Genomic DNA, 57,671 nt, shown 5'->3' on the forward strand with positions numbered 1-57,671 from the left:
GCCGTGGAGGTTATTCGTGTTGGTCGGAAAAAGTATACCACGAAAAGAGAACTCATCCAACCAGAAATGCTTGACAAACATTAGCTGGTTTTTGTTGTATGCAAAATTGTGTGCCAATTTCAGCCGTGCGTTTTAAGGCATCTGTAAGCATAGGCCTGATTCAGTGCCGAAATGAAATTAAGCGGATTGCTTTAAACCGTTATGCGAGTAGTTTATATGTTATAATTTGTAATTAATTCCTGGCCATCTTTGATAAGAGGGGAGAAAATGAAGACTTTCCCATCCCTGTCCATATTCAAGGGTATGAAGATCAGGAAGAGACAGTATATCTTCAAAAGTTGTAGACCGATAAATTGAGGAGATGGGCCATGAAGAAAAAAATCATTTCGATCGTGCTTGCCATCTGGGTATTGATGATTGTGATCAGTGTGGTTCTTCTGTTACTGCCCAGAACGATCCATCTTGATGGTGTGGGTGTAAAATATCGGCTGGGTGGAAAAGACAACAGGGAACCAGAGCAAACGGTTCATATCAAGATGGATGGCAAGCGTTATCTAACGACCTCGGGTGATTACATATTCAAAGGAACCATTGATATTGAAGGTGAGCCTTTCCCTGTACCCGAAGATCAAAAGATGCTCAAAATTCGTTTTCATAAAGGATACGGATCGATGGAGTACATCATTTTTGAAAATGGGAAAACGGATATCTTCCTATACGGAACACTATTTGTTGATCGTGCATTCAGCAAACTCACCATCGCCATTTCCGAGGAGGATTCGAACGAAGAGCAGAACAGTAAAAGCTGGAGCGCCGAAGATGGGCTTATGCTCTCGATGCCTGCAACGAATCGTTCCGAAGCTATTCAGCTCTCTAATGAACTGATGGAAACTTATCTCGGGGGCTATACATTAAAATGAGAAATCATAAACATAAACAGGCATGCATTTACCTTGAGGGCCTTCTCCCTTCATGTAAACGACATGCCTGTTTTTTTATTTATGCTGCAAATCCCTAGTAATTTCCCTTCCTGTCGGGGTCTGGGCCAGACCGCCATCTGCCGTTTCTCGTAAGGATTCCGGCAAGAGTCGTACAGGAACGCTTTCAATAACCTTCGATGTTCTCCCATCCTCTTTAATAATCCAGTACGCGATGATAACTGTTTAATAGCGTTTACAATAAAATTCAAAGTGAAACACCGAAATAAAACGGATTATCCTCCTAAAACGCTCGATCTGCCGTTGATTAAGTATGCCAAATGTTGGTCTGATTTTATAAGCTTATTCTGTAGGCCAGATGCTTCTGGACTATACAAAAAATAAAGGAAAAAGGAGAGTTTTTGTGAACGCGAACACAATCGCAAAAGAACGCCTCCCCTGGTCAGCTCTGCTCGCTTTGGCCATGGCTGGATTTATATGCATTCTTACAGAAAGCCTGCCGGCGGGGCTGCTGCCGCAAATAGCACAAGATCTGGAGATCGGGGAAGGTTTGGCTGGACAGCTCGTCACTTTGTATGCGGTGGGATCTCTTCTGGCGGCAATTCCCCTGACGACATCAACTCGTGGATGGAGACGCAGGCCGCTGCTGCTATCATGCATCTTCGGTTTTCTGATTTTCAACACGATTACGGCCGTATCCTCGGTATATGGTTTGACCCTTGCTGCACGCTTCATGGCGGGTGTATCTGCTGGAGTGTTGTGGGGGATGACTGCAGGTTACGCACGCCGGATGGTTTCAGACTCGCTAAAGGGAAAAGCGATGGCTGTCGCCATGGTGGGAACACCGCTCGCCCTTGCATTGGGCGTTCCCTTGGGAACCTTTTTGGGCAATTACGCAGGATGGCGTCTTATTTTTGAAACAGTCTCATTATTGACGCTAGTACTTGTATTGTGGGTGCTCTGGAAAGTACCTGACTATGAGGGGGAGCCTGCACGTCAGCAGCTTGCGCTTCATCGGATCTTTGTTATACCGGGGGTTCGCCCCATATTGTTTGTTGTTCTGACCTGGGTACTGGCCCATAACATTCTGTACACGTATATCTCACCTTATCTGGGCGAGACGATGCTGTCCGAAAGGGTGGACCTGGTTCTGATGATCTTTGGAGTGACTTCGGTAATCGGTATATGGATTATTGGACTGTTGATTGACCGTTACATGAGATTATTGATTCTGGTTAGCCTTGTTCTATTTGCGCTGGCATCGCTGGCAATGGGGATCTTTATCCATCAACCGATAATGATCATTCTGGGAGTAGTCGCTTGGGGGCTTACATTTGGCGGAGCGGCTACGTTATTACAGACTGCAATTGCGCAGGCCGGAGGCCAAAGTGCCGATGTTGCCCAATCCATGCTGGTGACAGCATGGAACCTGGGGATCGGAGGGGGAGGGATTGTTGGAGCTATCCTGCTGGACCAGACAGGCGCTCGTTTCCTGCCCATTTCCCTGATCCTGTTGATCGTTATGGCCTTACTCGTCGCCTGGTCCGCCAGTAAACATGGTTTCCCAAGATAGGTTATTGAACTATGATCGATGAAACATTTACACCGGATTCGTTCCTTCGATGAGATTTTTGGTTGCAATAGGTGAGGACATCGCGATGAGGGTGGTGTAGGTACCGTATTGATCGCATCGGTCTCCAAATGCTTCAAGACCAGCAATCGAATCCGTCATGATTTTCAACAGGTAATTATGTTCTCCACTGACGCGGTGGCATTCGACCACTTCGGGTGACGAGCGGCAAAAATCAAGAAAGGCATGACAATCCCGTGTGCGAAAAAGAAGATAGGAAGTACTCGATCTCCCTATTTTCTGCGGGGAAATGATAGTACGGTACTCTTCGATTACGCCGCTTTCTTCCAAGCGCTTCACGCGTTCCGTAACGGCGGGTTGAGACAAACCGACCAGCTTGCCCAGTTCCGTCATGGATATCCTTGCCTGGTTTTGCAAATGAAAGAGGATATTAGTATCGATTTGGTCCATAAGATGGCCTCCTTTTAAATTATAGGAAATATTTTGTGAATGCCTTTATATTCATTGTAGATTAAAGCAGATAACTTGGTTGTCTTATGTAATATGAATGAGATCATTTATATAATAAGCACACTTACTTTAAATAATCAAGCACGTGGCACATGGAGGGGAAGAGAGAAATGGGAGACAGAAATATGAAGTTTAATCCTGCATTTGTAGAAGAAGTGATTCACCGTACGTTGGCAGAAAAAAGAATTGTGGGTTCCGTTGTTCAGATTGCGTGGAAAGGGGAAGTGGTCTATAACAGCGCGGATGGCCTCGCCGATCGAGAACAGAACAGACGCATGCAAGAAAATGCACTGTTCAGGTATGCTTCTGTAACCAAACCGATTGTATCCACCGCCGCCATGGTATTGATATCCCAAGGTAAATTAAAGCTGGATGACCCGGTTATGAAATGGCTGCCTGAATTCCGTCCCAAACAGCCAAATGGGGAAGTTGCCTCCATGACGGTTCATCATCTGATGACACATACGGCGGGTTTAACGTATCGTTTTTTTCAGGAAAACGGAGGAACGTACGAACTTGCCGGAGTATCAGATGGAATGGATATCGCTGGCATTACGCTGGAAGAGAATTTGCAGAGGATTGCTTCTACTCCACTGCTGTATGAGCCCGGGAAGATGTGGAGATATTCGATTGCAACTGATGTACTCGGTGCAGTTATTGAGAAAGTGACCGGGCTGACACTGCGAGAGGCAGTACAACTGCTCGTAACTCATCCGCTGGGCATGAAGGATACGGATTTTGTCGCTGTGGACTCGGAGAGAATGACGGCTGCCTATGCGGACAGTTCCGACATTTCTGGGCAACCTCGTCGCTTGCGTGATGAGGACCAGGTTCCTTTTATTGAAGGAACGGCAGGCTTCCAACTTGCACCAGAAAGATACCTTGATCCATCGGCCTATCTCTCGGGTGGTGCGGGCATGGTAGGAAGTGTGGGAGACTTTCTAGTATTGCTCGAAACGCTGCGTCAAGGTGGAGGTTCGCTGCTTCCTAAAGCGCTGGTCACCGAAATGACGACTAATCAGATTGGCGATCTGGACATGCCTTATTGGCCGGGCAGAGGATTTGGCCTGGGATTCACATTGCTGAAAGATCAGGTAGAAGCAGGTACACCGGAGTCTGCTGGAACGTGGCGTATGGGAGGAACCTATGGTCACTCGTGGTTTGTTGATCCGGCGGAAGAACTGAGCGTTGTCGCGTTTACGAATACAGCTCTGGAGGGCATGTCAGGCAGGTTCACAACGGAACTTTACGAGGCTGTCTATGAGGGGATTGAGCGAGAGAGATAAGTAGTGTGATGGATTATTATGGAAAAATGTGATAAAGTAAAGCAGCAGATTACAGTGAATTCTAAATTTGATTCCGAAATGAGATGAGAAGATGGATCGCATCCGCAATTACTTGTTTGTCTTCGCAGGCAATTTTGTAGCTGCCTATATGATCTTTCCAGAAAGAACTATTGGTAAATCCGTGATGTTTGCTTCACTGATGCTGCTGCTGAGCATGGGAATGGATTTCATGAAAAGCAAAAATCAGCATTCGCTGGAGCAGCAGTAAGCCAGCTTATCATTACATGTCACTCGGAATACCTTATCCGTATTTAATAATGGGGCCGATTCTCGACAGAGGATCGGTTTTTTGTGTACATTTGAAGCATGAATGGACTGAATGTTGGTTGAGTCAGAAGGTGGGGGAGTTTTTCCTATGATCCGAAAACCAAAATCTCTTTATCTGGCTCCCATTTACATGTCCACGATTGTTCATTACACTTGGTTTATAGTAATTACTTAATCCAAACTCAGATGTTCAGGGGGAATATATTTATGCATCAATCCGCACATATTCAGGAAGCCAGAGATTACATATTAAACCGTATTAATGATAAACCTGTCGTGGGCATGATTCTGGGATCAGGGCTGGGAGCGCTCGCGGACGAGATCGAGAATGCTACCGTCATTCCATATACGGACATTCCTTATTTTGCTCAATCCGAGGCGATTGGTCATGCCAACGAATTGGTCATCGGAGAGCTGATGGGCAAGACTGTCGTAGCGATGAAAGGACGCCTTCATTATTATGAAGGGTTTACGCTGGATGAAGTCACGTTCCCTGTCCGGATTATGAAAGCACTGGGTGTCGAGCAGTTGATCATCACCAATGCTTGTGGAGCCATCAATACCAGCTTCGAACCTGGACAGCTTATGTTGATTACGGATCATATCAATCTGGTAGGCAATAATCCGCTGATGGGGCCGAATAATGCCGAGCTGGGTGTACGCTTCCCTGACGTATCACAGGTATATAATCGCGAACTCCGCAGTATCGCCCTGAAGGTAGCGGAGGAGCAGAATGTTGGTTTGCAGCAAGGGGTATATGCATGGTGGAGTGGTCCGGCGTATGAAACTCCAGCAGAGATTCGCATGATTCGTACGATGGGTGCGGATGCTGTGGGTATGTCGACGGTACCTGAAGCGATTGTAGCCATCCATGGCGGGATGAAAGTACTGGGCATTTCCTGTCTTACCAATATGGCTTGCGGAATTCTGGACCAGCCGTTAAGTCATGATGAAGTAATTGAAGTCGCGGCAAAAGTAAAAACAACCTTCATCGGATTGGTTAAAGGTATTCTGAAAGAGATGTAATTCGGAATCGAGAAGGAAGCTCTACTTTCAAAGCACTAATATGTTAAGCATTGTCCAAGACGGAGGGATTCCGTTGGGCAGTGCTTTTTTTCTTTGGTGAACAAGGCTGTTTAGCAAGATGGGCATAAGCTCCCTTGTATTTTTCATTCCTGTTATCGTACTGTTGGAAGATGGGGAGAAGCGTGAAGTATAGACTTTCTGTATCATCGGATGAGACGACTATAAAGCATATAAAAAGGAGGATGTAGAATGATCAAGCAAGTAGAGCTGCTGTGGCAACGTATTATTGCAAAAGGGACGGTAGCAAATGCAGATTTTGAGGTAGCACTAAATCTTCAGCCTGGTGCGAGCGATGAAGATTTTCGATCCGTAGAAAACGAACTTGGTGTGATATTGCCTGAAGAGATGAAGGCTCTGTATCGTGTGCATAACGGACAAGCCTGGAATGTTGGCGTAGATTCCTTTGTTCGTAACCTGACATTGTCACCTCTGGATCAAGTGAAGGAGAACTGGGCCTTTTTGCAGGAAGAATTCGACCCGGACGAGATGGAGCCCGAGATTGAGGATGATGCCATTAAGCCAGTACTGTGGAACTGCAAATGGATTCCGATTGCGGAAAATGGTGGTGGGGATTATCTATGTCTGGACACTGACCCATCTAGTGCGGGAACGGTAGGACAGGTGTTGTACTTTTGGCATGATTGGGGACATCGGTCGGTTGAGGCTAAGGGATTATTTGAATTTATTCAGAAATGTATAGAAGAAGAGGACGAATCGAACGGTTCCGCTTAATCATTAAGCGGAAGAGAGAGATTTCCCGTGTGAAATAGTGGCGTAGAAAAATAAATCGCTCCCTGGAGTGCAGGCATCAAGCCGCACCAGGGAGCGATTTATTTGTGTAGGATTTACAAGGATACGGGCCAGAGCAACAGCAGTGAACATAGAATCAGACCTGAACCGCCGCCCAAGGTATAGACCGTGAGCTGGCGGAGTAAGGACTTTTTCCAGAACGGCAGAGCTGTCTGGGTGCGAATCCGTTCATTTTCCCGTTGCAGGGCGTTCGATTCTCTGACAAACATGCGCTTGAGATCACCGAATCCTTGCAGAAAGGGGCTCATGAACCCACTCTGCAGCACATGGATTGCTGTTCCGGCCAAGAGACATATCAGACCGGCGACAAACAGCTGGTCTGAACCTTCATGTAGGCCACCGGAGCCGCCTAGTATTCCGCAGAAGTCCAGCAGATAGGCAGCCAGAGCCGTTATCAGACCGGCCAGAGCGTAACGGATAAACATTACTCGGCTACCCGCTTGGTGAAGCGGAGATCCGGGTTGGAACGAGTGTCAAAGATAACGCCCTCAATACTAGGACTAATCAATGCAGTGTCGGCAGAGAAGAGGATCGGTATAATTGGCAGTTCGTCCATTAGAATGGCCTCGGCTTGATGCAGCTCTTCAAACCGTTTAACTGGATCAAGCTCAAACGTGGATTCGCTGATCAGCTTGTCGTATTCAGGATTGCTCCAGTTGGTAAAGTTGTTGGAGTTCTTCGATGTGTAGTGTTCCAGCACACCCAGCGGATCGAGGAAGTTTCCTTCCCAGCCCATACGTGCGACTTGGAAATTCTTTTGCTTAAAGGTATCGATGTAAGTTTTCCATTCCTGATTCTCCAAGTTGACTTCAATACCCAGATTAGTTTTGAGCATTTCCTGAATGGCTTCGGCTACTTTTTTATGTTTGTCGGACGTATTGTATTTGAAGGTAACTGTCGGGAGTGCAGATAAGCCTTCTTCCTTCAATCCTTCCGCCAGCAATTCTTTGGCTTTTGCCGGATCGTATGCATAATATTGGGTTGGCGCCTCTTCCCGGAAATCTTTGCCGGATGGTGCTGTTACGCCGTAAGGGACATATCCGAAAGCTGGTGTTTCACCGCCCTTGGTTACACTTGTCGTCAACGCTTCACGATCAAGTGCATAAGCTAGGGCCTGTCTGATCTTTTTGTTCGTGAAAGGTTTTTCCTCCACATTGAAGGAGTAGGTATATACGCTGAACGAAGGATGGGATAGGAACTCCGCATTGTTCCGCTCTTGATCAAGCGTATCCACTGGTAGGGAGAGGATCAGGTCAAGCTCACCCGTTTTGAACAGTTGATAGTACGTGTTGGAGTCCTGAACCATTTTGAAATGGATGGTATCCATCGTGATGTTGGATTTATCCCAGTATTGATCATTTTTGGCCAGTGTAATTTGTTCATTGTGTTTCCATTCCTTAGCAATGTAAGGACCGTTACCTACAATCGTATCGGCTTCTGCTGCCCACTTCTCATTGTTGTCCACAACGGAAGCTTGAACCGGCAGATAAGCATGGCCAACGACAATGGTTGGGAAGAAGGCCAGCGGAGATTTCAGCTCAACCACCAGTGTATGGTCATCTTTAGCGGTCACACCGACATCCTCAGCTTTTCCTTTTCCCGTGTTATAAGCTTCTGCGCCTTTAATGTAATACAGAGAAGAGGGGTCGTAAGCGGCAGTGGCAGGGTTCAATACACGTTTCCAAGAGTATTCAAAATCCTTGGCAGTTACAGGTTCGTTATTCGACCATTTTGCATCGTCGCGGATAGTGAACGTGTAAGTTTTACCGTCCGAAGATACATCGGCTTTGCTGGCTGCCCCTTCAACGATTTTGCCTGATTTGTCGTATGTATACAGTCCCTCATATAGATTATCAATCACCCAGTAGGATGTTGTATCAGATGCCAGTGCAGGGTCCAGTGTGTATGGTTCTCCACCGGCCAGATTTGTGTTCAGTACTTGCTCAACGTTTGCCGCTGCTGCCTGATTGTCCGGTTTTGAAGCAGTGGCACCATTGTCAGTTGTCGAACTGGAGCATGCGCTCAAGGCAACGGATGCTGCGAGCAAGAGAGAGACGGTCCAGTTCGTTTTTGTTTTGTTCATTTGTTCATTCCTCCATTAATGATTAATTCGTGTTATTCGTAAAGATGACATGCTACCCAGTGTCCTTTTTCGACCTCCCTTCCGGCAGGCATGCGGTTTGCGCAAACATCCATCGCGGCAAAACATCGTTGATGAAACGGACAGCCCGCCGGGGGATGAATGGGACTGGGCGGATTCCCTTGAAGCCGAATACGATCCCTTTGCCCTTTTAAACGGGGATGTGCGGCGGGAATGGCCGACAGCAGCGCCTGAGTGTAGGGGTGGAGCGGATTAGCAAACAGATCGTCCCGTCCGGACAGTTCCATCATTTTACCCAGGTACATGACTCCGATCCGGTCGCTGATATGCTTCACCATAGCCAGATCATGCGCGATAAATAGATACGTCAGTTCCTCTTCGCGCTGCAGATCCTTCAGCAAATTGACGATCTGTGCCTGAATGGACACATCCAGCGCGGAAATGGGTTCATCGGCTACGATGAAACGTGGCTTGACGGCAAGTGCCCGGGCAATCCCGATGCGCTGGCGCTGTCCTCCACTGAATTCATGGGGGAAGCGGTGGGCATGATCCGGGTGAAGCCCGACGCGCAGCAACAAGTCTGCGATGATGTCTTTTCGCGCTTTTCCTCGAGCCAGCTTGTAAGCATCCAGCCCCTCAGCGATAATATCTCCGATGCGAAGCCGCGGGTTAAGCGAAGCGTGCGGGTCCTGAAAGATCATCTGCAGATGGCGGTTCAACTCCCGCTTCTCACGCGGTTTGGCCTGTCCGGTATCTTGTCCGTTAAACAAAATCTGTCCTTCCGTAGCTTTCAGCAGCCCCACGATGGTTCGACCTAGTGTAGATTTGCCGCTGCCGCTCTCGCCGACAAGCCCGAGTGTCTCTCCCCGACGGATGTTCAGGCTGATGCCGTCAACCGATTTGACGGTCAGATTGGACGGGCCGTGAAAATGCTTCTTCACATTGCGAATTTCAATTATAGATTCGGTCATGCTCATTCCTTTCTGCCGGGATACGGTCATCCACTCGAGGAGCTCGAGGATCGTTTAGCCAGCATCTGGCACTGTGTTTTGATGAAAATATGGTTGCATCAGGCATTTCCGTCAAACAGATATCCATCGTGTGCGGACATCGGTCTGCGAACGGACAGCCAGGCGGGAGCGCAGCAATATCCGGGGGCGAGCCCTCAATAGGAATTAGCCTGTCATGTTCTGTATCATCCAGTCGCGGGGTGGACTGGAGCAGTCCCCACGTATATGGATGGCGTGGCCGATCAAAGATATCCTCCACCGTGCCGGTCTCCACAATGGTGCCTGCATACATGACGGCAACGCGGTGAGCCACTTCGGCGACAACGCCCAGGTCATGGGTAATCAGCAAAATTGAACTGCCCGTTTGCTGCTGTAGGCTGCTTAGAATATCCAGAATCTGCGCCTGAATAGTAACGTCGAGAGCGGTCGTTGGCTCATCGGCGATCAGCAGCTTGGGATCACAGGCAAGTGCCATCGCAATGGCAACCCGCTGACGCATTCCTCCGCTGAATTCATGAGGATATTGATGATAGCGGCTTGGTGCATCAGGAATACCCACGAGGTTTAGCAGTTCTACAGATCTGGCCCGAGCATCTTTGGGCGTGAGTTTGCGGTGCTTGCGAAGTCCCTCGCCGATCTGAATACCGACCTTCATCGTTGGATTCAGAGAAGACATGGGGTCCTGGAACACCATGCTGATCTCGGAGCCTCGGATTCGGCGCATGGCTTTAGCGGATAATCCGCTGATAACCCGCCCCTCAAAGCGGATTTCGCCGCTGCGAATACGGCCGTTTGGTGACGAGGACATCCCCATCAGGGAACGGGCGGTTACGCTTTTTCCACTCCCACTTTCACCGACGATGGCAAGTGTCTCTCCTTCATCGACGTGAAAAGAAACATCTCTTACAGCTTCAAGTTCTTTATCACGTGTGGCAAAGGAGACCTTCAAATGATTGACCTCCAGTAAATGACTCATGGTGTGAACCTCCTTAACGGTTGGAGCGCGGATCAAAAGCATCCTGCAGCCCATCACCGAAAGCGTTAAATGCAAACATGGTAAGCGAGATCATTAGACCGGGAAATAACAGTCTCCACCATTGTCCACTCAGAATGACCCCAAGCGAATCGTTGGCCATCGTCCCCAAGCTAGCGATGGGTGACTGGATACCGAGTCCTAAAAAGCTCAGAAAGGATTCGGAGAAAATAGCCGATGGAATCGTGAAGGTCAGGTTGACGATAATGATTCCAGCCGCGTTGGGCAGCAGGTGCCTGAAAATGATCTTGGCATGGGATGTGCCGAGCTTCTGCGCTGCAAGCACGTATTCCTGTTGTTTCAATTGCAGGATCTGACCTCGGACGACGCGGGCCATCCCAACCCAACCAGTAATGGACAGGGCAATAATCATCGTTAACAATCCCGGTTTCATAACGACAAGAAGTAGGATGATAACCAGCAAATACGGGATACTGTACAAAATTTCAATGATTCGCATCAAAAGGCTGTCGATTCGATCTCCTGTCCGTCCCTGTCCGGCGCAGTAACCGGCGATTCCGCCAATCAGGACGCCAAGCACGAGGTCTATGGCTGCGGCTGTAAAGCCAATCAGCAGGGATATACGAGCTCCTGACCAGGTACGGGCCCACATATCCCGTCCGAGATCATCCGTGCCAAACCAGTGATCAGCGGAGGGTGGCAAATTGGTCTTGAGCAGGGACTGTGAGCTTGGCGAGTAGGGAACCAGTAACGGACCTACCAGAGCCAGCGCAATAATGACAACGAGCAACAACAAGCCAAGCAAGGATAATCGATGACGAAAAATACTGTATGTACGTTGCTTCCATAAGGGAAGACCCGGGCTGGATATGCGGTTCACACTCAATCGGCTTCGATCTGCCGGTGTGAAGCGAGGGTCCGATGTAATGGGGTCTGTAGTTGTAGCTTTCATGCTAATCTCCTTTGCTGGAAAGCTTGATTCTCGGATCGACGATCCGGTACGACAGGTCGATCAGGAAGAGGGTTACGACCAGAATGACACTGTAAAAGATCGTCGTTCCCATGATGACCGGGTAATCACGGTTGAAGATACTGTCCACAAAATATTTGCCGATTCCCGGAATGGCAAATATCTTCTCAATCACGAAGGTGCCGGTGATTACGGAGGCGAAGAGCGGCCCGATAAAAGATAATACCGGAATGAGTGCGTTTCTCATTCCGTGCCGGATGACGACTGACCAGGTAGATAATCCTTTGGCTTCTGCTGTTCTTATGTATTCCTGCTGCAGCACATCCAGCATGCTGGTCCGCATGAAGCGAGCGATGACAGCCAGTGGTGTTACCGACAAAGCCAGCGAGGGCAGTATCGTATGCTGCCAGGTTCCCCAGGATGCAACGGGGAAGAGCCTCCATTGGACAGCCGCGTATTTAATGAGCAGCGGTGCAAGAATGAAGCTCGGGACGGATATCCCGATGATGGCAATGAACATGGATATGTAGTCCAGCGGCCTTTTGTGGAACAGGGCGGCAACCGTGCCCAGTGCAATGCCTGCAATCAGTGCAATGACAATGGACTGGATGCCAAGAAGGGCGGAGGGTGGAAACCCTCGTGCGATCAATGTGTTGACATCGGTCGTTTTGGACTGGATGGAGGGTCCCAGGTCCAGCACCAGCAAATTTTTCAAATACAGTGCATACTGGACAGCAAGCGGTTCATCCAGATGGTATCTTGCACGCATATTTTGCAGGACAGCTTCAGGTATCGTTTTGGAATCGTTGGAAAAAGGGTCTCCAGGGATCATGTGCATGATTAGAAAAGTCAGCGTCACAATGATCCAGAGCGTCAAAAGCATGGTGAAAAAGCGTTTAACAATATACATGATGCAAATCTCCTGTTCTGTTTCTCTAAGCACTCTTCCCATTTAATCTACTACTGTTCAATTAATAATCGCACAGAAATGCACACATTCGATGTAGAATGCGAGAAACTATTAAAAGCTGATAAGAATACTAGGTATATTAAAGTGGTTTGTATATATTGTCAACATTAGGTAGTCAGGTTTGTTACTTTGGATAACTCTTAGAATATAAAAATGGCTTGCTTTTTCCTGTATAATTGGGGTCAGATAAATGTATCAAATCCCCCATAGACCAATGATCCGTCTATTCCTATATAGACAATATTAATAGTTCGGATGAAGAATAAAATAATTGAAAAATAAGGAGCCCTTCCAATGAACCAAATAACCATGCGTCAATCCAAGCAGGCAGATCAGGAGCAGCTTGCTGAGTTGCGAGCTTTGGTTCTATATGATGATTTAAACAGGCTGGGAAGGTACGACGATGTGAAGGTTCGTGAACGTTTCCATAATTCATTTGACCCTGTCCACACGTGGATTATTGAGGTCGAGGGTGCACTGGTGGGGTGTGTAGCGTTGAAGCCAAAGTCAGAGGAGATGCTACTTGAGCATTTCTATATTCATCCCGATTATCAGGGTCAACAAATAGGAACTCAAGTGCTGAATATGCTGCTGAAACGGGATGAGGTCCGGGGCAAACGTGTTATTTTAAATGTATTGCAGGGCAGTCCGGCTCGGCGTTTGTATGAACGTTTTGGGTTTGTTTTGGACAGTGAAGATGAGGTGGATGTGTTCATGTCCGTTCAAGTGCACTAATTGTTACTGTACATCTATATAAGTTGAACTATTCTTTTACACAGAAACGGAGAGGACAGAAAAAACCTGGAAAAGCGAAGCGTTCGCCTTTATCAGCGGATTTTTCCCTTGAGAAAAGGGAATCAAAAAAATCTGGGGATAACAGCGATTGGAAGGTTATTCTGTCATCGGAGTGTTCAGTGTAAAATCTTTAGTTCAAGTTATATAACAGACCCATTCATTTAATTCTTGAATGGGTCTATTGAACTTTTCTATTATACTTTCCAGTGATGGTATCCTAATATGGATAATAACCTACTTTTTATATAGGAATTATATAGTATGGAGAATACCAAGATGCCGCATTGGAAGCGAAATCTGTATATTCTGTGGTTTGGCCTATTTTTCAATCATATGGCTTACACCTTGTCTGTTCCGTTCTTTCCGCTGTTTCTGCAAAATGATCTCGGTATTCAGAGCGGATTGGAAGTCTGGTCCGGCATTTCGATCTCGATCAGCTTTCTGATCAGCGGACTATGTGCTCCTTTCTGGGGCTCGCTAGCTGACAGATACGGAAGCAAACTGATGCTGATTCGTTCGGGCGTTGGCCTCGCCATTGCTCATCTGGCTAACTATTTCGTTTATGACCCTTACACGTTTATCGCTGTGCGGATATTTCAAGGACTCATGGCTGGTTTCAATCCTGCATCTATTACATTGGTCGGCACCAATACACCAGAGAAGCATGTAGGTTATGCGCTTGGCGTCATCTCCACATCCACGGCTGCCGGAGGAATTCTGGGACCGCTTGTGGGTGGAGTACTAAGCCATTGGATCGGGCTGCGAGGATGCTTTATCGCCTCGGGAATCATTACGCTGCTCTCGGCTGTGATGGTGATATGGGTAAAAGAAGCCCGCGGTCCCCGTACTGTGGTTCGCACAAGTATTCTGGGTGATCTAAAAAAAGCTGCCTCCACTCCGGGATTGATGCGGATCTATGGTTTGATTTTGCTTGTTTCGACTTCCGTGCTCATTATTGAACCTGTATTGACGCTTTATGTGGTCCAGATTGGTGGAGACGTGAGTAGTGCAACACTTAGTGCAGGAATCGTCTTCTCAGCCATCGGCGTGGCAACGGTAATAATGGGGCCGCGCTGGGGACGGATTGGTGGGAAAATCGGATACGAGAAAACGCTGTTTATTGGCCTGCTGGGCGGCGGCATTGGCAGTTTACTGCAACTGACGGCGTATAACCTCATTTATTTTGGAAGTCTGCGATTTGTCTACGGTCTGTTCTTTGCTGCCGTGTATCCGGCCTTGAATGCGTTAATCATCAAATATGCTGACCGTGATTTCCGGGGAAGGGCTGTCAGTCTGAGTCAGACTGCAAATCAATTCGGTATTGTACTCGGCCCGTTACTCGGCGGTTTTCTGGGCGGATGGACGGGGATTCCTTTTATTTTTCTCCTAACGGGCATTGTCCTTCTGGGAGCAGCCTGGACAGTCCGGGTAAGCGAAAGGAACGAGGCGAATAAACCGGGATTGGGCATGGCAGCAGCAGAAGCAGGCGGAAACAGCATAAAGAAATGATGAAATGATCCTCAGAGAAAAAAAGGTACTTGGACTGAATTAAATGGTCATCACTACAACATAGGGAGGAATTAATATGTCACAACGACGATTGAGATTGGGAGCAAACTTGAATGGAGTGGGAAATAGCATCTCTTTTTGGCGACACCCGGATATTCCGATCAATGCCAGCGTAAATCTGGATTTCTACAAGAAACAGGCGATTAAGGCGGAGGAAGGGAAATTCGATCTGCTCTTTATTGCGGACGGCCTCTTTATTAACGAGAAATCCAACCCGCATTTCCTGAATCGTTTTGAACCGTTAACCCTGCTCTCTGTTCTTGCGGGAGCAACCTCACACATCGGACTGGTTGCGACGTTGTCTACCTCATATAGTGAACCATTCACAGTGGCAAGACAATTTGCTTCCCTGGACCATATTAGTGGAGGACGAGCCGGATGGAATGTAGTCACTTCGCCACTGGAAGGCTCAGCGCTGAATTTTGGCAAAGGTGAACATCCGAACCACGCGCTGCGCTACGAAATTGCAGAAGAACATCTGAATGTGGTCAAAGGGCTGTGGGATTCATGGGAGGATGACGCGTTTATCGGGGATAAAGAGAACGGTGTTTTCTTCGATTCATCCAAACTGCATACGCTGAACCACAAGGGAGATCACTTCTCCGTTCAGGGTCCACTCAATGTGGCGCGTTCGGAGCAGGGACATCCGGTCGTTTTCCAGGCAGGTTCTTCCGAATCCGGCAAGGATCTGGCGGCCCGATCGGCCGATGCTGTATACACGGGGCATGAGACGTTGGAGGAAGCTCAGGAGTTCTATTCGGATGTGAAAGCAAGAGCGGTGGCTTATGGTCGTAAGGCAGAAGATATTCTGATCTTCCCTGGCATCGGTCCCATTGTGGGCAGAACGGAGGAAGAAGCGGAGCGCAAGTACCAGGAGATCGCGGAGTTGGTCGATATTGACCATGCACTGAACTATTTGGGCCGATACTTCGATCATTATGACTTCGCCCAATTCCCATTGGATGAGCCCTTCCCCGAGATTGGTGATTTGGGAAGTAATAGCTTCCGCAGTACAACAGACAAGATCAAGCAGCAGGCACGAGAACAGGGACTGACCCTCCGCCAAGTGGCATTGCTTGCATCGACGCCTCGCACTTCTTTCATCGGTACACCGGATCAGATCGCTGATCAGATTCAGGAGTGGTTCGAAGAGGGAGCTGCGGACGGTTTCAATATTCGTACAGTTGTGCCGAACGGACTCGCGGACTTCGTGGATCTGGTCGTACCTGTTTTACAAGAGCGCGACCTGTTCCGTACCGAGTATGAGCATGAGACACTGCGCGGTAATCTGGGTCTTGAGATTCCACTCAATCGATATACATTGGAGACGGTAAAATAAATCAATTATCGCAAATCGAACTTGCTTCCAGTTCAGAATGCTTTAAAAGCGATCCAGACAGCCCCTATCATAACGACAATCCCGCATACCTTGCTCAAAAAGTAATCAAAGTCGCTAGGCTCGACATCGTTCGCCCAGAACGAACGAAGTGAGAGGTAGAAAAGGAAGTCTTGAAATTTTTGATAACGGAAGCTGCACCATCCGAAAATCACTGCGGCTAATGCGAGAAACAGATAACCTGGAGCACCACGAGTGTAATGATATTCTGGGTAAGCGGCTGTTACAAGCGTTGCAGGAGAGAATTGTTCTTCCCCATCCTGAAGTACTCTTTGGCTGCCAACGTACAAGAAGACCTCGGAAACGCTATTGCCTTTTGCATCAAAACTTATTAATTGTCCGGAATGATCTTGGACTTCATACTTGTTCCCGTTAGGATATATCAACTTATACGTTGTACTAAACGCAGAATCAATTTTCGTGATGATATATTGCTGATGATTGATGTAAACAGTCCGTTCCTGATGATCAAGGCGTACTTGAATAGGATCTGCCGTTCCGCTGCGATAAGTCATTAGATTAGCTTGTTCAATATCCAATGTGTACTTGTTGTTCTCAACATGGAAAATCGGCTCTGTGAAATAAGGTCTGGACAGGATCGCGATGATTACGGACAGGACCAGAACGCATGAAAAGAAAATGAAGGTGGGGGACTTCATTTTTTTGAGTGACTCTCCCATATAAACGCCATCCTTTCCATTTAGTTCTATAATACGTCATTAAGAAGCACAGGTTGCGATCTCCGTTACTGCCTGAATAACGGCCGAATAACGACAACACGAAGAAACCAGCAATTCGCCCATCATCTGGGGACTTGCTGGTTTCTTTGGTTAAGATGCTGCATTTATACGATTATACTCTCAGATCAATCTCAAACGTCTTGATTTCATACGGCTCAAGTGTAAAAGTTACTGGCGTATCATGCAGGAGTTCACCATCCGGCACTTCCATTAGATTGCATTCTCTCCACGCATGAATCCGCAGATCACTTGTCAATTCCAGCGTATTCATGCTGCCGGAATAATCATGCACGCGTACGATGACACGATTGGAATCCTCCGCCTTCTTAACTGCCGAGATCATGGCTGTGCTGCCGGACAAGGTGAACATGGAGCGACTTGGCTGCTCTGATTGTCCCTGTGTATATCGAGCTGGAGCATTCAGAAGCCAGGCTTGCTGCACGGTTCCGCCAACGAGCCAATCTCCCTGATGCGGAAGTAGAGCATAGGTGAAGCTGTGTAGTCCCTGATCGGCATGTGGATCAGGGTGCGTAGCGCTCTTGATCAGGGTCAGCCGCATGACGTTATCTTTAATGTCATACCCGTATTTGGAATCATTCAGCAAACTGACGCCATAACCTCTGTCGGATAGATCAGCCCATTGATGGCCAACGGATTCGAAACGCGCCCAGTCCCAGCTTGTGTTCCAGTGCGTGGGCCGTTTAACGTTACCGAACTGAATATCATAGGTGGCTTCAGTGGAGCGGATGCCGACTGGGAAGGCAACCTTCAGCAATTGTTGCTGTTCATGCCAATCCACCTCAGTGGCGTAATCGATTCGTCTATGCCCGGTATATACAGTCATGTTCTGCGTAATGGTGGAGCCAAGGTATTCCCAAGCAAAGCGGATCACGGCCTGAAGCGGACCAGTCTCTACGACTTCAATGCTGGTGCATTTCGTAATCTCTCGCATATCCTCCTGATAGAAGATATCAATATCCCAGGCCTCGTGGGCAAGTGGTTTGTCCTCGAACACCTGAAGCACATTGCCTCTTGCGCCTTTGGCAAGCACCTCACGGTGTGGCTCTTTATCGTAAAGGCGTGTCAACTGCCCATTCTCATTCCACTCGAGCAGATAGAATGGTGTCTCGATTCCATTAGCTGTGTGGATGAATGGAGATTGCTCAGGGATATCGTTTACCGTATTGCTCTGGAAGTGAATTGTGGTATACCCCAGCGAAGGAATATCCTTTACCTCGACGGACCAACGTGCATCCTGGTATTGAGCGTTCAGAATCTCACCGGAATCGCTCAGCCAGGTCCCCGTTGCCAATTCGCCTGAAGCCGCAGGAATGCTCACGATCTCTGTAACGACCCATGGGGAAGCATTCCAGATGGTGTACGTATAAGGAGATTCTCCGCTGCCAGCGATAGCGGTCCGAGCCTGCGTGTCCACGTGACGGCCAATCTGTTCGGCTTCTGCATATTCAATTCTACTATCCTCATACACCTCTGTGATGGAGGAACCGGGAATGATGTCATGGAACTGGTTGCGCAAAATGATTTTCCATCCCTCGGTCAAGGACTTCGCTTGATACAGATCCCAGTCATTGTGCACAATACTTTGCAATGAATTCAGCCATTCCGCTTCACGGTAAGCCAGCTCAAGCTTGCGGTTCATCCGTTTGTTGTACGCCTGGCTGGTATACGTTCCGCGGTGATATTCCAGATACAGCTCGCCATCCCATGTATGGATGTACGAATCGGTCTTCTCCACCGTCTCCTGCAGCTTTTCAAAATAATCATCTGCGCGTCCTGTCTTGACCTTGGGCAATCCGGGCAGTTGATCCAGCCGCCGTCTCATCTCCAGCATTTCGCGGTTAACTCCGCCTCCGCCATCGCCATATCCGTATGACAGCAGTAGATCCTGGTTCATCTCCTTATCGCGGTAGGCATCCCAGATGCCCTTGACCGTCTTCGGAATGATTTTTCCGTTATAGGTATAGAACCAGGAACCTGGTTCGGACCACGGCTCGGGTGTAGTAATGAAGTGGGTCAGCACCTCTGAGCCGTCAATTCCGCGCCAGTGGAATGTATCGAATGGCATGCGGTTGTATTGGTTCCAGCTGATTTTGGTCGTCATGAACGTATGAATGCCGGATTTTTTCAGAATTTGCGGCAGAGACCAGCTGTAGCCGAATACATCGGGCAACCATAGATATCGGCAATCCGTCCCGAATTCTTCTTTGAGAAAACGAGTGCCAATCAGCAATTGTCGGACCAGGGATTCGCCCGAGGTCAGGTTACAGTCAGCCTCCAGCCACATGCCGCCGCCCGCTTCCCAGCGTCCTTCAGCGACACGCTCCTTGATGGATTCGTACAGTTCCGGGTAGTCCTCTTTCACATATTCGTACAATTGGGGCTGTGTCTGAAGGAAAACATACTCCGGGAACATCTCCATCAGGCGCATGACCGTAGAGAAGGAACGGGCGCATTTCTCGCGCGTATGCTTCAACCGCCACAGCCAAGCAACGTCAATATGAGTATGGCCGATACAAGTGACGGTCACATCAGAGGCTTTGTCCATCGCACTCAATCGGGCGCTCAGGTCATCCCTTGCCTCATGCACAGAGGTATAGAAGACATCGGACTTAGGCTGCGACCAATCAATCAGGCGGAAGGACTGCTGGAGTGCATGAAGCAGCTTTGTGCGTTCAGGTGCATGGGCATCCAGAATGTTGACCGTTTCCAGAATTGCTGACCCTGTAAATACAAGATCATCAACAGCTTCATCCAGCCAACACAGTTCTGCTTGTCTGAACGTATGCGTCTGGTTGCGGGGCTGACCGCCACCTTCCAGACCGGACCATAAGCGGAAGACCAACTCGTTGGTGCTGCCTGCGGCAGAGGCTGGAAAGAACACTTCCTTGTGGTTGGAATCTACGCCTTGAAACGGCTTTCCATCCCAGTAGAACAGTGATTCAAAGCCGGAATTGTTACCACCCCCGGTATCGCCGAAATCAAACAGTCCGACAATCCGTTTATCTTCCCAGGAGGCAGGGAACTCGACTTTTGTACGCAGCCACAAATAGAGATCTCGACCGGACCAACTTTCTCCTGTATGCATAGGCTTCCAATGGATATCGTCTCCCGGCAGGGCAGGGTTAATCTCTTCCCTGCGGTCTTCGCAGGCAAGAAAATGATTTAAAGGCAAACGATCCCGGTAACGGAGCTCGGATAATTCATGAATACGTGCTTGTAGTTTGTTTTCAGTAAGAAACATCGTTAAAAACCCCCAGTTCATTTTATCGGGGAGTGATTCATATATAGAGAGCATCCAAAGCGATTATGTATTACATAACTATTATAGGGGAATGCGCCCATTATAGCGCTTCCATTCGATTTTGACAAATTAAAATATGGATTACTGGTTCTATGTGCAGGTGATTGTCGAATTTAACCAAACGGTGATACACTGAGTTGGAAATTGGTCTGGAGGAGGTGCTCAGGCGCGAATGTCCAGGATACGAACCATGTATAAGAACTACTTGAAGAAAAAAATGTTCAACAAAATCCTACTGTTTTATTCCATGGTTATGGTCCTGTTATTCATCAGCATCTCGGTGTTGGCCTACCGCTACTATGAACAGCGAGTGGTACAGGAACAAATGGATGCCAGTTTGCAGGAGCTGGATATTGTCAGTATCAACCTGAATCAGCAGTACGAACGGCTGTATAATGCCGTGCAGCAGATTTATACCGACGCCATGATTGGCGATGATCTGAAGTATTTTTTGACTCATGAATACGAGGATTTTCTCAATTGGCGCCTGAATCAATATGCTTACAGCTACCGTACAGAGCGAGGGAACTTTGATTATCAATTACGTCTGCTGTTAAAGGATGAGGCCTCGATTGCAAATGTCGTGTTATACAGCACGGATCAAAATTTTTTCTATGTTCTTAATCGGGAGACCCAGCACTTTTACTATCATCCCAAGCTTTCTGCAGGGCATCAGGACTGGTTCCAGCGGCTGAGGAGTGCACCTTGGCAGTATATGGGCAGCGAACCGCTGTTCGAAGGGAAAATGGCTGATGAGCCTACCCCGTACAGCTACGCAAATGTGCTCAAAGACTCCGTGACATTGAAGCAGTACGGTGCAATTATGTTTGAGCTGAATACAGACCGTATCAAAGGGCTGCTTCGAGACAGACTCGACGGCAAGAACAGTCGGATCTTGCTGATGACAGGAGAAGGTGAGGTGATCTTCGATTCGCAGGGCAAGTATGACAACACCGTCTACCCGTACTGGGGGAAGATGAATTTGCCGGAGGATTGGGTGGATCTGGAGGAGCGCTCCAAGGTGCAGCTGCTGAATATCGGGAATACGGGAATGGTCGTGGCTTCTATTATTCCGGAGTCGCAAATCAAACAGAGCCTTCAGGCGATTCGTTTCAGCCTCATTGGGATTGTGATTCTGTGCATCATGATTAGCATCGCGGTGACGTTCACCATCATCCGCCGTTATTCCAAAAAAATTCACAGACTCGTGCTTTACATGCGGCGCTGGCAGGAGGGTGATCTGAGTAAACGTATCGAGATGGAGGGGGAAGATGAGCTGCAGCAAATTTCGCAGAGATTTAATCATATGTGTGATCGGCTGGAGTCTTACATAGAAACGGTATATGTGTCGGAGATCAAACAAAAGAACGCGCAGCTTGTGGCTTTGCAAGCCCAGATTAATCCCCATTTTCTGTACAATACGTTGGAAAGCATCCGCATGAAAGCCATCAGTTTGGGAGCCAGGGATGTTGGGCAGATGATTTATATTCTCGCCACGATGTTCCGTCATTTGATCAAAAAGCAGACCCATGTTACCTTGGCGGAGGAAATAGAGCTGTGCGGCATGTACCTGGCTTTGGTCCAATATCGGTATGAGGACAAGCTGCACGTGGAGACCCATATCGAGAATGCAGCGGCGGGAAGCATGGTCGTCAAGTTGCTGGTCCAGCCGATTATTGAGAATTACATTGTGCATGGTTTTCGTACGAATGATGATGATAACCGGATCTCCATCACAGCCGAAGAAGAGAACGGCGTGATTCACATCCGTGTAAAGGATAACGGAAAGGGGATTTCCGCGGAGAGACTGCTTGAACTGCAACATGGGTTGCATAAGGGCGATGAAGCTGCTGAGACATCTGACCGATCTTTGGGTCTTAAGAACGTGCACGACCGCATACGTCTGAATTATGGCAGTGATTATGGTCTGCACCTGAACAGTGCGGAGGGCGAAGGATGTGAGGTGACCATCAGCATTCCAGTTACAAGGGAGGAAACGGGATGAGAAGTGTAATGTTGGTCGATGATGAGCCGCTTATTGTCAAAGGAATGCAAGCGATCATTGATTGGGATCAGAATAACATGCAGATTGCCGGAACGGCATGCAATGGGTTGGAAGCGCTAGCAATGATGGACGAGGTTCCTGTCGATCTGATTATTACGGATATCATGATGCCGCAAATGACCGGACTTGAACTGATCCGGGAGACTAAAGCGCGCAATCCATATACCAAATTCATTATTTTAAGTGGTTACGAAGAATTCAAATATGTGCGGGAGGGCATCTCACTGGGGGTTGAGAACTACCTGCTCAAGCCAGTCAATATGGATGAACTGGAAGCGACCATCAAGCATATGCAGCGGGATTGGGAGCACGAAGAGATGCGCCAGATTCAAATGGATCAGAGCTGGAGGATTCTGCGCAACAATATTTTGCAGCGATGGGCGAACGAGACCATTGACGCCAAAGAATTCCGTGAGCGTGCGCAGATGCTTGAGATTCCCATGAACAAGTCCACATATTGTGCGGCTTCTCTGCGGATTGTAGGCGATGACAAGGCGGATGATCCCCAGATGTATCTGCCGGGAATTGCTGAGCAGTGTGAGCAGCTCGGGAACAAAGACCTCCCGGATGGCTGCGGTGTTATCTGCTTTCCCGATCAGGACGGAGACATCATGCTGCTGTTCGTTTCAGCCGGTACGGAAGGTAGTGATGAATGGCAGCTTCAGGCACTCACCAAAATGAAGCAAGCGGTTGCTGAGGACACAGGTGCACGTGTATGGGGGATCATCGGTCAATCCGAGTCGACCTATCTGGGTTTTCCAAAGAGTTGCAAGTCCGTAAAGCTGTGGCTTCAGAATCATTTGTTTATGGATTGTAATACCTTCATCATGCAAGTGGAGAACGAAGAAGCTACCAATCAGCATCAAGAGAAGCCTGGGCCAGCGATGGAGCAGTTCCACAAGCTGCTACGGGATGGTGAAGGTACAGAGGTGGATCGGTTCATCGACGAATTCTTCATTGCTGAGGGTAAGGAACCCTGCCTCCATAGAACACCGTTCTTCAATTCTGCGATCCAGCTGATGCTGGCCGCCAAGGAACTAGAGAAAACGCCTGACTACGGGGACATCTTCGGACCCCTGTCCAGAATTCATACGCTCAACAAACTGAAACAATTAGTCAGAAAGGTTGTTCATCGCACGCTGGATACATATCATACCGCTGAGAAAACGTACAGCCCGCATATCATGGCTGTGCTGGAGGTGGTGAAAAATCACTATCAGGATGAGCTTTCACTTAAGACACTCAGTCAGAGGCTGGAGCTTCATCCGAACTACCTCGGCCAATTGTTCCAGCAAGAGGTCGGTACCACCTTTTCTGATTATGTGAACCAGTATCGAATTGAGCGTGCCACTCATTTGCTGTTATATTCGGACAAAAAGACGGCAGAAATAGCGGGCGAGGTGGGCTATTGGGACTCCACATATTTTTACAGACAGTTTAAGAAATATGCTGGCGTTTCTCCTACGGAGCTGCGCTCGATCTACATGAAAAAATAAGCCGGGGGCTCCGGTTGAATGAAGACACTCCCCATGTGGGGGTGTCTTTTTTGTTATGCAATGAAAGCACGATCTTTAATTAATCCATCAATTTATTGGGTTTTTCAACTATCTCAAAATTGGTAGCGCTTGCATAATGGAGGTAGGAGTGAACGAGGAAATCCAAAGCACCAAAAGGGCTTAGATCCAGTGTTGATTATAGGGGATTAATGCTGGATGCAGCTAAAGCGATAATGAACGAGATTATAAGGAGGGACAGCCGTGCAGGGCATCTTCAAAAGTCTGATGAAGAACAAGGCGTTTCTTCTGCTGGTACTGCCGGGAGCAGCTTGGTTTATCATTTTTGCCTATTTGCCAATGTTCGGAACGATTATTGCTTTTAAGGACTTCCGGATTCATCCGGGCGGATTTCTTGAAAGCGTTCTAAAAAGCGAATGGGTCGGGTTCAAGAACTTTGAGTTTCTGTTCTCCACCAGTGACGCCTATATCATCACACGTAATACCATTCTGTATAACCTAGGTCTGATCTTTCTCGGGTTGGTGCTCGCGGTGACGCTTGCGATCATCATGAACGAACTGTTGAACAAACGGCTGGCGAAGATTTACCAGACCGCAATGTTTATGCCTTATTTCCTGTCCTGGGTTATTATCAGTTATTTCGTCTTCTCGTTTCTGAGTGTGGAAAAGGGTGTGTTCAACCAGATCATTACCTATTTTGGTGGAGATCCGGTTAGTTGGTACAGTGAGACAGGGTATTGGCCGTATTTTCTCATTCTGCTCGGCCTGTGGAAAGGTGCAGGTTATGGCAGTGTAGTATATTTGGCAGCAATCGCAGGTATCGACCGTTCTTATTATGAGGCAGCGATGATCGACGGCGCCACCAAGTGGAAACAGATCCGGTACATTACGCTGCCACTGCTCAGACCACTAATGATCATCCTCACCATTTTGGCGATCGGCGGGATCTTCCGTTCCGACTTTGGACTGTTCTATCAGGTTCCGCGGGACTCTGGTGCGCTGTATCCGGTCACCAATGTCATCGACACGTTTGTATACCGCGGCTTGACCATTATGGGTGATACAGGAATGAGTACAGCTACAGGATTATATCAATCGGTTGTCGGTTTGATTCTTGTCCTGCTGGCAAACTATGCTGTGCGTAAAATTGAAAAGGATTATGCCGTATTCTAGGCTGCGGCAAGGGGGTGCTTCCATGAGTAATTTAAGCGAACCGGTAAAGCGGGCATCTGCCCATACGAGGAGGACCGGAAAGAAATCGAGAGATCTAAATGCCATTTCGCCGTTATCCAATGTGATTTTTAATATAGCTATCGGTCTGTTTGCCTTATCTTGTATCTTTCCGTTTCTGTTCATCGTTATCATCTCATTTACCGATGAGAAGACGCTGGCAATCAATGGCTTTAAGTTATTCCCTGAAGTCTGGACGCTGGATGCCTACCGATTCCTTATGGAATCCGGGCAGCAGATGGCCCAATCGTTTGGGGTTACCTTAACGGTGACGGTTGTCGGAACCGCGCTCACACTGTATTTGGTCACCACGTATGCATATGCCATCTCGCGCAAAAATTTTGCGCAGCGTCGGTTTTTCAGCTTTTTGGCCTTCTTCACCATGCTATTTTCCGGCGGTCTCGTTCCCAGTTACATTGTGGTTACGCAGGTGCTGCACTTGCGGGATTCGATCTGGGCGCTGATCCTGCCGTCAATTATGAACGCTTTTTACATTATCGTTATGCGTACATTTTTCACGACCACCGTGCCGGATGCGGTTATTGAGTCAGCCAAAATCGACGGAGCTACTGAATTCGGTATCTATACGCGCATCGTGCTGCCGATTTCGTTGCCGGGCATTGCGACTATTGGATTGTTCAGTACGTTAGGATTCTGGAATGACTGGTTCAATGCGTTACTCTACATCGACAATGCGAATTTGATTCCACTCCAGACATTGCTGATTCGAATACAGAACAATATGGATTTTGTTGTGCAAAACAGCAGCCGGGTCGTGTCCTACGACATTGCCTCGACACTGCCAACAGAGACCGTCCGCATGGCGATGGTTGTCTTGGCTACACTGCCGGTTGCGCTGGCGTATCCGTTTTTCCAAAAATATTTTATACAAGGCCTGACCATCGGTTCGGTCAAAGAATAAGTCTGGTTGTGCCTGCCCTCAAAGGGCAGTAACAATAACATTGATAAGGGGGATACACATGAAGAACAAAAAGACCAAAAAAATGGTTCTGCTCATGGTTACTTTACTGCTTGCATTTTCTACTGTTCTAGCAGGCTGCGGTGGCAGTAATACCAATGATACAAGCGGGAATGCGGCATCCGGGGGAGAATCCGGCGATAAGGACACGGTGAAGCTCAAGGTATATCTGATTGGTGGTCCACAGCGCGATCTGCCAATGGTACAGGAAGAAATGAACAAATACTTAATGGAGAAAATAAATGCAACCGTTGACATCACGATGATTGACTGGGGTGATTATTCCAAACGTATGCCAGTCATTACCGCTTCGGGCGAAAATTATGATATCGCTTTCACTTCTTCCTGGGCTTATGATTATCTGCCAAATGCCACCAGAGGAGCATTCCTGCCAATCAATGATCTGTTGGATAAGTATGGTCAGGGCATTAAAGAGCAACTTGATCCACGGTTCCTTACGGGATCGCAGATCGGTGGCCAAAACTATGCCGTGCCAGTGAACAAAGAGTTGGCTTCGCAATGGGTATGGCGCTTCAACAAGCAGTACGTTGATAAATACAACATGGACATCACCAAGATTCGCACATTAGAGGATCTGGAGCCTTACCTGCAGCAAATTAAGGATAATGAACCAGCCGACATTACTCCGCTGGCTGTTCCGAAGGGCTTTAAGCCTTATCTGGCGTTCGACTTCCTATTGGGTGACGAATTCCCGGTTGGTATCAACATGAATGGTGACACTGGTAAATACGTTAATGTGTTGGAATCCGAAGAACTGAAAAGCTCGTTGAAAACCATCCGTAAATACTATCAGGCTGGTTATCTGCGCAAGGATGTAGCGACACTGGAAGGCATCGACAACATCAAAACAGGCAAATGGTTTGTTGACCGTGAACAGACACAGCCGTACGCCGAACTGGGATGGTCCAGAAGTGCGGGCTATGATATCGTGACTACACCGATGCAGGATCCGGTTATTTTCACTGGTTCGGCAACAGGCGCTATGCATGCAATCTCGGCGAACTCCAAGAACCCTGAACGGGCTATGATGTTCCTGAACTTGCTGAATACCGATCCATATCTGCGTAACCTGATCAACTACGGCATTGAAGGAACACATTACAAAAAGATTTCGGATAATGTCATTGAGGATCTGCCAGCGATGAAGGACGGATTCCAGATGCCTGGCTTTGCCCTGGGTAACTTGTTCCTGACCTACATGCACAAGGAAGATCCAGCAGATAAGTGGGAAGCGTTCAAGGAATTCAACAATTCCGCGAAAGTTGCTCCGAGCTTTGGCTTCAACTTCAATCCTGACCCGGTGAAGACGGAAGTGGCTTCCATCTCCGCTATCGTGAAGGAATTCTACCCATCCATCATGACGGGAGCTGTTGACCCGGATGAGCATCTGCCGAAAGCGATCGAGAAGTTGAAAGCGGCAGGTCTGGATAAAGTGATTGCAGAAGCACAAAAGCAATACGACGAATGGAAAGCTGCAAATCCAAAATAAGCCTGAATGATAAAGTAGACATGGAAACGTCTGTCCGGTTTGACGGGCGTTTCTTTTTTTACCCTGAGTGGATTGCCAAAATTGGATTGGAGGATATGGCATGAAAAAGCTTGGTGCGAGTCTCCTATTTGTAATATTGGTATGCGCTGTTCTTTCCTCAGCGGCCTTGGCGAAGCAACCTTATTCATCCTATTGGCTGCCTGAACAATTGCTTAACTGGAGTCCAGCTTCCGACCCGGATGCGGCCTTCAACCGGAGCACCATTTCGCTCCAGAGCCGATTCACAGGCGAGGCAGTTAACCCGAACGCAACGAAAGATCCCAAAGTGATGGCCTTGTCTGCGTTGAATCAGGGAACCAGCGGCGTTCCATCACAGGGCTCGGATACATTCTCTGCAAATACGTTCTCTTACTGGCAGTATGTCGACAAGCTCGTATATTGGGGTGGCTCGGCGGGAGAAGGTATTATTGTGCCACCAAGCGCCGACACGATTGATGCGGCACACCGGAACGGAGTGCCAATCATGGGCACAGTGTTCTTCCCGCCATCCGTATACGGTGGCAAATATGAGTGGGTGAAGCAAATGCTTCAGCAGAACAGCGACGGCTCCTTCCCCGCCGCGGATAAATTAATTGAGGTAGCAGAGTACTACGGTTTTGACGGCTGGTTTATCAACCAGGAGACTGAAGGTGGAACAGCCACTGACGCGCAGTTAATGAAGACATTCCTCCGTTATCTTCAGGATCATAAGCCTGCGGGTATGGAAATCATCTGGTATGATTCCATGACGAAGGAAGGCAATATTTCATGGCAAAATGCGCTGACGGACCGGAATGCGATGTTCCTGCAGGATAACGGGAACAAGGTATCAGACAGCATGTTCCTGAATTTCTGGTGGAATGATCTTGGCAGTTCTGCGGCCAAAGCCAAAAGCCTGGGCAGATCACCATTTGAACTGTTCGCAGGTATCGATGTGGAAGCTAAAGGATTCGATACCAGTCTGAAATGGAATTTGCTGTTTCCTGAAGGGAAATCGGCTGTGACTTCCCTCGGCATTTATCGGCCGGATTGGTCGTACAACAGCGCGGACAGCATGACCGATTTCTTTGCCCGTGAAAATAAGTTCTGGGTAGGGCAGAACGGCAACCCGGCCAATACGTCGACAAGCCAGGCCTGGAAAGGGATTGCGAACAATGTGGTTGAATCATCGCCGGTGGACCAGCTGCCCTTCACGACCAACTTCAACACGGGCAGTGGCGAGAAATTCTATGTTGATGGCACACAAGTGCGGGAGACTGGATGGAATAACCGCAGTTTGCAGGACGTACTTCCGACATGGCGCTGGTTAGCAGAAAGTAAAGGCACGGCGCTGAAACCTTCTCTCGATTGGTCGGATGCCTATTATGGTGGCAGTTCCCTGAAGGTAGCCGGTGCATTAAGTCCAACGAATGCAACCCATCTGAAGCTTTACAAAACAGCTCTCAAGATCGAGTCGGGTACTGAGCTGTCAATTACGTACAAGACGCAGAGCAAGCCGGGAATGAAGGTTGGCCTCGCTTTTGCAAACCAGCCGGACCAGTTCGTCTTTCTGAATGTGAAGAACGAGAAGGCAACCGACTGGACGACGGACACGATCAATCTGACGCCATACCAAGGAAAGCAGATTGCGGCACTGTCCTTGTATTTTGACAGTACAGAAACCGTATCGGATTATAACATCCATATTGGGAAGCTATCTATCCACAAGAACAGTAGTCCATCGAACCCTCTTGAGGCCGTTCAAGCACTGCACGTCACCCAATCCGATTTCCGTGGCGGTATTTACGGTGATGCAAGGTTGCAATGGAACGCGTTGAACGAGGAAGTTCAACAATATGAGATTTACCGTGTACTGCCCGACGGCAAAGAGACTTGGGTGGGTGCGACCGCCAATAACGTGTTCTATGTGCCTGAGATGAAGAGAATCAACGCGGAACAGGCGACTGTACTGAAAGTCGTGGCAGTGAATGCAAAATATGAGCGCGGCCAGGCTGCCAGCGTGACCATCCAGTGGCCAGCGTATCCGAAGCCGGAAGCAAAATTCAAGGCGGATACAACACTTATCACACCAGGTCAGCAGGTGCATTTCACTGATCTCTCTTCCGAGGTGACGGAAGGCTGGTCGTGGACTTTTGATAATGGCAGTCCGGCTGTCAGCACGGAGCAAAATCCAGTGGTAACGTATGACAAGGAAGGCACGTACAATGTGACGCTTACAGCTACCAACAGTTCGGGGCAGGATACAGTAACGAAGCAAGCTTTGATCACCGTAAGTAAGGGTGCTTCCGGGATCAAAAATGTCGCACTTGGCAAAACGGCCACTGCCGACCATGCCTGCGGACCTGCTGAGGGTGCAGGAAAGGCAATTGATGGGAAGGTGACGGGCAACAGCAAATGGTGCGCACTGGGAAACCAGCCGCATTGGCTGCAAGTTGATCTTGGCAAAGAACATCAGATCAGTGGTTTTGTCATCAAACATGCGGAGAGTGGTGGGGAGTGGTCTGGTTTTAATACAAGCGACTATTCGATCCAGGTCAGTGCTGATGGTCTGAATTGGTCAGATGTAGTTCATGTACAGGGGAATACCGCAGCCGAAACCTCGGATGCAATTGCACTGGTCAAGGCTCGTTATGTGAAGCTGAATGTGCTGAAACCTACGCAGGGCGGCGATACGGCAGCCCGAATCTATGAGTTTGAGGTTCGTGGGTTGCAGCCGTAGTTGGCGGTTGAGAAGTGACAAGTGTAGCTGTGAAATTAGCAAAAAAGGAACCATGCGGCCAATCCGGTTTCAATGACGGCTGGATATCCCTGAAATATCCCGTCTTCTAATGGGTGTACCGCATTGTATCAGACTACGACTGAATAGGATTGAATTTGAGGCTCACAGATCATTGGATCATGTGAGTCTTTTTACGTTTATGCTGGATTCGCTTACAAAGGTTTTAAAATCGTTGTTTTAGATAAAAAATCGGTTTTGCAATCAAAGACAATGTTAATGAAAAGTCTTATATTGTAGTTAAAAAGATAGAAAGGAGTGAAGGCGATGAAGAATAGAAAGATCATGTTTGCTCGTCCGCTGCAAGTGGAAACGGTAGAAGAGGACTTTATTTTGCCAGCCCTAGGGGAGAAGGAAGTATTGGTTAAATTGATCTATTCCCTGATCAGTCCGGGAACGGAGCTGGCCATGTTATCGGGAAAAGAAGAGTGGGCCAAGCTTCCCGTATGTCCGGGGTATGCGAGTGTAAGTGAAGTGATCGAGGTGGGACAGGGTGTACACCATGTTCAGCCCGGGGACGCTGTGTTTCATTATGGTCAACATGCTGAATATCAAGTGGTATCCACAGATCATGTTTTCATCAAGGTACCTGAGCACTTAGATTTGAAGTGGGTTCCCTTCACCCGTATGGCAACCGTGGCATTCACCTCCGTTCGTGTATCCAATATTGAACTTGGGGACGTTGTTGGCGTGACGGGGCTTGGATTGGTAGGGAATTTGGCTGCTCAATTGGCACGCCTTCAAGGTGCAACTGTGATTGGCGTGGACCTGTCACCGGAACGAATTCGAACTGCCCAGACATGTGGGGTTGACTATACGCTCCATGGCGGAGAAGATAAAGTAAAAGAAAAGATACATGCCATAACGAGTGGAGCAGGTGTATCCACTCATATTGAGGCGACGGGTGTATCCAGTGTTGGTGTTCAAAGTCTGGAGTGGATCGGGAAGCTGGGAGAGATTATTTTCCTGGGCAGTCCACGAGGCGAATATAACACGGATGTCACCGATATATTGAACTACTGCCACCTGTATGGACGAGGCTGTATTACGTTTAAGGGGGCACATGAATGGCGCTTCCCGGTTGAGCCGAACGAATTCGTGAAGCATTCCCTGGTGAGAAATTCGAACATTGTATTTGAACTGATGTTAAAGAACAAGCTGCATATCGAACCATTGATCAGTCATGTGATGAAGCCGGATCAAGCGCAAGAAGCATATGAGGGACTGAGATTGAATAAAGACCAGTATAACGGTGTACTGTTTGACTGGTCCTAGGAGGAGATTGGGATGATTAGAGGGTTAACAAGAGCAGGCTTAGGGAACATCGAGTCCAATGAACAATATATTACGAATGCTGCAAAATACGGATTTCAGTCTGTAGATTTGAATCCGCTCTCATTGATTGAAGATGTTGGCAAAGAACAGGCCAAACACCTGTTGGAAAGCAATCAGGTGATCATCGGTTCATCCGATCTGACCGTGGACTGGAGAACCACAGATGAACAGTTTCGTGAAGGACTTCAATCGCTGGTTCAAATGGCAGAAGCCTCCGCTTCGTTGAACTGTTACAGCTGTTGCACCTATATTTTACCTTCCACAGATCAGCCAGCAGCATCATTTATGGCGGCAGCTACCAAACGATTGAGATTATGTGCAGATATTCTGGACGCATATGGAATTCGACTGGGCCTGGAGTTTGTGGGTTGCCATCATCTGCGTACTCAATGGAAGAATCCATTTATTTGGAGTGTGGAGGATACGCTTGACTGGATCGAAACAATTCATGCTCCCAATGTAGGTTTATTGGTGGATTCCTATCATTGGCATACGAATGGATTAAAGATTGAAGAGGTGTTGGATCTTAAGAAGGAACAGATTGTCCATGTTCATATCAATGATGCTTATGATCTGCCCATTGAAGAATTGCTGGATCATGAGCGTTTATACCCTGGCGAGGGAGTAATCGATCTGCAGGGGTTCTTGAAGAACCTGAAGACCATTGGATACACTGGCGTTGTATCTCAAGAGGTGCTTGCACCAACACCAACCCTCGATTCAAGTGAATTGTTTGCCAAGTCCAAAGCAGGCTTCGATAAAGTGTTTGCGAAAATATAAACCGGATCAGTGAGAAGGCAGTTGGGAGGAATACATGTGTATGAGGCATGGATGAATAGCATTTCGCCATTCGTAAGAGCGGCAAGAGTGACGGAATCATTTTCTTTGGCAGGGGAATGGATAGACCACGATCATGTGTATACATACATCGAACAAGGGGAAGCGGAGTTCTTCTTGAGTGGTGTGAAATTCCTGGTCAAAGAAGGCGACATTGTGCTGATGCATCCATTCATGTCTCATATCATTCGGTCTACCTCCACGCAGCCATTGATTCAGTATATTTTTCATTTTGATCTGTACTATGAGGAAGAGCGTAGTTTATTGAAGAATACGAGTGCAGCTCATAGTGAACGACCTGATCTGGCGGATAGGGAAATGAAGCTGGCTTCCATACGGCCAATCTCTCATTTGCAGCTAGCCGATCGAATTGAATGGAAAAAGAGATTTGCGCTCATGCATAAGGAGTTTCAGGAGCAGCGGGGAGGATCTTCGTTAATCACGAAATCCATATGTTTGGAGTTGCTGCATCTGTTTTTCAAAAATCAATCCGAAGATCAGGACCAAGAGGGGAACATGACCAAGGGGTGGGCATTCATTGAAAAGTCGATTCGTTATATTCATGAATGCTACGCCGACCCTCAATTAAATAATGTTGCTATCAGTAGACATGTCGGTGTATCGACGAACCATTTATCGCATTTATTCAAAAGCAAGCTGGGGATTACCCTTCACAAATATGTGACACATATCCGAATAGAGCAGTCCCAGAAAAGAATTATTGAAGGCACACATAATTTAACCCGGATTGCCGAGGAAGTTGGCTTTTCGAGTATTCATCTGTTCAGTCGGTCTTTCAAGGCTGCTGTAGGTATCACTCCCAGTAAATATGCAGCGATGAAATCGAGGGTGGAGTGGGAATAGGCGGATAGTTGCTAACTAAATATAAAAGATATATAGTATATTTAGAAAAGAAATAGTTAGGATGAATGCAATGGCATACTCTACAGCCTTATCACAGGGAATCTCCATTCTGCTCTACGTTCACGCGTACACCGAGAAGAACTGTCTTAACTATCTATCGACCAAAGTGATATCGGAGCAGCTAAATATTCCGGTTCCTACGACGGTAAAAGTCATTCGCAACCTGAATAACGCCAAACTGACAATGGCAAAAGAAGGTGCCAAGGGCGGCATATTGCTTGCGCAGCCTTTATCGGAAATCACGATGTTGGATGTATTCCTGGCGGTTGAACCCGGCAAAGATTTGTTTAAAATTCATACCGATGTAACACTCCAGGGACAAGACGTGGATGACGTGAAAGAAAAGGTCATTCATCATCTTGAAGGCGCAGAGATCGCAATGCAGAATTATTTAAAAGACATACGGTTAACCGATCTGTTTCATGAAGAAAAAAAGGGTTAACCTCTTTTTTTGGCTTTAACTAGATATAATATATATCAAGTATATTGCGTTTTGAGAGGAGCAGCTAAAATGAATTTGCATACAAAAGTGGTTGAAGCCAGAAACGGGGTTCCTATTCCCCAACTGGGCTTTGGGGTTTACAAAATAACGAAAGAAGCAGAATTTACAACAGCGACTCGCGAGGCCATTCAGGTCGGGTACCGACATTTTGATACTGCCCGGATCTATGGGAATGAGAAAGCGCTGGGAGCAGAGATCCGGCATAGTCAGATTCCGCGCGAGCAATTCTTCATCACGTCGAAAGTCTGGAATACAGATCATGGCTATGAAGCCACCAAGAAAGCTTTCCAGAAAACCATAAACAAGCTGGGTGTCGATTACCTCGATATGTATTTAATCCATTTTGCCTCGCCAAAGTATATCGAAACGTGGAAAGCCATGGAGGAATTATACGAGGAAGGCAAGATCAGAGTCATTGGGGTCGCGAACTTTGAGATTCAGCATCTGGAAGAATTAAGGAAGCACACGAAAATCTTGCCGATGATCAACCAGATCGAGACGCACCCGGAATTCCCTCAGAACGAACTGCGTGCCTATATGGACAAACATCAAATTTTACATGAGGCGTGGGGTCCACTGGGGCAGGGGAATAAAGTGTTATTACAGCATCCGGTATTGAAGGAAATCGCTGATCATCACCATAAGACGGTGGCTCAAGTGATTTTGCGTTGGCATCTGGAACGGGGCGTCATCCTGATTCCCAAATCATCCAATCCAAAGCGGATCAGAGAAAATAGTGAAATCTTTGATTTTGAGCTGTCCGCTGAGGAAATGGAAAAGATCAGTCGTCTAAACTCGGGTAAGAGGTATTCGATCCATCCGACAGGTTATATTGTGAATCCGATTTTTAATACATTGATGAAACTATTTATCTAGGAAAATAAGACAAAAAACGGGTCGTGGGTCATATTCCATCGACTCTTTTTTTGTATTTATGAAAACATTGACAATTCGTTAACAATTCCAGGATTTTCCGTTTACAAATCTCTCCTATAATTACAATCGTGATAGGTCATTTTTACTATGAACGTGGAAGTTGGGGGGATGAGCCGGACAAGCTCTCATAAAGACGATACATGCAGAATACCAGACAGCAGGGCATGACAAAACAAGGCAAATTAAATGGAATAGAGAAGGGTGACAAGAGCCAATGTCAATGAAAAAGGTGTTAGTGGTGTCCATGGTAGCAACAGTGTTAGGTACTTCTGTGGTTAGTGCAGTATCGGCTGCTCCTGCAGTGAAACCTGTGGCTAATGCAGCTCAGGTGCAAAATTCCACGCTTACAATAAACGGTAACAGCGTCGTCGTTCGTTCCATCGTTAAAAATGGGGAGACACTTGTGTCACTTCGTGATGTGATCAAAGCCATCGGCGCACAAGCCGAAGTACATAGCGGAACGACGGTGATCAAGCTGAATGATCACAGCGTGACGCTCCAAAACAATAGCAAACAAATCGTGGTAGATGACGTCAAAGTGAATCTGAATCAACCCGTTACTATCATCGGTGGTACAAGTTACATCGCTCTTCGTCCACTGGTGTCGGGCGTTGGCGGTACGATTGTCAAGCGAAACGGACTGCTTGAGATCAGTACAGTATCCTTGATCGATGAAGTCGAGAATCCTCGTTTTGCCGGAGCAGATAAGCTGATTGTTTCCAAGAGCGATAACAATGGCAGAAACGATTATCTCGTCAATACAACAAGCGGCAAATATGATCTGTTGTTAACGACAGACGGTGGATCGGATCTCGTTATTTCGCCAAGTGGTGATCAAGCGGCGTATACGAATGCCGAAGGAGCCGTTTATGTTATTGATCTGAAGACCAAGGCTTCCAAACTAATCACCAGCGACAACAGCATCAAGCCTGAGTTGGTATGGTCTGCTGACGGGAATGCAATCTACTTCCTGCAAGGGGATAAAGGGTCCGTGATTGCCAAGGTGAATCTGGCGGATGGGGCGATTACGAAAGTGGTCGAAGACAAGGTGGACTATAAGGAAAACCTGAATGTATCTGCTGACGGCAAGAAATTCATCTATACCGTAACAACACTTGGTACCGTAACTTCGGATACAACCAATGTGGATGAAGACAATGTCTCCATTGATTTCTCATCCAATCAACAGCAAATATTTTCGTATAACACAGCAGATTCAAAACCGGAGGCTGTGAAGCTCACAACATCAACTGACGACAAGGTATTTGTATGGTCTGCTGACGGACAAAAAGCCTACTACGTGAGTGTGCCTTCCGAAGACGGTAAAGCATCATTGCTGTCTGTGGATTCATCTCAAAAGTCTACGCCGGTGTATGCCGAGTACGATGTAGAACAAGCTATTCTGTCGGGTGGCATCTTGTATGTACTTGCGGCCCAGGATGACAGCAACAGCGTGATCCTTTCGATCGATCCGGTAACTGGAAAACAAACCAAGCTGTACACCGTATCTTCCGATGTATCCTCCATCGCGGTTGCCGGAACACAAATCTCTGTGGTTGAGAACGGCCGAGTTCTGGTACAAGCTGGCGGAAGCTGGAGAGCCGTTACGAAGTAATGTTTTATATCAAATATGATCACAAGCTTTTTAATTCGAGAGGAGTTTAATTAACATGAAAAAATGGATCAAACCCTTCACAGCAATGCTTATGGCTGTATCTCTGATTGGTGGACTGGGTGGCGCAACGACAGCATCAGCTGCCAAGAGCACAGAGAAAGGTAAAATAGTCATTAACGGTTCCTCCGCATTGCTTCCGCTGACACTTCAAGCTGCCAGCGAATTCAAAAAAGATAATCCAAAAGTTAAAATCTCGGCTTCCGCAGCAGGTTCCATCACAGGTCCTCAATCCGTTCGTAAAGGGATCGCGGATATTGGCGCTGTAGACTGGGATGCATCCAAAGATGTACCTGGCTTCAAGAAATTTGATGGCTTGGTAGCCAATCCGGTAGCTGTAACAGTGTTCACGGCTGTCGTTAATACCAATGTGGGTGTAAGCAATCTGACAACAAAACAACTGCAGGACATCTTCTCCGGCAAAGTGACAAACTGGAAGGAAGTTGGCGGATCGGATGCCAACATCGTTGTAGTTAACCGTAAATTTGGTTCCGGTACACGGGTTAACTTCCAACAAAAAGCTCTGGATGGCAAGGATTTCATGAGCAAAGGGGATAACTACAAAGAGGTTGGCTCCAGCGGTGATATGAAAACAACGATTGAAACGACACCAAATGCAATCGGTTATATTGACCTTCCGTATGTGACTAGCAAAATGAAGGCTGTATCCATCAATGGCGTGGCACCAACAGAGAAAAACGTCCTGAACAAAACATACAAAGTATGGGGTATTGGATATTACATGACCAAAGGTCAACCTACGGGAGCAACCAAAGCATTCATCGAGTATATCCAAAGCAGCAAGTTCCAGAACGGTTCCCTGAAAAAACTGAAATTCATTCCGCTTGCTGCCGTTAAATAACGAAAGCTGCGAACGTCCATCATTCTCGCATTTCATAAGGAAAGGGATAGCCAGCTTCTGCGCACGGTCGCCAAGCTGGCTTCTCTATGTGAAAGGAAGAGCCCTTCATGATCGATTTAAATCCATCCACGAACAGCCCTGCTCCGAGTGAGCTTGGTTCAAGCATCGGCAAGGCTCCCGGATCGGGAACCCGGTTTGACCGTAAGGCGCGTTTAAGATGGTCCAATAAACTGTTTCGCATGGTCTGTATTGGCAGTACATTGTTCGTTTGTCTGGTTCTGTTATGCATTCTGGTCCTTATGCTTCGTACGGGCGTTCTGACCTTTGCGGATGTTTCGCTCAGCGAATTCTTTTTCTCTACCAACTGGGACCCGGAAAATGAGCATTACGGTGCGCTGACCTTTATTCTGGGAACGCTGGCACTGACGGGGCTCACGATGCTGTTTGCCATTCCAATCTCCGTCATCATTGCCGTGTTTCTCGCGGAAATGACGCCAAAATGGCTTCGCCATATTCTGCGACCCGTATTGGATCTGTTGGTGGGTATTCCTTCTGTGGTATACGGTTTCTTGGGACTGACGATTCTCATCCCCTGGCTTAGGGATATCAGTGGACATGATCTGGCGGACGGTTTGCTCGCAGCGTCCATCGTTCTGACGATTATGGTGCTGCCTACCATTAGCCGGATCAGTGATGATGCCATATCTGCTGTACCGAACAAATACCGGGATGCAGCTTATGCACTTGGTACGAACCGATTCCAAACCATAGCTCGTGTGGTCTTGCCTGCTGCAAGAGGCGGAATCATGTACGCCGTCATTCTCGGGATGACTCGTGCCATTGGAGAAACGATGGCGGTGGTGATGGTCATCGGCAATACGGCGCAGCTCGCTAACAGTCTGTTTACACCAACAGCGGTGCTGACAAGTAATATTGTCATGCAAATCTCAAGCGTCGAATTCGATTCCACCTGGAATCACGGGCTGTATATGATGGGCTTTATCCTGCTTGCCATTTCCATCTTGATGATTGTAGCCGTAAGAATGCTTCAGAAGAAAGGGGGACGCTACTCATGAGTATGAAGAAACAGGCGAACGCTGTCCCCGCCTATTCGTTCGGCAAACGCAGAGGTGCATCCACGCTGATGGACCGGATTTTTACGGGCATGGTATGGGGTGTAGGGATTATCGTCATTTTATTCATTGTTGGACTGTTATTTCTTCTTCTGGAAAAAGGGCTGCCTTTGCTGAGCTGGGACTTTCTATACGGTGTTCCAAGCGAGATTGAAGAAGGAGGAGGGATCGGGCCGGCGCTGTTTAACTCGTTCTATGTGCTGATTCTATCCCTCCTGATCTCGATTCCCATCGGCATGGCGGCCGGGATTTACCTGGCGGAATTTGCTCCAAACAACAAACTTATGGAGATCGTGCGGATTTGCGTGGAGGGACTGTCTTCTGTTCCATCCATCATCTTTGGATTGTTTGGTATTGCCCTGTTTGTGGAGTTCTTCGAAATTGGTCTTACCATTCTGGGCGCCGCCGTCAGCCTTGCCTTTCTGAATCTGCCTGTGCTTACCAGGGTAACCGAGGAATCGGTTCGGGCGGTTCCGGTTGAACTTCGTAATGCGTCCTTTGCACTTGGCTCTACCCATTTGCAGACGATCCGTAATGTATTGCTGCCGGTGGCTATAAACGGGATCATGACAGGCATTTGCCTTACGGCAGGTCGGGCATTCGGAGAGAGTGCCGTCATTATTCTGACCGCAGGGGTGTCTACATCCGGGGAAATGTGGGACTTCAATTTGCTATCGCCAGGAGGAACCCTTGCTGTACATCTGTGGTACATTCAATCCGAAGCGATTGTGCCCGATGCCGAGGAAATTGCGCAAAAGACAACGGCTGTGTTGATCTTTGTGGCCTTGCTCATTAATATTCTGTTCCGTGTGCCAATTTGGCTGAATGCACGCAAAAATCAAGCCTAATGTGTCAGGCGTATCCAGTAACAAGATCAATTTCAACACCGGGAGGAACCATTGTGCAGCCAATCATTGAGATCAACAAATTGAATTTATATTACGGTCAGTTTCAGGCGCTTAAGGATGTCTCCATTGAAATTCCGGAGCGGGCCATTACCGCTTTTATCGGACCGTCGGGCTGTGGCAAATCGACGCTGCTGCGAACCCTCAACCGCATGAATGACCGGATACCCGGCACACGGATTGAAGGTAAAGTGGCCGTAGGGGGAACCGACATCTACAGTGGTGAAGTTCATGTGGAAACTATTCGAAAGAAGATCGGTATGGTTTTTCAGCAGCCGAATCCCTTTCCGAAATCCATCTACGATAATGTGGCCTTCGGTCCACGACAACACGGCATTCACAGCAAAAAGAAGCTGGATGAGATTGTCGAGCAGAGCCTGCGCTCTGCTGTCCTGTGGGATGAAGTAAAGGACAACTTGAAGCGTTCCGCGTTAAGTTTATCCGGAGGACAACAGCAGCGCCTCTGCATCGCACGTGCATTGGCAGTGGAGCCGGACATTCTTCTTATGGATGAGGCTACGGCATCGCTTGATCCCGTCTCGACCTTCAAGATCGAGGAGTTGGCTCATGAGTTGAAGGAACGTTATACCATCGTGATGGTCACACACAATATGCAGCAAGCAGCTCGGGTCTCCCAGCAGACGGTGTTCTTCCTGAATGGCGAGGTCGTGGAATACTCTGCGACCCAAGATATGTTCGCCGAGCCCGTTGATTCGCGTACACAGGACTATATTAGTGGTCGGTTTGGTTGATTTTGAATCGGCAAGAGGTGGAAGTCTTTCAGATAGTTATCTGGAAGGCTTTTTTCTGTTTTTGATTAGTTCAACAGACCACGTTGCTCCAGTAATTGTGTCGTAACCTTCCACAGCTTGTTTTGCATTCCAGCATCTCCGCCCGGATACACAGGAGTAATGGATGCCCCGCTTCCAACATTGAAATATCCTCCCGAAACCTCACTATATTCCGATTCCACTGCCAAACGAGTCATGATGTTCGCACCCCGCCGTGGGTCGCCGATATGCAAAAACGTTAGAATGTGCTCAAGCACACTCGCAAACCACAACTCTCGTCCGAGACCCGTAACATTAAAACCTGGATTCAAAGCATTCACTCGGATTCCAGTTCCATCCCAGTGACGGGCAAGTTCGCTAGTAAACATAATATTCAGCAGTTTGGTTTTGCCATAGATGGCGGAGGAGCCGCGTGCAGTAAAGGGATCGGTATCCGTTAAGTCATCGGGCAGCACCAGTGTGCCATGATTCCGCGAGGCTTCAGATGCAACATTGACGACTCGAGCGTGGCCTGCCCGAATCAGGGAAGAATGCAATGTGTGCGTTAGCAGCCAAGGTGCCAAATAGTTCACGGCGATCATCTCGGCAAACCCTTCGGAAGTGACTCTTTGTTCAAAAGCATGAAGACCCGCATTATTCAAAAGTACATCGATACGCGGATAAGCGGCTGCGATTTCAAGCCCTATACGTTTTACATCGCTCAGTAAGGACAAATCTCCAAAGAAAAAATTGATCTTGGCGGATGGCTCAATTTCCCTGATTTTGTTTCTGGTGGTCTCGGCGCGTTCTTCGCTTCTGGCTGTGAGTACAAGATGTGCACCGCGTTTGGCAAGTTCAATGGCGGCAAGCTGCCCCAGTCCACTTGTTGCTCCGGTAATTACAATAATGGGTTGTGTTGTTCTCATAATGAGGTCTCCTTTTGACACGAATAGGATCGAATTATATAATGGACATAAATCAACTATATAATTTAATTGATATTTGTCAACTATATATTCATAAGCCTACTTTGATGTATCGAGGAGAGGGAAACAACAATAATGAGTAAAAATCCGGTTAAAACCAAAGATAGAGAAACTCTGGAACTGGCACTAGGTGAGCAGATCCATGCGCTAATTAGTGCTTCGCATGCGCTCAATGTTCGATCTGCCGAGCGTTTCGATGCGACCTTGCAGCCTGCTGCTTTTCATCTGGTGCGGTGGTTGTACTCTTACGGTCCTACAAGCGCCGCAGCTTTGGCAGAAGCGACGGCTATGGACCGCAGTTCGGTAAGTCGTTTGATTAAACAACTTGAGAAGGCAGGGTATGTAAGCAAGGAGCCGGACCCCGAAGATCGACGCGGCGTTTTGTTGTCTTTGACGGAGCTTGGTCAACAATCGACGGTGAGTGCGCTCAAGGAGAAGGAGTCAACTTTTTATGAACGCATATCGGGATGGAATGAAGAGGAACTGGAACGTTTCACCACTATGCTTCGGCAGTTTAATGGGTTTAATGTTTAGGGAGAGGTATCATTTCACAACCCGTTAACTTACCCTTCACAAAAGTAAACATGTAAAAGCTAAATCAAAACCCAGTCAAACCCAGAGTACCTACGGATTCAGGGCGCATTGCGTCTGTGCATTCGGGGGTTCTTTTTTCTATATTCGGCAAATGTTCCGTCCTCAGATGTTTACAAATTCCTTCATTTATACCTCTTCATCACCCCTGTTATGCTAATTCTCTTCCTAATGCTCCACTAGCTGTGGTGGAACTTTCCTGAATGGTGAACAAAATCTGAATTTTTCTTCACCCTCTTGCATCCTTTCTCTAGTACATTTCAGCACCTCAATATGGAGGATGATAGAGCATGATCTTCATAGACACAGCAAAAGAAATCGTTAAAGAAATGTAAAGCAATGCAGATATATGTCAAATTTTTAATAGGCGCTTTCATTGCGTTGACCCTGCCCTCAAAGTTTCTTATATTTACTCCCGACACAACAACTCAGAACGGTGGTGGGATGATTTTGTTCAACAATAAAGGAAAGAAAATGCTCGCTATGCTTACGCTTATACCACTGGCTACGGGCCTTGTAATGGGAGCTTTCCCTGCTGCGGTAACCTATGCGGATGCGGGAGATAACACACCAACCAACAGCTCGGCAACAGGTTCATGGCAAACGGGGGATTTGCACGTACATACGTTTGAGTCCGATGATGCGCAGAATTCGTTGGAAAATGTACTCGACGCGGGACTGACGAAGTATGGTCTGGACTGGATCGCGCTTACGGATCATTTGCGGTTATCCAAGCGGGATCAGAACGGAGTAGACATTCCAGGTGGATCGATTCCGATGTCCAAAGGGATGAATGAATACCAGGTGCCACAGATCAAAGCACTTCAGGAAGCGGGCAAATATGCAGGCAAAACGATCTTCTCCGGTTTCGAATGGGACATGCCGACACATGAACACGTTGGTGTAGGTATTCTAACAGATGAGCCGAATTCGACCGAAGCGCTGGAAGCTGCGAACGAATTTGAGTATCGTTTTACCAATCGGGATGCGAATCTGTTCGATGCGGCCGACGTAGCGGATTGGAATCAGACGGGAGGACGTGCCTATACAACTCATCAGGATGCACTAGCTGCTATCAATTGGCTGGCAACCAAGTATCCAACGACGAGTTATGCGATGATCAATCACCCTTCACGGGGCAAAAACAAATATACCATCGCGGACTTCCGTGAGTTCAACGATCTGGCTCCACAAATTGTTTTTGGTATCGAAGGTATGCTGGGCAACCAGATGGAACCGGATCGCGGCGGGTATAACACAAGCTACAACGTAGCCAATCCGACCGCAGATGATGGATACAAATACCGTACATACGGTGGTGTGGACTTTATGGTCGCCAAAGTGGGCGGTCTTTGGGACGCATTGTTGGGAGAAGGGCGTCACTTCTGGAACTATGGTAATTCGGATTACCATTTCAAGACGATTGGCACCAATTCCAGCGGTTATTTTCCGGGCGAATATGCCAAGACCTATTCTTGGGTTGATGGTACAGGGATGCAAGCCGTGCTGGAAGGACTGCGTTCAGGGAAATCATTTTCCGTATTCGGTGATCTGATCAACGCACTGGACTTCACGGCTTCCGGCGCGGGCACTCAGGCTGAAATGGGCGGAGACTTGGGTGTGACCCAAGGTGACGAAGTGGAACTGAAAATCCGTTTCAAGAGCCCAACCACGAGCAACAACTATGAAAAACCAATCAACAGCGGCACGTCCGCTGGACAAGTACCGGTGGTCGATCATGTCGATCTCATAGCAGGAGATGTGACGGGCAAGGCCGAGAAGGGCACAGCCGCCTATTCCAAAGATACTAACGACTCTACCAAAGTGCTGGCAACCTTTACGTCCAACGATTGGACAACAGATTCGGAAGGTTACAATGTCATCACGTACAAGATCAAAGCAACGGACCAGGATAAATATTATCGCCTGCGCGGTACAAATCTGGGCATGAACGTTTCTGGTGAGACCGTAAATGGTGAACCGCAACTTGACCCGAAGATCACAACAGCGGATGCAGAGACTCGGTTCAACGAGATCAATGATCAGAACTATCGCGACCTGTGGTTCTACTCTAACCCGATCTTCGTGAATGCCACACCTTACAGTGATGCACAGGCGGTAACGGATACGCTTCAAGCGATTGATCTGGGCGATCTGAACGCGGTCACTTCCGACCTTACCCTTCCTGTTGAAGGAAAACATGGAGCCACGATTAGCTGGTCCAGCTCCAACCCGGAATTGATGGATGTACAGGGGAAACTTATTACACAGCCTGAGAACAATGAGCGACTGGAATTGACGGCAACGGTACAACGTGGCAGCGAAATGGATACTAGAACGTTCACTGTCATTGTGGAGGGAACAAATAATCAGGCATTGGTGTTAAAAGGTAACATGACCACCGCTGGCGGCCAGCCGTATCATACGGATACATGGACAAACCAGTCCGTAACGGTTAGTGTAACCAGCGCAGTATACGCCCCTGCTACTTCCGCAATCATTGAGTTGTCTCGTGATGGAGGGCAGACGTACGAACCGTATACAGAGAATACGCCTTTGGAGATAACGGAGTCGGGAGAAAATAAGCTGCTATTCAGAGCGACAGACGATTTGAACGAAACCTATACTTTACCATTGGTGGTCAAAATAGATCGCGAAATTCCTGTCATCACCCTGCAAGGCAACAGCCAAATGTCATTAACCGTGGGAGATACGTATAACGAGCCTGGAGCACAGGCTACCGATAATGTGGGCATCAATGGTTCCGTGCAGATTGACGGCACAGTGAACACACAAGCGGCGGGGATCTATACCCTTCGTTATAACGTGAAAGATATTGCCGGCAATGCTGCACAGGAAGTCACACGTACGGTTATCGTACAAGCCCGTTCGGGTAATGGAGGCGGGGGTTCAGGTAGTGATGGAGGCAACGCTGGAGGGAATTCCGGTGGAAGCACACCAAGCGTGCCAACAACGCCTACAGTTCCAACCACACCAACCAACCCGGATACGGGATCAGATTCTACTACTGAAGTGAAGGTAGAGGTCGAAGCGAATCAGCCAGTACAAACGGGTCTGAAAGACATCGTGCAATTCAACGCTCCGGCTGGAGCCATTGGGGAAAAAGATACATTGCAGCTGTCTGTTGTATCCCAAGACCGATTGCAGAATGCAGCTTCGCTGAATGTACTCGGCCAAGCAGTACAGATTACTCGCAGTGGAGGACGGACATTGAACGATCAGGCAGCATTGAGTCTGCAATATGATGCTTCCAAGCTGCCACAAGGAACACAGCCAGCGATCTACTATTATAATGAAGCCCGTCAGAGCTGGGTATTCATTGGTGGTAAGACGAATGCAGCAGGAGCAATATCGGCTGATGTGAATCATCTGGGTACCTTTGTTGTGTCCAGTTACACAGCTGCTAATCTGTCCGATCTGAACGGACACTGGGCATCCGACTATGCAGACCGCTTGATCGGCATGGATGTTATCCAGGGTTACACAGATGGTACATTCCAACCATCCAAGAAGATTACACGGGCAGAGTTTGTTACGTTAATCAGTAAGGCACTGGCTTTGAAGTCCGTGCAGTCGGATACGACGTTTGCAGATCAAGGCAGTCTGCCAGACTGGGCGAAGAGCGATATTGCCGCAGCCGTGCAAGCCGGAATCGTGAAGGGCTATGGAGACAATACGTTCAAACCTAATCAGACGATCACTCGTGCCGAGATGGCTGTGATGATGGCGAATGCATTGAAGTTAAATGCAGATGCACAGTCGGGAACGAGCAATGATGCTGTAAAACCAAGCTTCACTGACGAGTCGCAAACTCCGGCTTGGGCACAAGATGCACTCAATACAGCCGTTCAGGCCAAAATTGTGAACGGTTATACGGACAATACGGTTCGTGCAGGAAATATGACGACCCGTGCGGAAGCCGCGGCAATGATCTATAAGCTGCTGTTGGCGCTTCACGTGTAAGGAGTAAAGAAAGAGAATTAATCATATATAAAGTAGAAAAAATAACTGACATCCTTTTGGGGTATCAGTTATTTTTTGAATTAGGGTTTTCATTTCTTTTTGATTTATGCTTATTATAAAACAGAGAGCACTTTCAATAAGTGCTCTCATTTTTGTATGAAGGTAAGAGGATGGACTAATTAGTGTTGGATAGTTTTTTAATTGAAAGAATGAAGATAGGTTTTCAGTTTATCCCATCCTTCACTTTCATCATTGGAAGCAATACGGAATTGCTGGAATTTTGCATAACTGCAAAGAGTATCTTTTTTTCGGTCATTGTCAATCGTTTTGGAATCCCGTCTGTGATAGAAACCATCATATTCTATGGAACATAAAGGTTGAAGAGATTCCTTCTCGTATATCACGAAGTCCATATGACTGGTAAAATAATAAGATTTTAATTCATCATCTAATCCGATTTGAATAGAGAGCACATCTTTGATGGGCACTTTGGGAAATACAATGAAGGGCATGCCTTCGAGAAATATCATTAATTTGTTATAAATCATACGCTCTCCTTGATGCATTAGAGTCTTTCGACTTTCTTCACGTATGAGTTGGTTGAATTCAATGGATAACATGATAGCAGGGCGGTGGAAACTATTGGCTTCTATTGTATATATATATTGACTTAATTTGGTTAGATAGCCCTGACCGTTATCAATCTCGGCTAGGTTACCAACAAGGATAAAATAGTCAAGGGCTCTGGTTAGTGCAACATTTATTAAACGATAGCTGTTTTGAACAAAATCAATCTGGAAAGCGGTTGAACCACTGGAGATAACGGTGCTGAAAATGATAGCTTGGCATTCCCCACCTTGAAAAGTGTGGACAGTTCCAACTTTGATGTTTGGATTATGTTTAAACATCCGTACCAGTCTCTTTTTTTGTGCACCAAATGGTGTAACAATACCAATTTCTTTGACACCGTTCCGTTCCAATCGCTCAACGATGGATTTGATTTCTTTTAATTCGTGATCGTTGGAAGTACCACTAGCTCTCCCGTATACATTCGTTGAAAAGATTCCTGTATGGTAAGGTTTCCGCTCAGGCTCTTGACGCATCGTGAGTAAACGCCCGCGATAGAAGTGTTGATTACTAAAAGATACTATAGAAGGAATACATCGATAATGGTAATTGAGCAAGTGTTGCCCATTTTCATTGTGTTCACAAGCATGGGCTGCTCTTTGAAAAGCCGAGACGCTGTGAAAGCAATATGATGAATACTCAATACCGTTCGCATGCACATCAAACAATGATTTACTATCTTCATCTTGCAATGTGACAATATGACTTAATTGATGAACGTCACCAAAAAAGCAAGCTCTTCTTGAAACTTGTAATAGAGAAAAAACGCTTGCGATGGAGCACTGAGATGATTCATCTATTATAGCTAGATCTATGGATGCCCCGGACGGGATACAGCGTCGAGCTGATAAACTGCTTACAAGTAGAACAGGGAATAACTTTAAAAAGGAAGGGAAGGCAAAAGAAGTTCTTTTAATTTCCCCTTTTTCACTGAGTTCTTTTATAAGTTCTGCAATATTATTCATTTCCGTTGGACTACGGAGGATGGGTTCCGCTTTTCTAAGCCACTGAGAGCGAACAATCGTAAGATCTATATCGTTTTTTTTCGCATACAACATAACTAAGCTTGTTGACTGATCTTTTTGTTGCTCCTGCAACTGTAAAAGCTGATTCTGGTATTGCTGCAAGCGTTGTTCAAGATTGATGACTTTAATAATTTCTTCGCATAGAGCAAGAGAATGTGTTGGCATGGTTGTATCGACATACTCCCACAATTGCGAAGCATCAATTGACTGCAAATATTTTTTAATACGTCTCTTCATGAAAAATTTGAGTTTACTTGCAATGTAGGCTCGGAAGTTACGAAAAATATCATTTCCAAATAAATGTAACGGTTCATCTACAAGCTGGCGTAATCTGTGTTCTATCTGTATATGGGGAAGAGTAAGGGTTTCGAAATTATTTTTCATAGTCATCAGATGGTTTATACGCAATCGGTTATTTAAAACACCTATTAAATCTTGAAGTTGCTTAATGGTGCTTTCCAAGTCAATAATCTGTTGTTCTTGTAGTTCGACCTGATTAATCTGTTCCAATAATAAATGACTTTTATGTAAATATGAATCGTAAGTATTGTCTGATAACAAGTTATTTATTTCTTGTTTCATACGCTCAATCGCTGTTTGAATTGCTAAAGCCTGATTTTGATTGTGCGTTTTATTTCCTAGGCGTACAAAGCCAAAAAATGAATTTGAGATTCCTTTTCCTTCTAATTTTTCAGAAATATTATCAACGGCCTGATTGTTAGTACTAGCTACAATACATGTCTCTAGGCGATCAACTTGGTTAGCCAACAAGTTGATAATAGTTTGCGTCTTTCCAGTTCCCGGAGGTCCCTTAATGATGCTAATAGTGTGCTGAAGATCAGCAAGTGCAAAATTTTGAGGATAATTACTGGGTACAATATGTAGTTGCATTCTCTCAGGTTCTGAATCAGATAAGGCATAACTGTGAGTAAGGAAGCTGCTAAGTACAGCACTTGGCTGGTTTTTATCCGTTAAAACATCTTCAATCTCTTTAGAAATCAAATAATTAATGTTATTTGTATTCTTAGCTAGTAGGATTACATGACTTGGAATAATATCCTGCAAGTTGTATTCAGATGAATCTATAAGCTTCTCAAGATTCTGCTGATTATGTAGGAAAGCATCGGGTGAAGCAACAAATTGTTCCTGTAATTTCTGTAGCATATCCATTGATTTATTATCCGTAAAAGATTTGAAGATATCTTGATGGAACCCGGCATAGTCTGCCTTGAAAAGGTTTCGACTCGATAAGAAGCTCGAAGTACTCCATAAACATAATGGTATATATGAAGTTTTATTTCCTTGAACTGCTCTAATAAGTGGATAACCAAACAGAATTGTTTCCTCTGATGTTAACCTAGCACTTAGCTTTTCATAGTGTGTAATAATGTCTTCTATATCATCAGGATAAATCTGCGAATGTACAAGTTCTTCTTCTTTAAGATGTACAGAGTAATAGCTTTCGAATTTAAGACAGTCTAGATAATAATGAAGCAATTTTTTTATTAACAAAGGGTCCTCCTATAAATCTTGTATTTATGAAGCGATGATAAAAGTTAAATGCCGGAATGAAGAAAGGCCCATATTATAGATTGTCAATAGGCCCTTTATGTTTTACGGATAATCAAATCCTCCACCGTTGATATTACATTTACGAAGACGATGGATTCCCAAGGAAAGACCTTTAATCGCCCCGTATTTCTCAATAGCTTGAATCATATACACAGAACAGCTCGGTTCAAAACGACATTTATTCCTCACTTCAATAGGGGCAAAACGTTGATAAATTCTAATACTCCATATCAGGATCACTCTAACACGTCGTACAACTATGAAAAACATACTTGCTATGAAAATAATCTGGGCACTTAGCAAAGCATATACTGGAATGAATGGATTCAAGAGATAGAAACATATCATAGAGATGATTAGCCCTGTGAATAATGCAAGTGTAACGTTAAGCAAAGACTTCAACCAATAGATTTCTGGAATAACATGAGTTCTTATATAGAAACTGCTTCGAGGATCGTTTTCTTCATGATGTGTATGTAAGAGTCTAATAAGTTCTTCTTCGGATGGCATGTTATTATATATCAGTTCCTCAGATTCTGAGTTTCTCATGATTGTTATACTATTATCGAATCTCTCTGTAGAAAATCAGCATATAATGATGCGTTGTAACAGGTTGCTGGAGACAACCGGGTTTCTCGGTGACGGCTAGCGACTCCATGGATTGATAGATCCATCCGGATTGTGCTTTGTGATTGATGATATCAGCAAATAAATTAACAGCAGCTTGAGTATCACCTCGGTTTACTTGAACATTTTTCGGACCTGGAACAACTGTGTACTCTCTCATTTAAATCATCCTTTCGTATGTTGGAATTATGGCAATAGACATTCCATTATTTTACTATGGGTATTGTAAACTGTCGATTGAAACTTATTAGATAAGATTGGATTAAATTATAGGCCATCTAACAGGATGGTCTTTGTTGCTATGAAGGTTTAAATTCAAGTGGAAAAGTCAGTAAAAGCTCTGTAAGCAATGCTGTACAATCCACTGAAAACCAGTAAAATTGAACCTATAAAACCATGAGATAAAGAGAGGTATTTCTCTATGACCGATACAAGTGGGAACCGCAAAGTTGACGGCTATCTAAAGAAACTCAAAACGTGGAAGGAAGAGTCCACAAAGCTGAGAGAGATTATGCGGGATTTTGAACTGACAGAAGATATGAAATGGATGCACCCTTGTTACATGCTAGATGGGAAAAACATCGTTTTAACCATGGATTCAAAGAATACGTGGCCATTCTGTTCTTCAAAGGTGCTCTGCTGAAGGATACACACGGCATTTTGGTCCAGCAAACGGAGAATGTACAGGCAGAACGCCAGCTTCGTTTCACCAGTCTGGAGCAGATTGTGGAGCAGGAGGCTATGATCAAAGCCTATATCCAGCAAGCGATTGAAGTGGAACAAGCCGGACTGCAAGTGGAAATGAAAAAGACTGCCGAATATAGCGTTCCTTAGGAACTTCAGCAGCAGTTCGATGAGAATCCTGCTTTCCGAGATTGCATTTGAAGCACTGACACCCGGACGGCAGCGGGCATATCTCTATTATTTCTCAAAACCAAAGCAATCCAAAACAAAAGTGTCACAAATAGAGAAGTACATGCAGCCGATCCTGGAGGGCAAAGGATTGAATGATTAAAGTTTTTGCTTGATAAAGGTATCTACCATCCATTCAAAGAATCTTTGCTTCTCTTCATAATATGGGTAGTGAGCCGAGTTCTTATAGGAAATGAATTCCTTTTGATTTCCTTCAATCTGGTCAAAAAACACCTTGGCGGCATGGGATGAAGTCATATAGTCGTAATCTCCCATGACAAAATAAAAGGGGAGATCAAGCTTTGTAATCAAGGATGGCAAAGGACGGCTCATAGCCTCACTTATTAATATTTCTTGCGAATACATGATTCCTTTATTATAGCGAATGGTATCAAGCATATTGTATTCATTGCTGAACGTCATTCCCAGGAAGCTGGTGTCAGGGCTGTCCATCAACCTTGAAGCGCCTCCGTACCGTTCAACAATATCTCGCGGTGTAAACGCCTGTCCTTGTTTGATCGGTTCATAGACCTGCTCCAACTGGTTTACGTCTTCATGATTATCAGCCAACTGGGCTTGCTCCATAACGTAATTCCATCCGTCCATCTCGCTCTGTTGTGTATCTGCCATTTGCCCGATCCCAATGTAAGCTTCATATTTTTCGGGTGCTCGCTGTGCAGCAAGTGTTCCTATGTATGTTCCGTATGAATGACCAATTAATATCACTTTCTTCCCCAGACGTTTAGTAATATAATCCGTGACCGCTAGTGCATCCTCGACCAGCAAATCAGCTGAGAGATTGGAATAGTCCTCGAAAAAATGATAGGATTTGCCGCTTGCTCTCTGATCATAGTTCACAATCGTAAACTGAGATTCTAATAAATCCTGGTACTTTTTGGCGTACGGAAGTTCAGATGCACCCGGTCCGCCGTGTAAATAAAGGATAACTGGGTTTTCCAAATCCTCCCCTCTGATCATGATTTCATGTCTCGTACCATTGATTTTAACTTGTTCCAATACATGAATAGGGTTTGAACCTTTTATTTTTGGCGTCCATGTTGGAAAATAAAGAACTGTGAGTGATAGCGTTAGAGTCGTAATACCAAGCCACAAACCTGTTTTTTTGACTTTGTTCATAGGATATGTCCCCTCTGGTTCAATGTCTTGAAGTAATTATTGTTCATGAACTCATAACTCTATCTTACTTGACTCATCATTGATTCAAATCGTACGCCAGATTGAATTTGTTCTCAGTCTCAGGTTGGGCATGTACAGCTTTATATAAAGTCGTTTCTTCATCGCTTGATAAAATAAAAATAACCACAAAACCCGTACATCATTTCTGTAACGGTTTTTATGGCTTTCTTATTTGAATAGAAAATATATGCACACTATCACACATCGCATGTGAATCACGACCCTTGAGGCTGCCTGAACTCTTTAGGGGTCATTCCGCATTTTTCTTTAAATATCCGATAAAAGTACTTCATATCCTGTATTCCAACCTCTCTGGCAATGGTTTGCACACTCCAATCGGTTTCGGATAACAGTTCACAACTTCGTTGTATACGTTTATTTTGTATCATCTGTGTCAGGGTGAGCCCGGTAACCTGCTTGAATGTTCTTTGGAAATGGCGAGGGCTTATGGCGAATCGTTCACACAAACGAGTAAGAATGGCAGATTCATCATAATGACTGGAAATATAGTTCACTGCAAGTTGAATGTGGTCGGTCAGATCTCCTTGTGCAGACTGAAGATCACTTGGCTCGGCATGCCGTATGCGAGTTAACAAGTCCATCAGATGAAGATACAGTCGGTAACGATAGCCGGATTCCTTACATTGAAGTTCAAGGTGTAAAGAGTACATGATCTTCCCGAATTCTTTCTTGTTCTCCGTTACTTTGAAGCCGTTCCCCAGAGTACGAAATGGTTGAGTGAGCTCATCAATATCATCATAGATCATGCGGTCACCGATGGCTTGAGGCCCCGATAATATGTGCTTCTCCACAAGGCAATTCATGAGCGTGACAGACTGATTCAATGTGGTCTGGAACACATGTCTCGTATCTGTAGGAATGAACAACAGGTCTCCACGAGTGATTGGGATACAGCTGTCATCGATCGAGAGTGTTCCTTGACCTGCCGTCACATAAGACAATTCATAAAATGAATGCGCATGCTTCTGACATTGGTTATTTCGTATTTCTACCGGATGCATGGAAATGGGAGTGTCATGGAAAGGGTGCTCCATGTAATAGGTTGAATCGTTAAAATTCATAAACAGGAGGCCCCTCCCTCTTCAATTTTTTATTATTTAATTTTAATGGATTAAGCGAGTGACTTCAATCAATCAGATGTCGCATTTGCCCATAGGTTGGTCGCCCTAGACCATTTTTTATATAGGGTGAAGTCCTTAAAATGAACATGAATAAAGGAATGGAGGAGAGAATCAAGTGACATCAACATTAATGAGTACATTGCCTCAGACAAGAAAGCCTTATTTACTTCGTAAAGGAGAGGGCACGAGTTATACGTTCGGTAAACAGGTAGTTACGGTCATGGCGGATGCTGACAGTACAGGAGGACAGTTCGAAATGTTCACCATCGCCGGGAGTAAGGGAGAGGTGTTTCCCCTCCATTTTCATAACAGTAGCTACGAATCTTTAATGGTTCTGGAGGGAAGAGTTGAGTTGGTAATCGACGGGCAATATCATCTTCTAACTTCTGGCGACTATGCACATATACCGCCAGGGACAAGGCATGCCTATCGGTTTGCAGGTCATCGAAATCGTATTGTTTCCTATTCATTACCTGGGAATATCACGTCTATCTTTCCTGTCATCGGTTTGGCCTATTCTTTCAAGGATTACCCACCGCAGCCCCTACACGAATGGACGCAAGAGGATTTGATCCGAGCCTCCGAGGTAGCCGATATTTGTTTTGAGGATGGAGAGTTAAAGTGGGGTGCTTCCCAGCTTGTTGAGACAGGAGTAGTGCACGGCGGAGTCGTTCCTTATGTATTGGAGAGCGGGGAAGGGGATCGTCTCTTAACGGGAGATCAATTGCATCGAATTCTTGCGTCTCAGAAAAATACAGATGGCGCCTACATTTTTGTATCTACAGAAGGACCGAAGGGTGAACCTATTGTAGAGCATTATCATGAGAATCATGTGGAAACTTTTTATTGTGTACAAGGCCAGATGACCATGTGGGCGAATGGAGAAGAAATTCAGCTTCATGAAGGAGACTTCCTCCACGTGCCGGAAGGTACTACCCATGCCTATCGTCTCGATGCACCGTATACCCGCTTTGTTGGAATGCTGGAGTGCGGTTTGTTTGAGCCATTCTTCCGCATATTGGGAGAGCCTTATGAACATTTTATTTTCCCGAATGAACCTGGCCCGCTACGGATGGACCGCGTTATGGCTAATATGGATACTCTGGATCTGAAAGTGGTTGCCCAATCACCGTTGCATCGCAATTGAGTATATGATGGATAAAAAAACAAACCTTACACAACAATCACAATCATATAAATTAATTTGGATTTTAGCCTTTGCGATGGTTATTTCTGTGATGAATTCCACGATGTTTAATGTGGCACTGCCTGATCTTAGAACAGAATTCGGATTGACCTCTTCCCAGGTTAGCTGGGTGGTAACCGCATATATCATTATATACGCCATAGGGTCGGTAACGTATGGCAAGCTGGCTGATATGTTCAAGCTGAAAAATTTGATTACATTTGGATTATGCTGCTTTGCAATGGGGTCACTAATCGGAGTACTGGCGGACAGTTATATGTTCATCATTGTGGCTCGAATTCTACAATCGATAGGAGCGTCCGTTATCCCGGCCTCTTCCATGTTGATTCCAATTCGTTATGTGGCTGAAGAGAATCGTGGCAGAGCATTGGGGATTACTTCGGCTGGTATGGCTCTTGGGACAGCGATTGGTCCAATCATTGCCGGGTTCGTTCTTAGTATGGCAAGCTGGCGTTTTCTCTTCGCGATTTCCATTTTGGTACTTGTTACATTACCGTTCTTTCGAAAATATCTGGGTAATGACAAGGGTATAAGAGGACAGGCAGATCTTCCAGGGGGGCTATTGCTGGCTGGCGTTATTACACTGTTAATGCTTGCGATTACAAGACAAAGCTTGCTCTTGTTGCTGCTGATGTTAGTGACGCTCGTACTGTTCTGGATAAGGATGAGAAGATCGTCAGCACCGTTTATATCTCTTGATTTGTTTAAAAACAAACGCTACTCTCGCGGACTTCTCATTGGGTCCATGGTGTTGACTTTGAATTTGTGTGTGCCTTATCTGATCCCCCAGATGTTAACCAGTCTTAATCAGTTGTCTGCGTTACAGATCGGGTTGGTGATGTCGCCTGGAGCCTTGTTTGCTGCATTATTTGGACTTTTGGGCGGGCGCATTACGGATAAAAAAGGGAATCGTTATCTGTTTTCGTGGGCTTTTGGACTGCAATTTATTGCGTATACACTACTGTATATTTTTACAGGTGGTTCGTATGGTGTGGTGCTGTTTGTTCTTATCGCCGCAAATACAGGGCTGACATTTGCCCAGATTGCTCTTGCGAATACCGTATCCAGAACCTTGCCGAGACATGAGGCGGGTGTTGGTATGGGTGTCTATATGATGTGCAGCTTCATCGCTGGTGCGATCGGAACGTCGATTCTTGGAACCACATTGGATGCAAAAGGGGCAAGCACTCAAGTATTCGGTTCCATTTATATCTTTTTTGGGATATGGATTGTGGTCTCCGCAGTATTGTTTCTTTCCTTTACCAAAAAGAGAGAGTCCGAATCTGCAGCAACCTAGGTTGTACTTGGTATCGTCGATTTAAAATCGATAGAAGCTTTCTGTCATACGCAAGTTATTGAACAGGCTGTCCCACAAGTCCTCTAAAGGATGGAGCAGCCTGTTTGTTATGTTTACGGAAAGATCTCAGTATCCTGAAGCTACAGTAAAAAGATCGGGATAAATAAGGCAGGGAGCAGGTTCGACACTTTGATCTTCGTAATCTACAAGATGTTTAACCCCGTATAAAGCGTCAGAATACCGTCAATTAGAGTAATTTCGTTCATGTTGTTCGTTGTCATGAAGATGGATAAACAATAAATCAATTTATCAAGCAAGATTTCACTCCTGAATTCACCAAACTGAGTTTAGAACATCATCGACTTCTTTGATTCTTGTGACAGATGGTGTTTGAATTAGATTTCCTTTGACCATAACCATAGAGATGCCTGATAAGGCCTCGATATGTTCCAGGGGATTTTGCTCCATAATATTCAGATCGGCATGTTTTCCGATATCGACCGTCCCTGTAACATCGTCAACACCGAGGATCTTCGCATTGGTTCGGGTCACCATGTCGATGACCTGTTTGTTGTTCAGGTTGGCCTGTCTCATGTAGTGATCCATCTCTCTCCACATATCATAGTGAGTCACGTAAGGCATGGCGGCATCGGTGCCGATACCCATGGTGATGTCGTTCTCGATCGCTTGTTTTACGCCTTTGAGCATGGAATCGTAGACGAGTCTGGAATTCTCTTTTACCGTTGCACTTACCTTCGTTACGCTAGTATTCAGTGAAGCGGATGGATAAGCGGCTTGCAGAGTGGGGATGAGTGCGGTGTAGCCATTCAGGGCATTGGGATTATTTTTGTACAAACGAATGATTTCGTCGTCCATCTCCGAACCGTGCTCAATGGTATCGACCCCACCTTGTAACGCAACTCTTACGCCTTCCGTGCTCTCCACATGCGCTGCCACCCGCAAACCAATCTTATGCGCTTCATCGCAGATCGCCGCAACTTCATCCACCGTCATCTGTAAACGGCCAGCTTCGCCCACCATTTTCGCATCCGTCACGCCACCCGTCACACAGATTTTGATCAGATCCACGCCGTGTTTCACATTGATGCGTACATTTCTTCGTGCTTCCCACGGGGAGTCGCCAACCAGAGCCAGGAATGGAGCACCGTGTCCGCCCGTTACACTTAGGAAAAACCCGGAGACAAGCAGATTAGGGCCGACAAAGTCACCGTTGTTAATCTCATCCCGCAGCTGGACATCGGTGTAAAAGAATTCCCCCACACTGCGCATCGTTGTCACACCCGCATGGAGTGCGGTCAGCGCGTTGCGTTTCATTCGTTTTTTCAATACGTTTCTGCCGAACTTCGTGTTCAAAATCCGATCATAGGCAAACTGCAACATGCCTTCACTGACCGAGAGACTGAACGGTTTACCGTCTGCAAAGAGGTGCACGTGGGCATTAATCAATCCAGGCATTACGTATTTTCCTGAGAGGTCGATTGTTGTGTAGTGACTAGGGATAAGCAGTTCGTTATCTTGGCTTATATTCTGAATAAGTCCTTGTTCATTGACGAGAATCGTCATGTTTTTTTGCAGATTGCGGTTCAGATCACCGTGGATCAGATTGACGTTTTTTAATGCGTAAGCGGTGTTCATATTTGTTCCTCCTTTGGATGTAGGTGAAGCGAGTAGTTAGGGTAACGAAGATACCTGTTTCAATAATGAATAAATAATTCATTTTTAGGTTAAAAAAATAGGCTGATATATGATGAAGTTTTTTTGCGTGCAAACCAAGTGAAGTTGATCTGATCTGCACGCTTTGTCTACCCGGCATAAATGATGAGAGGGAGCGTTATTCGTTGAGACTCTTCATGCCGTACAGTCTGTATACATACAACGCTCCAAAGATTTGCTTCCGGCTGGCCTCACTCATATCCCGCTTCAACAGGTCCAAATTCATGTCGATCACATTGTGTGCGAGAATGTTCAACAAGATCAAGTTCTCCTCGGTGCCAATCTCATACCGTTTATATTGGTTCTTCAGATAGGCCTTCTTGGTTTCGATCATTAGCTCAACAAGTTCATTCTTCGCGTTGGTGT

General features: G+C 46.5%; 46 protein-coding genes and 1 pseudogene (1 of these 47 running past the window's edge). 30 read left to right on the forward strand and 17 right to left on the reverse strand.

Annotated features, from left to right (window positions below; genetic code table 11):
* Positions 1-368 precede the first annotated feature (368 nt).
* The gene (locus tag CRO25_RS28885) at positions 369-920 is read left to right on the forward strand and encodes a hypothetical protein (RefSeq protein WP_079697322.1); all 552 of its coding nucleotides are present in this window, start codon (positions 369-371) and stop codon (positions 918-920) included.
* Between the two features lie 481 nt (positions 921-1,401).
* Positions 1,402-2,511 (forward strand): MFS transporter, encoded by a 1,110-nt coding sequence (locus CRO25_RS28890; RefSeq protein WP_090997079.1) that lies wholly within the window; start codon positions 1,402-1,404, stop codon positions 2,509-2,511.
* A 27-nt stretch (positions 2,512-2,538) separates the two neighbouring features.
* Here the strand turns inward: CRO25_RS28890 and CRO25_RS28895 are convergent, their stop codons facing one another.
* Entirely contained in the window at positions 2,539-2,979 is a 441-nt protein-coding gene (locus CRO25_RS28895) for an Lrp/AsnC family transcriptional regulator (RefSeq protein ID WP_079697324.1), read from the reverse strand.
* Between the two features lie 185 nt (positions 2,980-3,164).
* Here CRO25_RS28895 and CRO25_RS28900 point away from each other — a divergent pair, with 185 nt between their 5' ends.
* The 4 genes from CRO25_RS28900 (at position 3,165) to CRO25_RS28910 (ending at position 6,470) form a co-directional block, all read left to right on the forward strand.
* Positions 3,165-4,325, forward strand: a complete 1,161-nt coding sequence (locus tag CRO25_RS28900) for a serine hydrolase (RefSeq protein ID WP_254790166.1) — start codon at positions 3,165-3,167, stop codon at positions 4,323-4,325.
* 91 nt (positions 4,326-4,416) lie between these two features.
* Positions 4,417-4,593 carry a hypothetical protein gene (locus tag CRO25_RS33610; protein ID WP_175480621.1) on the forward strand — a complete coding sequence of 59 codons (177 nt, stop codon included), beginning with the start codon at positions 4,417-4,419 and terminating at the stop codon, positions 4,591-4,593.
* Between the two features lie 266 nt (positions 4,594-4,859).
* Positions 4,860-5,678, forward strand: a complete 819-nt coding sequence (locus tag CRO25_RS28905) for a purine-nucleoside phosphorylase (protein WP_079697326.1) — start codon at positions 4,860-4,862, stop codon at positions 5,676-5,678.
* 249 nt (positions 5,679-5,927) lie between these two features.
* Positions 5,928-6,470 carry an SMI1/KNR4 family protein gene (locus CRO25_RS28910; RefSeq protein ID WP_079697327.1) on the forward strand — a complete coding sequence of 181 codons (543 nt, stop codon included), beginning with the start codon at positions 5,928-5,930 and terminating at the stop codon, positions 6,468-6,470.
* Between the two features lie 113 nt (positions 6,471-6,583).
* On the opposite strand, the gene CRO25_RS28915 is transcribed toward CRO25_RS28910, so the two are convergent.
* The 6 genes from CRO25_RS28915 to CRO25_RS28940 are packed head-to-tail and all read right to left on the reverse strand — an operon-like array spanning position 6,584 to position 12,533.
* A complete protein-coding gene (locus CRO25_RS28915) occupies positions 6,584-6,973 on the reverse strand; it encodes a DUF3899 domain-containing protein (protein WP_079697328.1) in 390 nt (129 codons plus the stop codon).
* Positions 6,973-8,631 carry a peptide ABC transporter substrate-binding protein gene (locus CRO25_RS28920; RefSeq protein WP_079697329.1) on the reverse strand — a complete coding sequence of 553 codons (1,659 nt, stop codon included), beginning with the start codon at positions 8,629-8,631 and terminating at the stop codon, positions 6,973-6,975. Before CRO25_RS28920 ends, CRO25_RS28915 begins: the two co-directional genes overlap by 1 nt.
* Before the next feature lie 32 nt (positions 8,632-8,663).
* On the reverse strand, positions 8,664-9,620 hold the full coding sequence (locus CRO25_RS28925; RefSeq protein ID WP_079697330.1) for an ABC transporter ATP-binding protein: 957 nt from the start codon (positions 9,618-9,620) through the stop codon (positions 8,664-8,666).
* Complete coding sequence (locus tag CRO25_RS28930; protein WP_079697331.1) at positions 9,601-10,635, reverse strand: ABC transporter ATP-binding protein; 1,035 nt, start codon at positions 10,633-10,635, stop codon at positions 9,601-9,603. Before CRO25_RS28930 ends, CRO25_RS28925 begins: the two co-directional genes overlap by 20 nt.
* Before the next feature lie 13 nt (positions 10,636-10,648).
* A complete protein-coding gene (locus CRO25_RS28935; protein ID WP_079697332.1) occupies positions 10,649-11,605 on the reverse strand; it encodes an ABC transporter permease in 957 nt (318 codons plus the stop codon).
* A gap of 1 nt (position 11,606) precedes the next feature.
* Positions 11,607-12,533 carry an ABC transporter permease gene (locus CRO25_RS28940; RefSeq protein WP_063565301.1) on the reverse strand — a complete coding sequence of 309 codons (927 nt, stop codon included), beginning with the start codon at positions 12,531-12,533 and terminating at the stop codon, positions 11,607-11,609.
* A gap of 354 nt (positions 12,534-12,887) precedes the next feature.
* On the opposite strand from CRO25_RS28940, the gene CRO25_RS28945 reads away from it, so the two are divergent.
* The 3 genes from CRO25_RS28945 (at position 12,888) to CRO25_RS28955 (ending at position 16,296) form a co-directional block, all read left to right on the forward strand.
* On the forward strand, positions 12,888-13,328 hold the full coding sequence (locus tag CRO25_RS28945; protein WP_079697333.1) for a GNAT family N-acetyltransferase: 441 nt from the start codon (positions 12,888-12,890) through the stop codon (positions 13,326-13,328).
* 321 nt (positions 13,329-13,649) lie between these two features.
* Positions 13,650-14,897, forward strand: a complete 1,248-nt coding sequence (locus CRO25_RS28950; RefSeq protein ID WP_063565303.1) for an MFS transporter — start codon at positions 13,650-13,652, stop codon at positions 14,895-14,897.
* Between the two features lie 76 nt (positions 14,898-14,973).
* Positions 14,974-16,296 (forward strand): LLM class flavin-dependent oxidoreductase, encoded by a 1,323-nt coding sequence (locus CRO25_RS28955; RefSeq protein WP_079697334.1) that lies wholly within the window; start codon positions 14,974-14,976, stop codon positions 16,294-16,296.
* Positions 16,297-16,328: 32 nt separating this feature from the next.
* Here the strand turns inward: CRO25_RS28955 and CRO25_RS28960 are convergent, their stop codons facing one another.
* Positions 16,329-17,012: a hypothetical protein gene (locus CRO25_RS28960; RefSeq protein WP_143806610.1), complete on the reverse strand. Its 684-nt coding sequence runs from the start codon at positions 17,010-17,012 to the stop codon at positions 16,329-16,331.
* 193 nt (positions 17,013-17,205) lie between these two features.
* Positions 17,206-20,355, reverse strand: coding sequence for an alpha-mannosidase (locus CRO25_RS28965; protein WP_079697336.1), 3,150 nt, complete (start codon positions 20,353-20,355; stop codon positions 17,206-17,208).
* Positions 20,356-20,605: 250 nt separating this feature from the next.
* Between CRO25_RS28965 and CRO25_RS28970 the strand changes: the two genes are divergently transcribed.
* The 16 genes from CRO25_RS28970 to pstB all read left to right on the forward strand — a co-directional run bounded on the left by CRO25_RS28970 (position 20,606) and on the right by pstB (position 40,386).
* The gene (locus tag CRO25_RS28970) at positions 20,606-22,420 is read left to right on the forward strand and encodes a sensor histidine kinase (RefSeq protein WP_256863778.1); all 1,815 of its coding nucleotides are present in this window, start codon (positions 20,606-20,608) and stop codon (positions 22,418-22,420) included.
* Entirely contained in the window at positions 22,417-23,976 is a 1,560-nt protein-coding gene (locus CRO25_RS28975; RefSeq protein ID WP_079697338.1) for a response regulator transcription factor, read from the forward strand. Before CRO25_RS28970 ends, CRO25_RS28975 begins: the two co-directional genes overlap by 4 nt.
* 285 nt (positions 23,977-24,261) lie before the next feature.
* Positions 24,262-25,167, forward strand: a complete 906-nt coding sequence (locus CRO25_RS28980) for a sugar ABC transporter permease (protein ID WP_205524889.1) — start codon at positions 24,262-24,264, stop codon at positions 25,165-25,167.
* 22 nt (positions 25,168-25,189) lie between these two features.
* Positions 25,190-26,146 (forward strand): carbohydrate ABC transporter permease, encoded by a 957-nt coding sequence (locus tag CRO25_RS28985; RefSeq protein WP_064635967.1) that lies wholly within the window; start codon positions 25,190-25,192, stop codon positions 26,144-26,146.
* 58 nt (positions 26,147-26,204) lie between these two features.
* The gene (locus CRO25_RS28990; protein WP_079697339.1) at positions 26,205-27,713 is read left to right on the forward strand and encodes an ABC transporter substrate-binding protein; all 1,509 of its coding nucleotides are present in this window, start codon (positions 26,205-26,207) and stop codon (positions 27,711-27,713) included.
* Between the two features lie 100 nt (positions 27,714-27,813).
* Positions 27,814-30,471 carry a discoidin domain-containing protein gene (locus CRO25_RS28995; RefSeq protein ID WP_079697340.1) on the forward strand — a complete coding sequence of 886 codons (2,658 nt, stop codon included), beginning with the start codon at positions 27,814-27,816 and terminating at the stop codon, positions 30,469-30,471.
* A gap of 324 nt (positions 30,472-30,795) precedes the next feature.
* Positions 30,796-31,803: a zinc-binding alcohol dehydrogenase gene (locus CRO25_RS29000; protein WP_079697341.1), complete on the forward strand. Its 1,008-nt coding sequence runs from the start codon at positions 30,796-30,798 to the stop codon at positions 31,801-31,803.
* 12 nt (positions 31,804-31,815) lie between these two features.
* Entirely contained in the window at positions 31,816-32,643 is an 828-nt protein-coding gene (locus CRO25_RS29005; protein ID WP_079697342.1) for a sugar phosphate isomerase/epimerase, read from the forward strand.
* Between the two features lie 51 nt (positions 32,644-32,694).
* Positions 32,695-33,564 carry an AraC family transcriptional regulator gene (locus CRO25_RS29010; RefSeq protein ID WP_218670793.1) on the forward strand — a complete coding sequence of 290 codons (870 nt, stop codon included), beginning with the start codon at positions 32,695-32,697 and terminating at the stop codon, positions 33,562-33,564.
* A 70-nt stretch (positions 33,565-33,634) separates the two neighbouring features.
* Positions 33,635-34,066 (forward strand): Rrf2 family transcriptional regulator, encoded by a 432-nt coding sequence (locus CRO25_RS29015; RefSeq protein ID WP_179132290.1) that lies wholly within the window; start codon positions 33,635-33,637, stop codon positions 34,064-34,066.
* Positions 34,067-34,135: 69 nt separating this feature from the next.
* Positions 34,136-35,002, forward strand: a complete 867-nt coding sequence (locus CRO25_RS29020) for an aldo/keto reductase (RefSeq protein ID WP_079697344.1) — start codon at positions 34,136-34,138, stop codon at positions 35,000-35,002.
* A 280-nt stretch (positions 35,003-35,282) separates the two neighbouring features.
* Complete coding sequence (locus CRO25_RS29025; RefSeq protein ID WP_240321399.1) at positions 35,283-36,677, forward strand: stalk domain-containing protein; 1,395 nt, start codon at positions 35,283-35,285, stop codon at positions 36,675-36,677.
* A 55-nt stretch (positions 36,678-36,732) separates the two neighbouring features.
* Positions 36,733-37,596, forward strand: a complete 864-nt coding sequence (locus CRO25_RS29030; protein ID WP_063565318.1) for a phosphate ABC transporter substrate-binding protein — start codon at positions 36,733-36,735, stop codon at positions 37,594-37,596.
* Between the two features lie 107 nt (positions 37,597-37,703).
* Positions 37,704-38,672 carry a phosphate ABC transporter permease subunit PstC gene (gene pstC / locus CRO25_RS29035; protein ID WP_079697345.1) on the forward strand — a complete coding sequence of 323 codons (969 nt, stop codon included), beginning with the start codon at positions 37,704-37,706 and terminating at the stop codon, positions 38,670-38,672.
* Positions 38,669-39,577, forward strand: coding sequence for a phosphate ABC transporter permease PstA (gene pstA / locus CRO25_RS29040; protein ID WP_076287876.1), 909 nt, complete (start codon positions 38,669-38,671; stop codon positions 39,575-39,577). Before pstC ends, pstA begins: the two co-directional genes overlap by 4 nt.
* Before the next feature lie 53 nt (positions 39,578-39,630).
* Entirely contained in the window at positions 39,631-40,386 is a 756-nt protein-coding gene (gene pstB, locus CRO25_RS29045) for a phosphate ABC transporter ATP-binding protein PstB (RefSeq protein ID WP_179087129.1), read from the forward strand.
* A gap of 65 nt (positions 40,387-40,451) precedes the next feature.
* Here the strand turns inward: pstB and CRO25_RS29050 are convergent, their stop codons facing one another.
* A complete protein-coding gene (locus tag CRO25_RS29050; protein ID WP_079697346.1) occupies positions 40,452-41,330 on the reverse strand; it encodes an SDR family NAD(P)-dependent oxidoreductase in 879 nt (292 codons plus the stop codon).
* Positions 41,331-41,465: 135 nt separating this feature from the next.
* Here CRO25_RS29050 and CRO25_RS29055 point away from each other — a divergent pair, with 135 nt between their 5' ends.
* Together CRO25_RS29055 and CRO25_RS29060 are read left to right on the forward strand one after the other, a co-directional pair.
* On the forward strand, positions 41,466-41,924 hold the full coding sequence (locus CRO25_RS29055) for a MarR family winged helix-turn-helix transcriptional regulator (RefSeq protein ID WP_079697347.1): 459 nt from the start codon (positions 41,466-41,468) through the stop codon (positions 41,922-41,924).
* A gap of 507 nt (positions 41,925-42,431) precedes the next feature.
* On the forward strand, positions 42,432-45,965 hold the full coding sequence (locus CRO25_RS29060; protein ID WP_097115840.1) for an S-layer homology domain-containing protein: 3,534 nt from the start codon (positions 42,432-42,434) through the stop codon (positions 45,963-45,965).
* A 197-nt stretch (positions 45,966-46,162) separates the two neighbouring features.
* On the opposite strand, the gene CRO25_RS29065 is transcribed toward CRO25_RS29060, so the two are convergent.
* From CRO25_RS29065 to CRO25_RS29075, 3 genes are all read right to left on the reverse strand, one after another.
* Positions 46,163-49,129, reverse strand: a complete 2,967-nt coding sequence (locus CRO25_RS29065; protein WP_079697348.1) for an AAA domain-containing protein — start codon at positions 49,127-49,129, stop codon at positions 46,163-46,165.
* A gap of 102 nt (positions 49,130-49,231) precedes the next feature.
* Complete coding sequence (gene yidD, locus CRO25_RS34205; protein ID WP_257020677.1) at positions 49,232-49,738, reverse strand: membrane protein insertion efficiency factor YidD; 507 nt, start codon at positions 49,736-49,738, stop codon at positions 49,232-49,234.
* 13 nt (positions 49,739-49,751) lie between these two features.
* Entirely contained in the window at positions 49,752-49,976 is a 225-nt protein-coding gene (locus tag CRO25_RS29075) for a hypothetical protein (protein WP_079697349.1), read from the reverse strand.
* 261 nt (positions 49,977-50,237) lie between these two features.
* Between CRO25_RS29075 and CRO25_RS29080 the strand changes: the two are divergent.
* Positions 50,238-50,831: pseudogene (locus tag CRO25_RS29080) on the forward strand (YdeI family protein).
* Here CRO25_RS29080 and CRO25_RS29085 read toward each other — a convergent pair.
* Together CRO25_RS29085 and CRO25_RS29090 are read right to left on the reverse strand one after the other, a co-directional pair.
* Positions 50,828-51,865 carry an alpha/beta hydrolase gene (locus CRO25_RS29085; protein WP_079697350.1) on the reverse strand — a complete coding sequence of 346 codons (1,038 nt, stop codon included), beginning with the start codon at positions 51,863-51,865 and terminating at the stop codon, positions 50,828-50,830. The pseudogene CRO25_RS29080 and the gene CRO25_RS29085 overlap by 4 nt on opposite strands.
* Positions 51,866-52,140: 275 nt before the next feature.
* Positions 52,141-53,007, reverse strand: coding sequence for a helix-turn-helix domain-containing protein (locus tag CRO25_RS29090; protein WP_079697351.1), 867 nt, complete (start codon positions 53,005-53,007; stop codon positions 52,141-52,143).
* A gap of 190 nt (positions 53,008-53,197) precedes the next feature.
* On the opposite strand from CRO25_RS29090, the gene CRO25_RS29095 reads away from it, so the two are divergent.
* Positions 53,198-54,214, forward strand: a complete 1,017-nt coding sequence (locus tag CRO25_RS29095; RefSeq protein WP_079697400.1) for a quercetin 2,3-dioxygenase — start codon at positions 53,198-53,200, stop codon at positions 54,212-54,214.
* A 7-nt stretch (positions 54,215-54,221) separates the two neighbouring features.
* Complete coding sequence (locus tag CRO25_RS29100; RefSeq protein ID WP_079697352.1) at positions 54,222-55,571, forward strand: MFS transporter; 1,350 nt, start codon at positions 54,222-54,224, stop codon at positions 55,569-55,571.
* A gap of 333 nt (positions 55,572-55,904) precedes the next feature.
* Here the strand turns inward: CRO25_RS29100 and CRO25_RS29105 are convergent, their stop codons facing one another.
* Both CRO25_RS29105 and CRO25_RS29110 read right to left on the reverse strand, forming a co-directional pair.
* On the reverse strand, positions 55,905-57,227 hold the full coding sequence (locus CRO25_RS29105) for an amidohydrolase family protein (RefSeq protein WP_079697353.1): 1,323 nt from the start codon (positions 57,225-57,227) through the stop codon (positions 55,905-55,907).
* Positions 57,228-57,423: 196 nt separating this feature from the next.
* On the reverse strand, positions 57,424-57,671 hold the final stretch of the coding sequence (locus CRO25_RS29110) for a TetR/AcrR family transcriptional regulator (protein WP_079697354.1). The gene runs 364 nt beyond the window's last position; the window shows 248 of its 612 coding nt (coding positions 365-612); its start codon lies off the right edge, out of view — the gene reads right to left on this strand; the stop codon is at positions 57,424-57,426.

The organism is Paenibacillus sp. RU5M (assembly GCF_900221055.1).
Classification (GTDB): domain Bacteria; phylum Bacillota; class Bacilli; order Paenibacillales; family Paenibacillaceae; genus Paenibacillus; species Paenibacillus marchantiae.

Bases quoted from the DNA above. Each gene is read 5' to 3' on its own strand.
- CRO25_RS28910 (WP_079697327.1), top strand. From the start codon at position 5,928: ATGATCAAGCAAGTAGAGCTGCTGTGGCAACGTATTATTGCAAAAGGG.
- CRO25_RS28980 (WP_205524889.1), top strand. From the start codon at position 24,262: ATGAAGAACAAGGCGTTTCTTCTGCTGGTACTGCCGGGAGCAGCTTGG.
- CRO25_RS28995 (WP_079697340.1), top strand. From the start codon at position 27,814: ATGAAAAAGCTTGGTGCGAGTCTCCTATTTGTAATATTGGTATGCGCT.
- CRO25_RS28985 (WP_064635967.1), top strand. From the start codon at position 25,190: ATGAGTAATTTAAGCGAACCGGTAAAGCGGGCATCTGCCCATACGAGG.
- CRO25_RS28930 (WP_079697331.1), bottom strand. From the start codon at position 10,635: ATGAGTCATTTACTGGAGGTCAATCATTTGAAGGTCTCCTTTGCCACA.
- CRO25_RS29085 (WP_079697350.1), bottom strand. From the start codon at position 51,865: ATGAACAAAGTCAAAAAAACAGGTTTGTGGCTTGGTATTACGACTCTA.
- CRO25_RS29030 (WP_063565318.1), top strand. From the start codon at position 36,733: ATGAAAAAATGGATCAAACCCTTCACAGCAATGCTTATGGCTGTATCT.
- CRO25_RS29000 (WP_079697341.1), top strand. From the start codon at position 30,796: ATGAAGAATAGAAAGATCATGTTTGCTCGTCCGCTGCAAGTGGAAACG.
- pstA (WP_076287876.1), top strand. From the start codon at position 38,669: ATGAGTATGAAGAAACAGGCGAACGCTGTCCCCGCCTATTCGTTCGGC.
- CRO25_RS28885 (WP_079697322.1), top strand. From the start codon at position 369: ATGAAGAAAAAAATCATTTCGATCGTGCTTGCCATCTGGGTATTGATG.
- CRO25_RS28915 (WP_079697328.1), bottom strand. From the start codon at position 6,973: ATGTTTATCCGTTACGCTCTGGCCGGTCTGATAACGGCTCTGGCTGCC.
- CRO25_RS28900 (WP_254790166.1), top strand. From the start codon at position 3,165: ATGAAGTTTAATCCTGCATTTGTAGAAGAAGTGATTCACCGTACGTTG.
- CRO25_RS28925 (WP_079697330.1), bottom strand. From the start codon at position 9,620: ATGACCGAATCTATAATTGAAATTCGCAATGTGAAGAAGCATTTTCAC.
- CRO25_RS28960 (WP_143806610.1), bottom strand. From the start codon at position 17,012: ATGAAGTCCCCCACCTTCATTTTCTTTTCATGCGTTCTGGTCCTGTCC.
- CRO25_RS29075 (WP_079697349.1), bottom strand. From the start codon at position 49,976: ATGAGAGAGTACACAGTTGTTCCAGGTCCGAAAAATGTTCAAGTAAAC.
- CRO25_RS29025 (WP_240321399.1), top strand. From the start codon at position 35,283: ATGAAAAAGGTGTTAGTGGTGTCCATGGTAGCAACAGTGTTAGGTACT.
- yidD (WP_257020677.1), bottom strand. From the start codon at position 49,738: ATGAGAAACTCAGAATCTGAGGAACTGATATATAATAACATGCCATCC.
- pstC (WP_079697345.1), top strand. From the start codon at position 37,704: ATGATCGATTTAAATCCATCCACGAACAGCCCTGCTCCGAGTGAGCTT.
- CRO25_RS29005 (WP_079697342.1), top strand. From the start codon at position 31,816: ATGATTAGAGGGTTAACAAGAGCAGGCTTAGGGAACATCGAGTCCAAT.
- CRO25_RS28970 (WP_256863778.1), top strand. From the start codon at position 20,606: ATGTATAAGAACTACTTGAAGAAAAAAATGTTCAACAAAATCCTACTG.
- CRO25_RS29050 (WP_079697346.1), bottom strand. From the start codon at position 41,330: ATGAGAACAACACAACCCATTATTGTAATTACCGGAGCAACAAGTGGA.
- CRO25_RS28945 (WP_079697333.1), top strand. From the start codon at position 12,888: ATGAACCAAATAACCATGCGTCAATCCAAGCAGGCAGATCAGGAGCAG.
- CRO25_RS28950 (WP_063565303.1), top strand. From the start codon at position 13,650: ATGGAGAATACCAAGATGCCGCATTGGAAGCGAAATCTGTATATTCTG.
- CRO25_RS28895 (WP_079697324.1), bottom strand. From the start codon at position 2,979: ATGGACCAAATCGATACTAATATCCTCTTTCATTTGCAAAACCAGGCA.
- CRO25_RS28975 (WP_079697338.1), top strand. From the start codon at position 22,417: ATGAGAAGTGTAATGTTGGTCGATGATGAGCCGCTTATTGTCAAAGGA.
- CRO25_RS29055 (WP_079697347.1), top strand. From the start codon at position 41,466: ATGAGTAAAAATCCGGTTAAAACCAAAGATAGAGAAACTCTGGAACTG.
- CRO25_RS29105 (WP_079697353.1), bottom strand. From the start codon at position 57,227: ATGAACACCGCTTACGCATTAAAAAACGTCAATCTGATCCACGGTGAT.
- CRO25_RS28940 (WP_063565301.1), bottom strand. From the start codon at position 12,533: ATGTATATTGTTAAACGCTTTTTCACCATGCTTTTGACGCTCTGGATC.
- CRO25_RS29015 (WP_179132290.1), top strand. From the start codon at position 33,635: ATGGCATACTCTACAGCCTTATCACAGGGAATCTCCATTCTGCTCTAC.
- CRO25_RS29010 (WP_218670793.1), top strand. From the start codon at position 32,695: ATGAATAGCATTTCGCCATTCGTAAGAGCGGCAAGAGTGACGGAATCA.
- CRO25_RS28905 (WP_079697326.1), top strand. From the start codon at position 4,860: ATGCATCAATCCGCACATATTCAGGAAGCCAGAGATTACATATTAAAC.
- CRO25_RS28890 (WP_090997079.1), top strand. From the start codon at position 1,402: ATGGCTGGATTTATATGCATTCTTACAGAAAGCCTGCCGGCGGGGCTG.
- CRO25_RS28935 (WP_079697332.1), bottom strand. From the start codon at position 11,605: ATGAAAGCTACAACTACAGACCCCATTACATCGGACCCTCGCTTCACA.
- CRO25_RS29100 (WP_079697352.1), top strand. From the start codon at position 54,222: ATGGATAAAAAAACAAACCTTACACAACAATCACAATCATATAAATTA.
- CRO25_RS28965 (WP_079697336.1), bottom strand. From the start codon at position 20,355: ATGTTTCTTACTGAAAACAAACTACAAGCACGTATTCATGAATTATCC.
- CRO25_RS29090 (WP_079697351.1), bottom strand. From the start codon at position 53,007: ATGAATTTTAACGATTCAACCTATTACATGGAGCACCCTTTCCATGAC.
- CRO25_RS29020 (WP_079697344.1), top strand. From the start codon at position 34,136: ATGAATTTGCATACAAAAGTGGTTGAAGCCAGAAACGGGGTTCCTATT.
- CRO25_RS33610 (WP_175480621.1), top strand. From the start codon at position 4,417: ATGGATCGCATCCGCAATTACTTGTTTGTCTTCGCAGGCAATTTTGTA.
- CRO25_RS28990 (WP_079697339.1), top strand. From the start codon at position 26,205: ATGAAGAACAAAAAGACCAAAAAAATGGTTCTGCTCATGGTTACTTTA.
- CRO25_RS29095 (WP_079697400.1), top strand. From the start codon at position 53,198: ATGAGTACATTGCCTCAGACAAGAAAGCCTTATTTACTTCGTAAAGGA.
- CRO25_RS28955 (WP_079697334.1), top strand. From the start codon at position 14,974: ATGTCACAACGACGATTGAGATTGGGAGCAAACTTGAATGGAGTGGGA.
- CRO25_RS28920 (WP_079697329.1), bottom strand. From the start codon at position 8,631: ATGAACAAAACAAAAACGAACTGGACCGTCTCTCTCTTGCTCGCAGCA.